Annotated in this window: 47 protein-coding genes and 2 pseudogenes; 24 read left to right on the top strand and 25 right to left on the bottom strand. The window is 74.6% G+C overall.

Annotation, left to right across the window (positions count from 1 at the left end; translation table 11 throughout):
- Positions 1–161: 161 nt before the first annotated feature.
- Positions 162–1,184, bottom strand: coding sequence for a LacI family DNA-binding transcriptional regulator (locus AB0O29_RS15465; protein WP_365151767.1), 1,023 nt, complete (start codon positions 1,182–1,184; stop codon positions 162–164).
- A gap of 127 nt (positions 1,185–1,311) precedes the next feature.
- Here AB0O29_RS15465 and AB0O29_RS15460 point away from each other — a divergent pair, with 127 nt between their 5' ends.
- Both AB0O29_RS15460 and AB0O29_RS15455 read left to right on the top strand, forming a co-directional pair.
- Entirely contained in the window at positions 1,312–2,547 is a 1,236-nt protein-coding gene (locus AB0O29_RS15460) for an MFS transporter (protein WP_365151765.1), read from the top strand.
- Between the two features lie 70 nt (positions 2,548–2,617).
- Entirely contained in the window at positions 2,618–3,313 is a 696-nt protein-coding gene (locus AB0O29_RS15455; RefSeq protein WP_365151764.1) for an alpha/beta fold hydrolase, read from the top strand.
- Between the two features lie 170 nt (positions 3,314–3,483).
- On the opposite strand, the gene AB0O29_RS15450 is transcribed toward AB0O29_RS15455, so the two are convergent.
- Positions 3,484–4,737, bottom strand: a complete 1,254-nt coding sequence (locus tag AB0O29_RS15450) for a DUF6596 domain-containing protein (RefSeq protein WP_365151762.1) — start codon at positions 4,735–4,737, stop codon at positions 3,484–3,486.
- A gap of 10 nt (positions 4,738–4,747) precedes the next feature.
- The gene (locus AB0O29_RS15445; protein WP_365151760.1) at positions 4,748–5,155 is read right to left on the bottom strand and encodes a YciI family protein; all 408 of its coding nucleotides are present in this window, start codon (positions 5,153–5,155) and stop codon (positions 4,748–4,750) included.
- Between the two features lie 223 nt (positions 5,156–5,378).
- On the opposite strand from AB0O29_RS15445, the gene AB0O29_RS15440 reads away from it, so the two are divergent.
- The 3 genes and pseudogenes from AB0O29_RS15440 (at position 5,379) to AB0O29_RS15430 (ending at position 8,606) form a co-directional block, all read left to right on the top strand.
- Positions 5,379–6,839: an amidase gene (locus AB0O29_RS15440; protein WP_365151758.1), complete on the top strand. Its 1,461-nt coding sequence runs from the start codon at positions 5,379–5,381 to the stop codon at positions 6,837–6,839.
- A gap of 27 nt (positions 6,840–6,866) precedes the next feature.
- A pseudogene (locus AB0O29_RS15435) lies at positions 6,867–7,214 on the top strand (ester cyclase); the annotation flags it as partial.
- 66 nt (positions 7,215–7,280) lie between these two features.
- Positions 7,281–8,606, top strand: a complete 1,326-nt coding sequence (locus AB0O29_RS15430) for a pyroglutamyl peptidase (RefSeq protein ID WP_365151756.1) — start codon at positions 7,281–7,283, stop codon at positions 8,604–8,606.
- Here the strand turns inward: AB0O29_RS15430 and AB0O29_RS15425 are convergent.
- Positions 8,590–10,092, bottom strand: coding sequence for a cellulose binding domain-containing protein (locus AB0O29_RS15425; RefSeq protein ID WP_365151754.1), 1,503 nt, complete (start codon positions 10,090–10,092; stop codon positions 8,590–8,592). The genes AB0O29_RS15430 and AB0O29_RS15425 overlap by 17 nt on opposite strands.
- A gap of 181 nt (positions 10,093–10,273) precedes the next feature.
- On the bottom strand, positions 10,274–10,627 hold the full coding sequence (locus tag AB0O29_RS15420) for a VOC family protein (RefSeq protein ID WP_365151752.1): 354 nt from the start codon (positions 10,625–10,627) through the stop codon (positions 10,274–10,276).
- 164 nt (positions 10,628–10,791) lie between these two features.
- Here AB0O29_RS15420 and AB0O29_RS15415 point away from each other — a divergent pair, with 164 nt between their 5' ends.
- Positions 10,792–11,256 (top strand): type II toxin-antitoxin system PemK/MazF family toxin, encoded by a 465-nt coding sequence (locus AB0O29_RS15415; RefSeq protein WP_365151750.1) that lies wholly within the window; start codon positions 10,792–10,794, stop codon positions 11,254–11,256.
- 54 nt (positions 11,257–11,310) lie between these two features.
- On the opposite strand, the gene AB0O29_RS15410 is transcribed toward AB0O29_RS15415, so the two are convergent.
- Positions 11,311–12,135 (bottom strand): TIGR02452 family protein, encoded by an 825-nt coding sequence (locus tag AB0O29_RS15410; protein ID WP_365151748.1) that lies wholly within the window; start codon positions 12,133–12,135, stop codon positions 11,311–11,313.
- A gap of 106 nt (positions 12,136–12,241) precedes the next feature.
- Between AB0O29_RS15410 and egtA the strand changes: the two genes are divergently transcribed.
- From egtA to egtD, 4 genes are read left to right on the top strand one after another with little or no spacing between them, the layout of a single operon-like run.
- Positions 12,242–13,648: an ergothioneine biosynthesis glutamate--cysteine ligase EgtA gene (gene egtA, locus AB0O29_RS15405; protein ID WP_365151747.1), complete on the top strand. Its 1,407-nt coding sequence runs from the start codon at positions 12,242–12,244 to the stop codon at positions 13,646–13,648.
- Entirely contained in the window at positions 13,645–14,967 is a 1,323-nt protein-coding gene (gene egtB, locus AB0O29_RS15400) for an ergothioneine biosynthesis protein EgtB (protein ID WP_365151745.1), read from the top strand. The genes egtA and egtB overlap by 4 nt, the downstream gene beginning before the upstream one ends.
- Positions 14,967–15,725, top strand: coding sequence for an ergothioneine biosynthesis protein EgtC (gene egtC, locus AB0O29_RS15395; protein ID WP_365151743.1), 759 nt, complete (start codon positions 14,967–14,969; stop codon positions 15,723–15,725). Before egtB ends, egtC begins: the two co-directional genes overlap by 1 nt.
- The gene (gene egtD / locus AB0O29_RS15390; protein ID WP_365151741.1) at positions 15,722–16,711 is read left to right on the top strand and encodes an L-histidine N(alpha)-methyltransferase; all 990 of its coding nucleotides are present in this window, start codon (positions 15,722–15,724) and stop codon (positions 16,709–16,711) included. Before egtC ends, egtD begins: the two co-directional genes overlap by 4 nt.
- A 347-nt stretch (positions 16,712–17,058) precedes the next feature.
- Here egtD and AB0O29_RS15385 read toward each other — a convergent pair.
- The 3 genes and pseudogenes from AB0O29_RS15385 to AB0O29_RS15375 form a co-directional block, all read right to left on the bottom strand.
- Positions 17,059–17,643: pseudogene (locus AB0O29_RS15385) on the bottom strand (lysophospholipid acyltransferase family protein); the annotation flags it as partial.
- Complete coding sequence (locus AB0O29_RS15380) at positions 17,640–18,494, bottom strand: GNAT family N-acyltransferase (RefSeq protein ID WP_365151739.1); 855 nt, start codon at positions 18,492–18,494, stop codon at positions 17,640–17,642. The pseudogene AB0O29_RS15385 and the gene AB0O29_RS15380, both read right to left, overlap by 4 nt.
- Positions 18,495–18,684: 190 nt before the next feature.
- Positions 18,685–19,950, bottom strand: a complete 1,266-nt coding sequence (locus AB0O29_RS15375) for an extracellular solute-binding protein (RefSeq protein ID WP_365151737.1) — start codon at positions 19,948–19,950, stop codon at positions 18,685–18,687.
- A gap of 163 nt (positions 19,951–20,113) precedes the next feature.
- Here AB0O29_RS15375 and AB0O29_RS15370 point away from each other — a divergent pair, with 163 nt between their 5' ends.
- The 4 genes from AB0O29_RS15370 to AB0O29_RS15355 all read left to right on the top strand — a co-directional run bounded on the left by AB0O29_RS15370 (position 20,114) and on the right by AB0O29_RS15355 (position 24,449).
- Positions 20,114–20,329, top strand: coding sequence for a dodecin (locus AB0O29_RS15370; RefSeq protein WP_365151735.1), 216 nt, complete (start codon positions 20,114–20,116; stop codon positions 20,327–20,329).
- Positions 20,330–20,443: 114 nt separating this feature from the next.
- Complete coding sequence (locus AB0O29_RS15365) at positions 20,444–20,947, top strand: hypothetical protein (RefSeq protein ID WP_365151733.1); 504 nt, start codon at positions 20,444–20,446, stop codon at positions 20,945–20,947.
- A 55-nt stretch (positions 20,948–21,002) separates the two neighbouring features.
- Positions 21,003–21,995 (top strand): MsnO8 family LLM class oxidoreductase, encoded by a 993-nt coding sequence (locus tag AB0O29_RS15360; RefSeq protein ID WP_365151731.1) that lies wholly within the window; start codon positions 21,003–21,005, stop codon positions 21,993–21,995.
- A 45-nt stretch (positions 21,996–22,040) separates the two neighbouring features.
- The gene (locus AB0O29_RS15355) at positions 22,041–24,449 is read left to right on the top strand and encodes an excinuclease ABC subunit UvrA (protein WP_365151729.1); all 2,409 of its coding nucleotides are present in this window, start codon (positions 22,041–22,043) and stop codon (positions 24,447–24,449) included.
- A 175-nt stretch (positions 24,450–24,624) separates the two neighbouring features.
- Here AB0O29_RS15355 and AB0O29_RS15350 read toward each other — a convergent pair whose 3' ends face one another.
- The 4 genes from AB0O29_RS15350 to AB0O29_RS15335 form a co-directional block, all read right to left on the bottom strand.
- The gene (locus AB0O29_RS15350; RefSeq protein WP_365151727.1) at positions 24,625–25,272 is read right to left on the bottom strand and encodes a hypothetical protein; all 648 of its coding nucleotides are present in this window, start codon (positions 25,270–25,272) and stop codon (positions 24,625–24,627) included.
- Between the two features lie 170 nt (positions 25,273–25,442).
- The gene (locus tag AB0O29_RS15345) at positions 25,443–26,183 is read right to left on the bottom strand and encodes a succinate dehydrogenase/fumarate reductase iron-sulfur subunit (RefSeq protein ID WP_365151725.1); all 741 of its coding nucleotides are present in this window, start codon (positions 26,181–26,183) and stop codon (positions 25,443–25,445) included.
- Entirely contained in the window at positions 26,180–28,132 is a 1,953-nt protein-coding gene (locus tag AB0O29_RS15340; protein WP_365151723.1) for a fumarate reductase/succinate dehydrogenase flavoprotein subunit, read from the bottom strand. The genes AB0O29_RS15345 and AB0O29_RS15340 overlap by 4 nt, the downstream gene beginning before the upstream one ends.
- A gap of 2 nt (positions 28,133–28,134) precedes the next feature.
- The gene (locus AB0O29_RS15335; RefSeq protein WP_365151721.1) at positions 28,135–28,839 is read right to left on the bottom strand and encodes a succinate dehydrogenase cytochrome b subunit; all 705 of its coding nucleotides are present in this window, start codon (positions 28,837–28,839) and stop codon (positions 28,135–28,137) included.
- Between the two features lie 108 nt (positions 28,840–28,947).
- Here AB0O29_RS15335 and AB0O29_RS15330 point away from each other — a divergent pair, with 108 nt between their 5' ends.
- A complete protein-coding gene (locus tag AB0O29_RS15330) occupies positions 28,948–29,826 on the top strand; it encodes a LysR family transcriptional regulator (protein WP_365151719.1) in 879 nt (292 codons plus the stop codon).
- A 244-nt stretch (positions 29,827–30,070) separates the two neighbouring features.
- Here the strand turns inward: AB0O29_RS15330 and AB0O29_RS15325 are convergent, their stop codons facing one another.
- Both AB0O29_RS15325 and AB0O29_RS15320 read right to left on the bottom strand, forming a co-directional pair.
- Positions 30,071–30,205: a hypothetical protein gene (locus AB0O29_RS15325; RefSeq protein WP_365151717.1), complete on the bottom strand. Its 135-nt coding sequence runs from the start codon at positions 30,203–30,205 to the stop codon at positions 30,071–30,073.
- 77 nt (positions 30,206–30,282) lie between these two features.
- Positions 30,283–30,933 (bottom strand): TetR family transcriptional regulator, encoded by a 651-nt coding sequence (locus AB0O29_RS15320; RefSeq protein ID WP_365151716.1) that lies wholly within the window; start codon positions 30,931–30,933, stop codon positions 30,283–30,285.
- A 120-nt stretch (positions 30,934–31,053) separates the two neighbouring features.
- Here AB0O29_RS15320 and AB0O29_RS15315 point away from each other — a divergent pair, with 120 nt between their 5' ends.
- Positions 31,054–32,124, top strand: a complete 1,071-nt coding sequence (locus AB0O29_RS15315) for an FAD-dependent monooxygenase (RefSeq protein ID WP_365151714.1) — start codon at positions 31,054–31,056, stop codon at positions 32,122–32,124.
- Between the two features lie 245 nt (positions 32,125–32,369).
- Here AB0O29_RS15315 and AB0O29_RS15310 read toward each other — a convergent pair whose 3' ends face one another.
- Positions 32,370–34,541: an EAL domain-containing protein gene (locus AB0O29_RS15310; RefSeq protein ID WP_365151773.1), complete on the bottom strand. Its 2,172-nt coding sequence runs from the start codon at positions 34,539–34,541 to the stop codon at positions 32,370–32,372.
- A 143-nt stretch (positions 34,542–34,684) separates the two neighbouring features.
- Entirely contained in the window at positions 34,685–35,515 is an 831-nt protein-coding gene (locus AB0O29_RS15305; protein ID WP_365151712.1) for an SAM-dependent methyltransferase, read from the bottom strand.
- Between the two features lie 336 nt (positions 35,516–35,851).
- Here AB0O29_RS15305 and AB0O29_RS15300 point away from each other — a divergent pair, with 336 nt between their 5' ends.
- The 3 genes from AB0O29_RS15300 to AB0O29_RS15290 all read left to right on the top strand — a co-directional run bounded on the left by AB0O29_RS15300 (position 35,852) and on the right by AB0O29_RS15290 (position 38,310).
- On the top strand, positions 35,852–36,532 hold the full coding sequence (locus AB0O29_RS15300) for a hypothetical protein (protein ID WP_365151710.1): 681 nt from the start codon (positions 35,852–35,854) through the stop codon (positions 36,530–36,532).
- A gap of 108 nt (positions 36,533–36,640) precedes the next feature.
- Positions 36,641–37,411 (top strand): hypothetical protein, encoded by a 771-nt coding sequence (locus AB0O29_RS15295; RefSeq protein ID WP_365151708.1) that lies wholly within the window; start codon positions 36,641–36,643, stop codon positions 37,409–37,411.
- 200 nt (positions 37,412–37,611) lie between these two features.
- A complete protein-coding gene (locus AB0O29_RS15290; protein WP_365151706.1) occupies positions 37,612–38,310 on the top strand; it encodes a hypothetical protein in 699 nt (232 codons plus the stop codon).
- 64 nt (positions 38,311–38,374) lie between these two features.
- Here the strand turns inward: AB0O29_RS15290 and AB0O29_RS15285 are convergent, their stop codons facing one another.
- Positions 38,375–38,878, bottom strand: coding sequence for a hypothetical protein (locus AB0O29_RS15285; protein WP_365151705.1), 504 nt, complete (start codon positions 38,876–38,878; stop codon positions 38,375–38,377).
- A gap of 353 nt (positions 38,879–39,231) precedes the next feature.
- Between AB0O29_RS15285 and AB0O29_RS15280 the strand changes: the two genes are divergently transcribed.
- Positions 39,232–39,897, top strand: coding sequence for a class F sortase (locus AB0O29_RS15280; protein ID WP_365151703.1), 666 nt, complete (start codon positions 39,232–39,234; stop codon positions 39,895–39,897).
- Positions 39,898–39,961: 64 nt separating this feature from the next.
- On the opposite strand, the gene AB0O29_RS15275 is transcribed toward AB0O29_RS15280, so the two are convergent.
- Both AB0O29_RS15275 and lysX read right to left on the bottom strand, forming a co-directional pair.
- A complete protein-coding gene (locus AB0O29_RS15275; RefSeq protein WP_365151701.1) occupies positions 39,962–40,861 on the bottom strand; it encodes a polysaccharide deacetylase family protein in 900 nt (299 codons plus the stop codon).
- A gap of 122 nt (positions 40,862–40,983) precedes the next feature.
- Positions 40,984–44,292: a bifunctional lysylphosphatidylglycerol synthetase/lysine--tRNA ligase LysX gene (gene lysX, locus AB0O29_RS15270; RefSeq protein WP_365151699.1), complete on the bottom strand. Its 3,309-nt coding sequence runs from the start codon at positions 44,290–44,292 to the stop codon at positions 40,984–40,986.
- 60 nt (positions 44,293–44,352) lie between these two features.
- On the opposite strand from lysX, the gene AB0O29_RS15265 reads away from it, so the two are divergent.
- The gene (locus AB0O29_RS15265) at positions 44,353–44,814 is read left to right on the top strand and encodes a universal stress protein (protein ID WP_365151697.1); all 462 of its coding nucleotides are present in this window, start codon (positions 44,353–44,355) and stop codon (positions 44,812–44,814) included.
- 9 nt (positions 44,815–44,823) lie between these two features.
- Here AB0O29_RS15265 and AB0O29_RS15260 read toward each other — a convergent pair whose 3' ends face one another.
- Positions 44,824–46,032, bottom strand: a complete 1,209-nt coding sequence (locus tag AB0O29_RS15260) for a CapA family protein (RefSeq protein ID WP_365151695.1) — start codon at positions 46,030–46,032, stop codon at positions 44,824–44,826.
- A gap of 367 nt (positions 46,033–46,399) precedes the next feature.
- Between AB0O29_RS15260 and AB0O29_RS15255 the strand changes: the two genes are divergently transcribed.
- Both AB0O29_RS15255 and AB0O29_RS15250 read left to right on the top strand, forming a co-directional pair.
- Positions 46,400–46,933 (top strand): sigma-70 family RNA polymerase sigma factor, encoded by a 534-nt coding sequence (locus AB0O29_RS15255; RefSeq protein ID WP_365151693.1) that lies wholly within the window; start codon positions 46,400–46,402, stop codon positions 46,931–46,933.
- A 256-nt stretch (positions 46,934–47,189) separates the two neighbouring features.
- Complete coding sequence (locus AB0O29_RS15250; protein ID WP_365151771.1) at positions 47,190–47,654, top strand: hypothetical protein; 465 nt, start codon at positions 47,190–47,192, stop codon at positions 47,652–47,654.
- Between the two features lie 7 nt (positions 47,655–47,661).
- Here the strand turns inward: AB0O29_RS15250 and AB0O29_RS15245 are convergent, their stop codons facing one another.
- The 4 genes from AB0O29_RS15245 to AB0O29_RS15230 all read right to left on the bottom strand — a co-directional run bounded on the left by AB0O29_RS15245 (position 47,662) and on the right by AB0O29_RS15230 (position 52,787).
- Positions 47,662–48,057: a hypothetical protein gene (locus AB0O29_RS15245; RefSeq protein WP_365151691.1), complete on the bottom strand. Its 396-nt coding sequence runs from the start codon at positions 48,055–48,057 to the stop codon at positions 47,662–47,664.
- A 27-nt stretch (positions 48,058–48,084) separates the two neighbouring features.
- Entirely contained in the window at positions 48,085–48,945 is an 861-nt protein-coding gene (locus AB0O29_RS15240) for a DNA-formamidopyrimidine glycosylase family protein (protein WP_365151689.1), read from the bottom strand.
- 145 nt (positions 48,946–49,090) lie between these two features.
- Positions 49,091–51,154, bottom strand: a complete 2,064-nt coding sequence (locus tag AB0O29_RS15235; protein ID WP_365151769.1) for a SpoIIE family protein phosphatase — start codon at positions 51,152–51,154, stop codon at positions 49,091–49,093.
- 7 nt (positions 51,155–51,161) lie between these two features.
- On the bottom strand, positions 51,162–52,787 hold the full coding sequence (locus AB0O29_RS15230) for a DUF6777 domain-containing protein (protein ID WP_365151687.1): 1,626 nt from the start codon (positions 52,785–52,787) through the stop codon (positions 51,162–51,164).
- A gap of 244 nt (positions 52,788–53,031) precedes the next feature.
- Between AB0O29_RS15230 and AB0O29_RS15225 the strand changes: the two genes are divergently transcribed.
- The coding region (locus AB0O29_RS15225; RefSeq protein WP_365151685.1) for a YndJ family transporter at positions 53,032–53,351 on the top strand (320 nt) is incomplete at its 3' end.

Below are 53,351 nucleotides of genomic sequence, written 5' to 3'. Positions count from 1 at the left end.
TCGGATGTTCCTCTCCGGCTACTCCGCTTCTCCCGCCGCCGCCACATCCGCCGCCTCGCGCGGGCCGGCCCGGGGCCGCCCCCCCCCCCCCCCGGGAAACGGAGAAAGGGCGGGGCGGGGAGACGGCTCCGCGCAGCGGAACCCGCGGCCCCGCCCCGGGGTCACGTCGAGTCGCGGGGCACGGCGACCGCCCCGAGCAAGTCGTACCGCTCCGCAATCGCCGAAGGCACCCGCACGGCCCGGTCCACCCACCCCGCCAACCGCTCCCCGCTCGGCATCTCGATCCGCACCGAACTCAGCCGCGGCCGCACCAGCCGCCCGATCAGCAGGTCGTCCGCCCCCACCACGGCGACGTCCTCCGGCACCCGCACCCCCGCGTCCAGCAGAGCCCGGACCAGGAGCACCGCGTACTCGTCGTTGTACGCGAACACCCCGTCCAGCCCCAGCTCCCCCCACCGCGCGGCGAGCGCCGCCGCGGACTCCTCCGTGTAGGCCAGGCCCAGCGGGGTGACCTCCGCGCCCGGCGTCGCGCGGGCGCCGGCCAGGCGGGGGCCGGAGAACAGGGCCAGGCCCTCCTCCTCGGGCACGACCACCCCGATCCGGCGGCGGCCGCGTTCGACCAGGTGGGCGGCGGCGCGGGCGCCGACCTCCGCCTGGTCCATCACCAGCGCGTGCGCCCCCGGCACCCGGTCCGGGCCCAGGGTGATCACGGCGCGCGCCCCGGCCCGTTTGAGGGTGTCGACGTTGTGCGCGGAGAGCGCGATCTCGCCGAGGGAGATCACCGCGACGGGCCGCAGCTCGGCCCAGGCGCGGACGGCCTCGTCCCCGGTGAGGCCGAGGCTGCCGTACTGGACGACGGTGTAGTCCAGGCGGCGCAGGGCCCACTGGAGCTCGTTGAGGAAGGCGCTGTACAGGGGCCCGGCCGGCACGTGTGACGTGGGCAGCAGCACGATGCGGGTGTGTCCGGCGCGCAGGCTGCGGGCGGCGGCGTGCGGGACGTAGCCCAGCTCCTCGGCGGCCGCCCGGACCTTGCGGCGGGTGGGTTCGCTGATCCGTACGGCCTCCGCGTTGTTGAGGACGTACGAGACCGTGGCGCGCGAGACGCCCGCGAGCCGGGCCACGTCGGCGCTGGTCGGCGGGGTCTGTGGGTTCTCGGGGTTCTGGGGGTTCGTTGAGTCAGGCATGGCCGTGGCATCTTTCCAGACCGTTGCCGCCCGGGGGCTGGCGGTTGGCCTGAATTGAATGCTACACAGTGGTTACACGAGTTACTTACACGTGTCACCACCACCACTCGCTGCCCAGGAGGGCACCGTGGCCCTTTCGTCCGCCGTCCCCGCCGACACCTCCCCCGCAGCCGCCCCGGGCCGGGGCCTGCTCCCCCTGCTCCTCGTCGCCAACACCGCCATGTACTCCCTGTACATCGGCGTCGGCGGCCTCCTGCTCGCCCTCCAGGTCGAGCACGTCGACCCCGCGCACAAGGTCTCCAACTTCGGCCTGATAGCCGGGGTGTCGGCGATCTTCGCGACGGTCTTCAACCCGGTCGCCGGAGCCCTCTCCGACCGCAGCGGCCGGCGCAACCCGTGGATCCTGGGCGGCGGGCTCGCCGCCGTCCCGGCGATGCTGCTGCTCGGCCTCGCGGACACGATCCTGCTGATCACCCTGGCCTGGTGCCTGGGCCAGGCCGTCATGAACGTCTACCAGGCCGCCCTCACCTCCGTGGTCCCCGACCGGGTGCCGGTGACGGCTCGCGGGAAGGCCTCGGCGGCCGTCGGGCTCGGCCTGCCGTTCGGGTCCGCCGCGGGCGCGCTGGCCGGCGCCGCCTTCTCTGAGGACTACCGCACCGGGTACCTCCTGTTCGGCGCGATCGTGGCGGTCGCCGCGGTGCTGTTCACCGGCTGCACCCGCGAGCGGCGGCTCCCGGCCCGCGCACCGCTGCCCGTACGGGCCCAGCTGGCCGCCTTCGTGAGCGCCCTGCGGGACCACGACTTCCGCTGGGCGTTCATCGGCCGGGCGCTGCTGGTGCTCGGCTACTTCGCGGTGAGCGGCTACCAGTTGTACGTGTTGCAGGACCACACCGTGCTGCCCGGCGGGATGAAGCCCGAGGCGGCGGTGGCGGTGCTGACGCCGCTGACGAGCGTGGCGATGGCCGTCTCGACGGTGCTGGGCGGCTGGCTGTCCGACCGGCTCGACCGGCGCAAGCTGTTCGTGGGCGCCTCGGCCCTGCTGTCGGCGGTCGCGCTGGCCATCCCCGCCGTCTCGCCGAGCTGGCCCGCGATGCTGGCCTTCGCCGTGGTCAACGGGCTGGCGTTCGGCTGCTACATGGCGGTGGACACCGCCCTGGTGACGATGGTCCTGCCCCGGGCCGAGGACGCCGCGCGGGACATGGGCGTGCTCAACGTCGCGAACGCCGGGCCGCAGATCGTCGCGCCCTTCGTCGCCTCCGTGGTCGTGTCGGTGACCGGCGGCTACACCGCGCTGTTCGTCGTCGCCGCCGCGCTGGCCGTGGCGGGGGCGCTGGCCGTACGCCCGATCCGCGGTGTGCGCTGAATCGTTTCCCCTGCTGAACTCCGACACCGATACGCCGACACACCGGCACACCGATCCGAAAGGCACCACCGTGCAGCTGCACACCCACACCTGGGGCGAGGGCGACCGCGTCGCCCTCCTGGTCCACGGCATCATGGCCGACCACCGCACCTGGCGCCGGGTCGGCCCGGCCCTCGCCGGGGCGGGCTACCGGGTGATCGCGGTCGACCTCCGGGGCCACGGGGCCAGCGGGCGGGGCCCGTACACCCCCGAGCTCTTCGCGGACGACCTCGTCGAGACCCTGCCCGCGGGCGCCGACCTGGCCATCGGGCATTCCCTCGGCGGGCTGACCCTGTCGCTGGCGGTGGACCGGCTGAAGCCGCGGCGGGCGGTGTTCTCCGACCCTGCCTGGCATCTGGCCGCCCCCGAGCCGGGCTTCGGGCCGGAGCTGTTCGCACAGTTCAAGACGGCGGGCCGGGAACGGATCCGGGCGCTGAACCCGCGCTGGGATGAGGCGGACGTGGACGTGGAGCTGGCGACGCTGGCGCTGTGGGACGAGGCCACCGCCCTGAGCCTGGCCCCGCTCACCGGGCGGGACCTGCTCCCGGCGGCCCCGGCGGTGCCCTCGCTCGTCCAGCTCGCCGATCCGAGCTTCCTGATCAACCAGGAGCGTGCGGACCTCCTGCGGGAACGCGGCTTCGAGGTCCGTACGGTCACGGGGGCCGGGCACACCGTCCACCGCGACGACTTCGAGGGGTTCATGGCCTCGCTGGAGGGGTGGATCTAGCTCGCCCCGTTCGTTTCTTGCGGATCTTGACGGTCAAGCCCGCGTCGTCCTGTGCCGTGCACCGGCGCCTTGGCGGAGCGACCGTGTACCGGACGCCCTCGGGCGCTCCGCCGAGGCGGCGAGGTGCCGTGCCGGGCGGCGCGGGCCGGGCGAGGTCCGGAAGTGACGGCTCAGGGGGCGTCGTCGACGGCCGGCTCGCGGGAGGTGTCCCGGGGGCCGGCCGCTTCGGCGTTGAGGCGGGCCGCCTGACGGGTGAGGTGGGCGCGCTCGGCCAGGTTCGGGGCCCGGTGGGCGGCTTCGGCGTAGAGCCGGGCGGCGTCGGCCGGGTCGCCGGCCCGGTCGTGGAGCCAGGCGGCGACGGCGGTGTACCGGGGCAGGTCCGGATCGAGCCCGGCCAGTGCGGCGAGGCCGGCGCGCGGGCCGTCGGCCTCGCCGACGGCCACGGCCCGGTTGAGGCGGGCCACGGGGCTGCCGGTGAGGCGGACGAGCTCGTCGTACCACTCGACGATCTGCGGCCAGTCGGTCTCCGCGGCGGTGCGGGCGTCGGCGTGCAGGGCGGCGATGGCGGCCTGGGCCTGGTACTCGCCGAGCCGGTCGCGGGCCAGCGCGCCGTGCAGGATCGTGATGCCCTCGGCGATGGCCGCCGTGTCCCAGCGGCCGCGGTCCTGTTCGGCGAGCGGGACCAGGCTGCCGTCGGGGGCGGTTCTGGCCGGGCGGCGGGCGTGGTGCAGGAGCATCAGGGCGAGCAGCCCGGCCGGTTCGGGGTGGTCGACGGCGGCGGCGAGCCGGCGGGTGAGGCGGATGGCCTCGGCGGCGAGGTCGACGTCACTCGAGTAACCCTCGTTGAAGACCAGGTACAGCACGCGCAGCACGGTCGCGACGTCGCCGGGCCGGTCGAGCCGCACCCCCGAGACGGTCCGTTTGGCGCGGCTGATGCGCTGGGCCATGGTCGCCTCGGGCACGAGGTAGGCGCGGGCGATCTGCCGGGTGGTCAGGCCGCCGACGGCCCGCAGGGTGAGCGCCACGGCCGAGGACGGGGACAGGGCGGGGTGCGCGCACAGGAAGTAGAGGCTGAGGGTGTCGTCGGCCCCCGGCGCGGGGCCCGGCTCCGGCTCGCGGTCGACGCGGTCCTCACGGCGCCGGCGGGCCGAATCTGCACGTGTAACGTCCAGGAACCGCCGCCACGCGACGGTGACCAGCCACCCCCGCGGATCCCGGGGCGGGTCGGCCGGCCAGGTGCGGACGGCGTCGAGCAGCGCTTCCTGTACGGCGTCCTCGGCGGCCGCGAAGTCGGCGCCGCGCCGGACGAGGATGCCGAGGACGGCCGGCGTCAGCTCCCGCAGCAGGGCCTCGTCGACGGCGGGCGGCCGGGCCCCGCCCGGGACGGCGGGGTCCGGGGCGGGGCGGGGGTCGGGGGCGGTCATCGGGGAGCGGTCACTCCGTGATCGTGGGCGGCTCGGACATGAAGGGACGCAGTTCGAGCCACTCGTGGATCGGCCGCCCGCCCGCGCCGGGGGCCGCCGACAGCTCGGCCGCGAGCTCCAGGGCCCGGTCGTGGGTGTCCACGTCGATCACCATCCAGCCGGCGATCAGGTCCTTGGTCTCGGCGAACGGGCCGTCGGTGACGGGCGGGCGCCCCTCGCCGTCATAGCGGACCCAGCTGCCCTCGGGCGCCAGCGCCTGGGCGTCGACGAACTCTCCGGTCTGCTCGAGCTTGGCGGCGAAGTCGCGCATGTACTGGATGTGGGCGGAGACCTCCTGCGGGGTCCAGTGGTCCATGGGGACGTCGTTGCTCGGGGCCGGGGCGCCGCGGTAGTGCTTGAGCAGCAGGTACTTGGCCATGACGGTTCTCCTCGATCCGGTCCGACGCGTCCATTCTGGCCGCGTTCACCCCTGGGACGGAGCCGGCGCCGGGTTCTCGACATCCGCGTCGAAGATTTTTTTCCGGGTCTGTCGGACGGGGCGGACGGAAGCGCCGGCGCCCTGTGCGGCCCCGAGGGGAGGGTGCGGGCCGGGCGGTTTCCCCTTACCGTCGGCATTACCGATCGGTAGGGGGAGGCCGTCCATGGCGGACGAGGTGTCGGGGCTCGGGGAGATGGCGGCGGCGCTGGCCGAAGGCCGCGTGACGTCAAGGGAGTTGACGGAGCGCGCGCTGACCCGGATCGCGGCCGCGCAGCCCTCCCTCAACGCGTTCCGGATCGTCCGCGCCGAGGCCGCGCTCGCCGAGGCGGACGCCGCCGACCTGCGGCTGACCCTCGGGGAGCGGCTGCCGCTGCTGGGCGTGCCCCTGGCCGTCAAGGACGACATGGACGTGGCCGGCGAGCCCACCGCGTTCGGCTGCGCCGGGGAGTTCCCGCCGAAACGGGCCGACGGCGAGGCGGTGCGGCGGCTGCGCCTGGCGGGGGCGGTCGTCGTGGGGAAGACGCAGACGCCCGAGCTGGGCCAGTGGCCCTTCACGGAGGGGCCCGCGTTCGGCGAGACCCGTAACCCGTGGGACACGGCGTACACCCCGGGTGGCTCCTCCGGCGGTTCGGCGGCGGCCGTGGCGGCGGGGCTGGTACCGGCGGCGCTCGGGTCGGACGGTGCGGGGTCGGTGCGCATTCCGGCGGCCTGGACGCACCTGGTGGGGGTCAAGCCCCAGCGGGGCCGGATCTCCACCTGGCCGGAGCCGGAGGCCTTCCACGGCCTCACCGTCAACGGGGTGCTGGCCCGCACGGTCGGGGACGCCGCCCTCCTGCTGGACGCGGCGAGCGGCCCGGCCCCCGGGGACCTGCACCGCCCGGCCCCGGTGTCGGCGGTCGAGGCGGCCGGGCGGCCGCCGGGCCGGCTGCGGATCGCGCTGTCCTTCGGGACGGCCTTCACCGCGACCGCGGGCAAGTCCCCGGACCCGGTGGTGCGCGCGGCGGTGGAGCGGCTGGCCGGGCGGCTGGAGGCGCTGGGCCACGAGGTGGTTCCGGAGGACCCCCGCTACGGCCCGATCGGCCTCACGTTCGCGCCCCGCGCGACCGCCGGCGTACGGGAGCTCGCGGCGCGGGCGCCCGACCCGGCGCTGCTGGACCCGCGCACCCACGGGGCGGCGCGGACGGGCCGGCTGCTGGGCGGTGCGGCGCTGCGGGTGTCGCGGCGGGCCGAGGGGGCGCTGCGCCGCCGGGTCGGGGAGCTGTTCGGCCGGTTCGACGTGGTGCTGACGCCGACGACGGCCACCGGCCCGCTGCGGATCGGCGCCCTGGCGGGGCTGGGGGCGCTGGCCACGGACCGGGCGATGATCGCGGCCTGCCCGTACGCGTGGACCTGGAACGTCCTGGGCTGGCCGGGGATCAGCGTCCCGGCGGGCTTCACCCCGCAGGGGCTGCCGCTCGGCGCCCAACTACTGGGCCCGGCACACTCGGAGCCCCGGCTGCTGTCGCTGGCGGCGCAGCTGGAGGCGGCGGAGGGCTGGGCGGCCCACTGGCCGCCGGGGGCCGCCGTGCGGTGCCCCGCCGGCGGTCCCCGGGGGACGACCGGGAGGGGCGGCCCGGAAGGGTGAGCGCCCCGATCGGACCCATCAGGCCGGTACATGGCGCAGGACGTGATCGACCACAACCAGATCATCCACGGCGAGCCGGACGAGCCCGGCGCGGCCTTCGAGGGGCTGCGCCGGCAGCCGGCGGCGTTCGATCCGCCGGCCGTCCGGGGGGAGGAACTGGTCGCGCGGGACGACCGCGTGGTCGTGCGCACGATCCGGTCCGGTACGCACGGCGGCAGCCACCCGCGCATGCCCGAACCGACGGGCCGGTCCTTCGAGAACGAGGCCATCTGGTGGTTCACCCTGGACGGGGGCGGGATCTCGCAGATCCGCGGGATCAGCGACCGGCTGGGCCTGTTCCCGCAGCCGGTCTGGGACCGGCCCCAGGCGGACTGACCCCGTGCCCGGTGGGGCGGCGGGCGTACTGCCGGACCCTCCGTCCGCTATGTAATGTCACACGGCATGACACTCTTACGTCGTACGGCGCTCGCCGCAGCCCTGCTCGGGATCACCGCCCTCCTGCCGGCCACCACCGCCCACGCGGACACCGCGCCCGCCTGCCCCGCCGGTACGCCCGCGCCCTCCGGGGCGCAGGCCCCGGCCGCGCCCGACCCCGAGCAGGCCCGGCTGTCCGATCCCCGGACGGCCGCCTTCCCCGAGCGGGCCGGGCTCGACGGCTTCGTCCGCCGCTTCCCCGCCGCGCTGTGCGGCGTACGCGACGAGGCCGGGGCGCGGCGGCTGCTCGACACCTGGGGCGAGGCCCTGTACCAGGCCGCCGTGAACCGGGCCCAGGGGCGCCGGCCCGGCGGCGACCTGCCCGACCGGGACGACCGGCCGCTGTACTGGACCCGGCTCGCGATGACCGTCCGACTCGACGCCTGGCGGCCCGGGTTCACCGTGGACAAGGCGGCGCTCAGGTCCCGGTTCGAGGACGCCTCGCGCGGCCTGACCGACAACGCCTTCCGCGGCACCCCGGGGGTTCGGCGGATCTTCGTCAGCGGGTTCGACCCCTTCGGGCTCGACGCCGAACTGCGCCGGGCCAACCCGTCCGGCTCGGCCGCCCTCCAGCTCAACGGCCGTCGCGTCACCCTGGCCGACGGCACGCCCGCCGAGATCCGGGCCGTCGTCCTGCCCGTCCGCTACGCCGACTTCGACGCCGGGATCGTGGAACGGGCCTACGGGCCCCGGCTGGCGGCGGGCCCGCGTTCCGCCGACATGATCACCAGCATCAGCCAGGGCTACCCCGGCCTGTTCACCCTGGAGGACTGGGCGGGCCGCAACCGTTCCGCCGACCCCTACCCGGACAACGTCCGCGCCCTGTCGGGCGGTACGCGCGAACACCCGGCCACCGCCCCCGGCCTGGGCCCCGGGGCGGAGTTCCTGCGCACCAGCCTGCCCACGGACGCGATGACCGCCGTCCAGGCGCCGTTCCCCGTAAGGCTCAACACCACCGTGACGGAGATACCGGCCGGGCAGACGGCCCCGGTGGACCGCGAGGACGGGCCGACGCCGGGCTCCCGCGCCGTCGCCGGCGGGGGCGGCGGCTACCTCTCCAACGAGGTCGCCTACCGCTCCAACCGGCTGCGCCTGGAGCTGCGCCCCGGCCTGCCCGGCGGCCACCTGCACACCCCGGTCCTGACCGGACTGCCCGCCGAGGCCGACCGGTTGACCGGGCCGGAGTTCGAGCGGAACGAGGCCGCGATCACCTCGCAGGTGCTGGAGGTGCTGCGCGCCTCCAGCGGGCCGGGCAGGCCCGGCGGGCCCGGCGCGACTACCGCAGGGCGCTGAACGCCTTCGTGAAGGCCAGCGGCTCCTGGAGCACCGAACTGCACGTGGGCTCAGCGTGGTTGACGGCGCCCGACGGGCACTGCTTGTCGCGGGCGGCGGACCACATCGCGAGGCGCCCCATGCCCTTCGCCGAGGCGAACTCCACGAGCCGGGTCGCGTCGGAGACCGAGAAGACCTCCGACGCGACGTCGTTCACGCCGATCATCGGGGTGACGGCCACGGCCCTCCAGGCCGCCTGGTCGGACAGTCCGAGGACTCCCTTGATCTGGGCCTGGGTGGCCGTCGCGGCCTGGACGGCGTACTGCCCCATGTTCCCGGCGTACGCGGGCCCGTAGTCCATCGCCATGATGTTGACGGAGCCGACGCGCACGCCGTTGGCGCGGGCGTCGGCGAGCAGGGCCACGCCCGGCTGGGTCAGGCCCTCGGGCATCACGGGCAGGGTGAAGGCCACGTCCAGACCGGGGTGGGACTTCTGCAGCCGGGCTATCGCCTGGGCGCGGCGGGTGTTGGCGGCGGTGTCCGGCAGGGCCGCGCCCTCGATGTCGAAGTCGACCTTGGTCAGCCGGTACTGGTCGACGACCTTTCCGTACGCGGCGGCCAGCTCGTCGGCGTTCGCGCAGGCGAGCGCCAGCTCGCGGCCGGAGGCCCCGCCGAAGGACACCCGGACGTCACCGCCCCGGGCGCGCAGTGCGCCGATCTGCCCGGCCACCTGGTCGCCGCCCAGGTCGGTGACCCCGCCCCACATCGGGGTGCAGCCGCCGCCGGCGGTGACGAAGGCGAGGTGGAACTCCTTGACGCCGGTGCGCGTCGCGGTGTCGAGCAGGTCGTAGGCCGGGTACAGGGAGGTGTCGACGTACGGGGCGAACCGCGCCCCGCCGCCGCCACCGGGCGCGGGGGCCGGCGCGGTGGCGGTCGGGGTGGCGCTGGGCCCGGAGGTGGGGGCGGCCGTCCGGGAGGCCGTCGGCGTCGGGGACGCCGAGGCGGTCGGGGCCGGGGGCGGCGTCGGGCGGGTGGTGGGTCGGCCGCCGGGCTGCGGGGTCGCACTCTGGTCGACGGAGCACTTGACCCCGTTGATCAGGCACCCCGTCGGGCTGCCGGGGCCGCCGGACCCGCTCGCGACGAAGCCGACGGTGACGGAGGCCCCGGGCCCCAGCTCCCGGTTCCAGCTCGCGGGCTTCACGGTGACGTGCCGCCCGTCGACGGTGTGGGTGCCGTTCCACAGCGAGTCGATCCGCGTGCCGGCGGGCAGGTCGAACTTGAGCGTCCAGTCCGACTGGGGGCGGTCGGTGGCGTTGGTGATGACGTACTGGCCGGTGTAACCGCCGCTCCAGGAGCTGGAGGTGGTGTACACGGCCCCGACGGAGGTGGCCTGCGCGGTCCCGGTGAACACGAGGGCCGCGCCGCCGATCACCCCCGCCACCACGATCGCGCCCACGGCCTTCGCCTTGCCGCCGGCCCTGCGCCGGTGCCGGGTGCTGCTGCCCATGACGTGCCTGCCTCTGTTACTGGGGAGTTGGGGTGCGGCAGCACGCTAGCCGCCCCGAAACGGACAACTCCCCCTTTCGGGACAGCGACCGCGAGGCTTAGGTTCCGCTTAAGGCAGGCATAGGGAAGAGCTCAGGCGACACGTGCCGCCCTGCGGCCGGGCAGGACGTGCGCCGCACCGGTCAGGCGGGTTGCCAGAGTTCGATGCGGTTGCCCTCCGGGTCGGTGACCCAGCCGAAGCGGCCCACGCCCGGCATGTCCTGGGTTTCCGGGGCCACGTCGGCGCCCTTCTCCCGGAGCTGGGCGAGCATCGCGTCCAGGTCGCGGACGCGGAAGTTGAGCATCGTCTGCTGGGCCCGGGAGCCGAAGTAGTCGGTGTCGGGGTCGAACACCGCGAACACGGTCGGTCCGGTCTCCTGGCGCCACAGGCCGTGCTCGTCGCCGTCCAGGCCCAGGCGGTCGCGGTACCACGCCGTCAGGGCCGCCGGGTCGTTCGCCCGGATGAAGTAGCCGCCGATTCCCAGCACTCGTTCCATTCCGCCATCCTGCCAGTGCGGACGGCCGCCGGGGCCAAGGCGCCACGGCGGGCGCGGGTGGTGGCGGCCTGGTGGCGGTGTGGTGGCGGTGCGGTGGGACGCCTTCGGCCCGTCGGGACCCGCCTGGCCCTCCCCGGGGCCGCGGACCCGCTAACCTCGCCCGGATGACGGCTCTTTCACATCACGGCAACGGTTACGTCGAGCAGCCCGGGCGGGACGGCTTCGCCGCCACCGTCGAGGCCGATCCGCTGGCCATCGGCCGGGTCCGCACCGAGTACGCGCCCGACCCGGACGGGGATCCCGATCCCGGCGAGATCGTGTGGACCTGGGTGCCCTTCGAGGAGAACGACGGCCGGGGCAAGGACCGCCCGGTGCTGGTGGTCGCGCGCGAGGCGGGCGGGACGACCCTGCTCGCCGTGCAGCTGTCCAGCAAGCGGCACGACGCCGACCGGGAGTGGGTCCCGATCGGCTCGGGCCCCTGGGACTCCGCCGGGCGCGACTCCTGGGTGGACGTGGACCGGGTGCTCAGGGTCCACGAGGCGGGCATGCGGCGCGAGGCGTGCGCCCTGGACCGGGGCCGCTTCCAGCTGGTGGTCGACCGGCTCCGGGAGCGCTACGGCTGGGAGTAGTAGGCGTACATCCGGAGCCGGGCCCGGGTCTGGGGCTGGCCCGGCCCCGCCCCCTCACCCCTGCCCGAAAACCCTGGCGAAGGCCTCTCGGGGCCCCGGGTCTCGGTCCAGGACGGCGAAGGCGACGTGGGTGAACGTGCCCGTGAAGCGGTTCGTCAGGAGGTGGTGGAAGGCCTCGGCCACCTGCGCCGGGTCGTTGCGGAACACCCCGCATCCCCAGGCCCCGAGCACCAGCTCCCGGTAGCCGTGCAGTGCGGCCACCTCCAGGACCCGCCCGGCGCGCCGGGCCAGGGCCGCCGGGATCTCCGCCGCGCGCTCCGGCTCCTGGCGGCGGATCGTGCCCGCGTTCGGGGCCGGGGAGGTGAGGAAGCCGACCCGGAACGGGGTGTCCAGCAGTTCGCCCCGGTCGTCGCGGAACACCGGCACCCCGGGTGAGTGGATCACCCGGTCGGTGTAGAAGGTGCTCCTGCCCGCGCGGTGGACCTCGTAGTACTCCGGGGCCTCCAGCAGGGTCTCGTAGAGCGCCGACGCCCGGCACAGCGCCTCCTCCTGCGCCTTGGCCCCCCGTACGTACCCGCCCCCGGGGTTGCGGGCCGAGGCGAAGTTCAGCACCGCGACCGGTCCCCCGCCGGCCCGCTGAGCCAGGCGGCGCGCGGCGACCGTGCTGCTCTCCCCCGTGACCTCGAAGGCCGTCCGGTGGCTCCCTCGGACGGACTCCCCGTCTGGAATGACCGGGTTTGGCCCATATATCCTGGTTCCTGCCTTGGCATCCGCCAGGTCGGCGGCGAGGGAGACCGGCCGCCCCGACCGCGTCCGGTACCCGCCGGCCGCCACGATCAGCGCGTTCTCCCGCGCGATTTCACGCAATCTGCTGCTCACGCCGCAATCCTGGGGCGCGGGCCCGCGGGCGGCAAAGGAATTACCGCCCCGAGGACGGGTAGGCACGGTGACATCACGGCCGACTACAGGAGACGAGGTTCCGGTCATGCCCGAGAACTCGCCCGCTCCATACGTCCACGACCCCGGTCACTCCCCGTACACCCCCCTCGGCGAGGCGGCCGCCGAGGACCTGATCCACGGCATCTGCTTCAAGACCGGCCCGCCCCGCACCCTCGGCGCCGAGCTCGAATGGCTCGTCCTGGACGCGGAACGCCCCTGGCTGCCGCTTCCCCCCGAACGCCTCACTTCCGCCCACGCGGCCGCCCGGGCCCTGCCCCTGAACTCCCGGGTCACCGTCGAACCCGGCGGCCAGCTGGAGCTCAGCTCCGCCCCCGCCGCCTCCCTCACCGGCTGCGTCGAGGGCCTGCGCGCCGACCTCACCGCCGTACGGGGCGCCCTGCGCGAGCGGGGCCTGGTCCTCCACGGCCTCGGCGAGGACCCCCGAAGGCCCCTGCACCGGCTCCTGGCCAGCCCGCGCTACGACGCCATGGAGGCCTACTTCGACCGCACCGGGCCCGCCGGCCGGGCCATGATGCGCGCCTCCGCCTCCGTACAGGTCTGCGTCGACGCCGGCTACGAGGAGCCGGGCCCGCTGGGCTACGGGCGGCGCTGGCGGCTCGCCCACCTGCTGGGCGCCGTCCTGGTCGCCGCCTTCGCCAACTCCCCGGGCCGCGAAGGCCCGTACGAGGGCTGGCGGTGCGCCCGGCAGGGGATCTGGAGCGACATCGACCCCCGGCGCGCCCTCGCCCCGCCGCTGGACGCCGCGCCGCGCGCCGGCTGGGTCCGGCACGCGCTGGACACCGAGGTGATGTGCGTACGGCGTCCCGGCGACGGCTCCTGGGCGGTGCCGCGCGGGCTCACCTTCCGCGACTGGCTGCGCACGGACGGCGCCGGCCCCGGCCCGGCCGGGCGGCGGCCCACCGCCGAGGACCTGGAGTACCACCTCACCACCCTCTTCCCGCCCGTACGGCCGCGCGGCCACCTGGAGCTGCGGATGATCGACGCGCAGCCCGGCGAGGACGGCTGGATCGTCCCCGTCGCGGTGGTGCACGCGCTGTTCGACGACCCGGAGGCCGCCGAGACCGCCTACCGGGCGGTGAAGGCGCTGGCCGACGCCTACGGGCCCCGGTGCGCGCCGCGCAACCCCCTGTGGCGGACCGCCGCCCGCAGGGGACTGGCCGATCCGGACCTGAGGGCGGCGGCCACGGCCTGCTTCGACGCCGCCGCCGAGGCCCTGCCCCGGCTCGGGGCGGACGCGTCCGTCCGGGAGGCGGTCGGGGCCTTCACCGAGCGTTACGTGCGGCGGGGGCGCTGCCCGGCCGACGACGCGGACGACGCCCTGGTCTCCGGGCGCACCAGGGCCGCCGTGAGCCACGCTCCGGCAGCCGTGGAAGACACCGCCCCGGCGGCACCCCGCCGGCGGCCGCCCGCCGCGAAGGGACCGCGCCCGTGACCACCGAGACCCACCCCGACATCCGTCCCGGCGCCCTGCGCGAGCGCGCCGCGGCCGCCCTGGCCGCCGCCCGGGCCCGTACCGCCGGGCTGACCGACGTCGTCGGCGATCCGGACCTGACCGCGCAGCACTCCCCGCTGATGTCGCCGCTGGTCTGGGACCTGGCGCACATCGGGAACCAGGAGGAGCTGTGGCTCCTGCGCAACGTGGCCGGGCGTGAGTTCATGCGCCCCGAGATCAACTCCCTGTACGACGCCTTCCAGCACCCGCGCTCCGAGCGGCCGAGGCTGCCGCTGCTGGAGCCGGAGGAGGCCCGCCGGTACGCGGCCGAGGTCCGCGGCCGGGTGTTCGACCTGCTGGACCGCACTCCGCTGGAGGGGACGGCCCTGCTGGAGAGCGGGTTCGTCTTCGGGATGGTCGCCCAGCACGAACAGCAGCACGACGAGACCATGCTGATCACCCATCAGCTGCGCGCGGGAGCCCCCGTACTGGCGGCTCCGGACCCGGCTCCGCCGCAGGGACCTCCTCCGGAGGCGGCCGAAGTCCTGGTGCCGGGCGGCCCGTTCACCATGGGCACCTCGGCGGAGCCGTGGGCGCTGGACAACGAACGGCCCGCGCACGTCAGGGAGGTGGCCCCGTTCTGGATCGACACGGTCCCCGTGACCAACGCCGCCTACCGGGCGTTCATCGCGGACGGCGGCTACACGGACCCCCGCTGGTGGGCCGCCGAGGGCTGGGAGCAGATCCGCGCCCACGACATCGGGGCGCCGCTGTTCTGGCGGCGCGAGGCCGGCCAGTGGCTGCGCCGCCGGTTCGGGGTGACCGAGCCGGTGCCCGATGAGGAACCGGTTCTGCATGTCAGCTGGTACGAGGCGGACGCCTACGCCCGATGGGCGGGGCGCCGGCTGCCGACCGAGGCCGAGTGGGAGAAGGCGGCCCGCCACGACCCGGCCACGGGCCGCTCCCGCCGCTACCCGTGGGGCGACGCCGACCCCGCCCCCGAGCACGCCAACCTGGGCCAGCGCCACCTGCGGCCGGCCCGCGCGGGCTGCTACCCGGCCGGGGCCTCCCCGCTGGGGGTGCGCCAGCTGATCGGCGACGTGTGGGAGTGGACCTCCTCGGACTTCCTGCCGTACCCGGGGTTCCGGGCCTTCCCGTACCGGGAGTACTCGGAGGTGTTCTTCGGCCCGGAGCACAAGGTGCTGCGGGGCGGCTCGTTCGCGGTGGACCCGGTGGCCTGCCGGGGCACCTTCCGCAACTGGGACCTGCCGGTGCGCCGGCAGATCTTCTCCGGGTTCCGCACCGCGAGGGACGTCTGATGTGCCGTCATCTCGCCTACCTGGGACCGGAGATACCCCTGGCCGGGGTCCTGAGCGATCCGGAGCACTCACTCGTGCGGCAGTCCTGGGCGCCGCGCCGGCAACGGTACGGCACCGTCAACGCGGACGGCTTCGGCGTGGGCTGGTACGCGGCCGGGGACCCCGTCCCGGCGCGCTACCGGCGCGCCGGGCCGATCTGGGGGGACGGGAACCTCGCCGACCTGGCCCGCGTGGTGCGTTCCGGGGCCGTGCTGGCCGCCGTGCGCGACGCCACCTTCGCCGGGGCGGACGGGGAGGCCGCGGCGGCGCCGTTCGCCTCGGGCCCCTGGCTGTTCAGCCACAACGGGGCCCTGCGGGGCTGGCCGGACGCGGCGGCGCCGCTCGCGGCGGGCCTGCCGCCCCACGAGCTGCTGGAGCTGGCCGCGCGCACCGACTCGGCACTGGTGTGGGCGCTGGTGCTGCACCGGCTGCGGCGGGGCGACGACCCGGGCACGGCGCTGGCGGAGCCGGTGCGCGAGCTGGCCGCCGCGGCTCCCGGCTCCCGGCTGAACCTGCTGCTCACCGACGGCGGTTCGATCGCCGCCACCGCCTGGGGCGATTCCCTCTGGTACCTGCCCGCCCGCCCGTCGGGGCGGGTGGTGGTGGCGTCCGAACCGTACGACGACGATCCCGGCTGGTGCGAGGTGCCGGACCGGACCCTGCTGACCGCCACCCGCTCGCGGGTCGCCCTGATCCCCCTCAAGGAGAGCACCCCGTGAGCGACTTCCAGATGACCCGGACCCTCGACGAGCACGCCGCCGACAGGGCGCTGCGCAAGGACGTCCTGAGCGGGATGACCCGCGTCCCCAAGGAGCTGCCGCCGAAGTGGTTCTACGACGCCCGGGGCAGTGAACTCTTCGAGGAGATCACCCGGTTGCCGGAGTACTACCCGACGCGCGCCGAGCGGGAGATCCTGCTGGAGCGGGCCCGGGAGATCGCCGCCGTGAGCGGGGCGCGCACGCTGGTGGAGCTGGGCTCCGGCTCCTCGGAGAAGACGCGGCACCTGATCGAGGCGCTGCCGGCGCTGGAGACGTACGTCCCGGTGGACGTGAGCGAGAGCGCCCTGACGGGGGCGGCCGAGTCCCTGCTGGAGGCGCACCCGGGTCTGAGGGTGCACGCGCTGCTGGCCGACTTCACGGCTCCGCTGCACCTGCCGGACTCCCCCGGGCCTCGTCTGGTGGTGTTCCTGGGCGGCACGATCGGGAACCTGCTGCCGGCCGAGCGGGCGGTGTTCCTGGCGTCCGTGCGGGCGATGCTGTCGCCCGGGGACGCGCTGCTGATGGGGACGGACCTGGTGAAGGACGAGGCCGTGCTGGTGGCGGCGTACGACGACGCGCGGGGGGTGACGGCGGAGTTCGACAAGAACGTGCTGGCGGTGATCGACCGGGAGCTGGGCGCGGACTTCCACACCGCCGACTTCGACCACGTGGCGGTGTGGAACCGGGAGCACGAGTGGATCGAGATGCGGCTGCGGGCCCGGTCGGCGGTGACGGTGAAGATCCGGGCGCTGGACCTGGTGGTGCCGTTCGCCGAGGGTGAGGAGATCCTGACGGAGATCTCGGCGAAGTTCCGTCAGGAGGGGGTACGCCGGGAACTCGCAGAAGCCGGGCTGGAGTTGTGCCACTGGTGGACGGACGCCGAGGGCCGCTTCGCGCTGTCCCTGTCGGTGGCGGACGGTTCGGTGGACTCGGTCGCCGTGGACTGAGCCGGGGCGTACGGGGCCTGCGCGTGCGGGCTCTGCCCGTGAGGGGCCTGCGCGTGAGGGGCCTGCGTGTGCGCGGTCCGTGCGTGTGGCGGGCGCTGCTGGGCGGGTATGCCGGGCAGCGGCGTCCGCTCAGGCGCCCGCGTTCCGAGGACGGCCCGCTGCGCCGCCGCCGCGAGGGCGCGCCGGTCGGCGTGGCGGCCCTCCGGGATCGGGGGCAGGAGGTCCACCTCGGCGCGTACGCCCCGGGCGCGGGCGATCCGCCACAGGGAGGCGGTCAGCGTGTCGTCCCCGACGAAGGCGGGCGCCCCCGCGAACCGTCCGCCGGCCAGCCGGTAGGAGATCCGTACGGGCTGTACGGGGACCCGCGCGTCCAGCGCCGCCTGGAACGCGGCCCGCCGGAAGGGCCCCTGGCCGCGTCCGCACCAGGTGCAGCCCTCGGGGAAGACGGTGACCCGGTCCCCGGCCCGCAGCGCCCGGGCGATGGTGTCCACGGTCCGGGGCAGGGCCCGGATCCGGTCGCGCTCGATGAAGAGGGTGCCCGCCCGGGCGGCGAGCCGGCCGAGCACCGGCCAGCCGCCGATCTCGCTCTTGGCCAGCATCCGGCTGGGCAGGGCGGCGGCGACGAGCGGGATGTCGGTCCAGGAGATGTGGTTGGCGACGATCAGGCGGGCCCCGTCCGGCCCGGGCGTGCCGCGCACGCTGATCCGCAGGCCCAGGGCGCGCAGGAGCGCGGTGCACCAGGCCCGGATCAGCGCGCGCCGGGGCCGGGCGGGCAGCAGCCGGACCGGCGGGGCGGCCGCGACGGCCAGCAGGACCAGCGCCAGGGCGCCGGCGAGCCGCAGCACCGCGTGCGGCACGCTCGCGGCCCGGCCCGGGTGGCCCGCGCAGTCCTGCGGGGTGCAGGGCGCCGTGGGCAGCAGCCAGTTGCTCATGCCGACGGGGCGAGCGAGAGGAAGTGGTTGAGGTAGCGGGGGTTGGTCCGGCGCAGGGAGAGCAGGACGTACAGGTCGGCGCAGCCGAACTCGGCGTCGAGCGCGGGCTCCCCGCAGACCCAGGCCCCCAGGCGGATGTAGCCGCGCAGCAGGGGCGGCAGCTCCAGGCGGCTGCCGGGGAGGGTGACGCCCTCGGGGCTCCAGGGCAGGTGCGGGGTGACCCGGTACTCCTCGGGGGCGAGGTTGCGGGCCAGGACGGTCTCGCGGGTGGCGGCCGCCAGCACCCCGCCGTCGGCGAGCGGTATCGAGCAGCACCCGGCGAGCCAGTTGTGGCCGGTGCGCTCCATGTAGCGGGCGAGGCCGGCCCAGATGAGGGCGATGACGGCGCCGTTGCGGTGGTCGGGGTGGACGCAGGAACGGCCGACCTCGACCAGGTCGGGGCGGATCGGGGCGAGGGCGGAGAGGTCGAACTCGCCCTCGGAGTAGAGGCGTCCGGCGATGGCGGCGCGTTCCGGGGGCAGCAGCCGGTAGGTGCCGACGACCTGGCCGGTCTCCTCGTCGAGGACCAGGAGGTGGTCGCAGTAGGCGTCGAAGGCGTCGGAGTCCAGGCCCGGCTCGGGTCCGTCGAGGCGGGCGCCGAGCTCTCCGGCGAAGACCTGGTGGCGCAGCCGCTGGGCGGCGCGGACCTCGTCCTCGTCGCGGGCGAGGCGGACGGTGTACCGGGAGGCGGCCGGGGGACCGGCGGGGGCTGCGGGGACGGCGGGGGCCGTGGCGGGTGCGGCGGGGGCTGCGGTGGGGACGGCCGGGGCTGCGGGTGCGTGGGGGGACGGGGACAGGGGGGCGATGGTCATGGCTGCTCCTGATCCGGGCACGGGGAGCCGGGCCGCGGGTGGCGGACCCGGCTCCTTTACTTCTTCCGTGACCGGCTGGATTCGACATGACCGCTCTGCGGCCCCCGGATGTGCGGACGCTGAACTCGGCGGACCGGAGCCCAGCTCAGCGGCCCGTCGGATCAGCTGATCATGAGCTGGGCGGACCGGTTCAGCGGTCGGAGTTCAGTACCTGGCCCATGGCGTCGGAGGCCGTCCTCGCCGCCTGCTTGGGGTCCTGGCCGGTGAGCACCGCCGTCATGTAGGGCTTGAGCGGGTTCTTGGACTCGACCTCGGCCCAGCGCGCGGACTTCGGGGTGGCCCGGCCCTGGGCGGCGCCGGCGGCCATCGCGGCGGCGCCCTCGTTGCCCTCGACCACCCGGGCGAGGGTGGTCTTGTTGGGGACGTAGCTCATGGTGCGGGCGAGCTCCGTCTGCCACTTCTCGCTGACCAGGGCAGTGATGAGGTCGACGGCGCGGGCCCGGTTCGGCGTCTTCTCCGGGATGATCAGGTCGGATCCGCCGGTCAGGACGGACCCGGCCTTCTCGGGGGTCTTGCCGGGGATGGGGAAGAAGCCGAGCTTGCCCTTGAGCGCGGGGTTGGCCGCCTCGATCTGGGCCGCCTGCCCGGGCGGGGCGATGATCTGGGCGACCTGGCCGCGCGCGAAGACGTCGGACTGCGGGGGCGTCTCCTCGTCGGCGTTCTTGGGTCCCTTGCCGAGGGCCTGGAGCTGCTTGTAGAAGTCCATGCCGGCCAGGGCCTTCTCGTCGTCGAGGGAGCTGACCCACTGGCCGCCCGTCTCGACGGCCAGGTCGCCGCCCTCGTCCCAGACGAATCCGGCGAGGACGTACCAGTTCTGGCCGGGGAGGTAGATGCCCTGCTGGTCGCCCTTGTCGAGCTTCTGGGTGTCGGCGATCCACTCCTGGCGGGTCTTGGGCGGGGTCTTGATCCCGGCGTTCGCGAAGAGGTCCTTGTTGTAGATCACCACCCGGTTGGCCGCGTACCAGGGAACTCCGTACTGGGCGCCGTTGACGCTGCCGGGGTCGGAGAGGCCCTTGAGCCAGTCCTTGCTGCCCCATTCGCGCAGGCCCTCCAGGGTGAGTTCGGAGAGGCCGCCGGTCTCGACGTACTGGGCCACCTGGGTGTTGCCGACCTCGATGACGTCGGCGTGGTCCTTGCTCTTGCCGGAGAGGACGGCGTTGACCTTGTCGCCTATGCCCTTCCACTCCTGGATCCGCACGTCCAGGTCGACGCCGGGGTGCTGCTTCTCGAAGTCGGCGGTGAACTTCCCGACGAAGTCGTCCGACGCGCTGCCCTTCATCAGCCACAGGGTCACCTTCTCGGACCCGCCGTCCGATCCGGCCAGAGCGCCGCAGCCGGCGGTCAGGGCGGTCGCGGCCGTGAGGGCCGTGCACACGGCGAGGAAGCGCTTCTTCACGAGGGTCACCTTCTGGGCTGGATCTCAGTTGGCTTGAAATTGGCATAGACCAATGGTCCGGTCAAGGGGCTTCCCACCGGGATTGTTCACGCAAAGTTCGCGGACCGGTGCTTACTGGGGCACCGTGGAACAAGGCAAAAGCGACGAACGGCGGGAGACCCCCATGTCCAACCACACCTACCGGGTGACCGAGATCGTCGGCACCTCCCACGAGGGGATCGATCAGGCCATCCGGAACGGGATCACGCGCGCCGGGGAGACCCTGCGCAACCTGGACTGGTTCGAGGTCACGCAGGTGCGCGGGCACATCGAGAACGGACAGGTCGCGCACTACCAGGTCGGACTGAAGGTGGGCTTCCGCCTCGACGGAGAGGGCTGACGCGGAGGCAACGGGGGCGCACGCCGTCCCCCCGCACCCGTCCCCGCACGGCCATCCCCGCGTGGCCGGCGGCCCGGCGGACGGGGCGCGCGGCCCTGCGCCTAGGCTGCGGCCATGACCGAGACCACCGCACCCCGCCGTCCGCTGGCCGTCTTCGACATCGACAACACCCTGGCCGACACCGGCCACCGCCAGCACTTCCTGGAACGCCGGCCCCGCGACTGGGACGGCTTCTTCGGCGCGGCCCCGGCCGACCCGCCGCTCGCGCGGGGCGTGGAGCTGGCGGCCGAGAGCGCGGCCGACTGCGAGGTCGTGTACCTGACCGGCCGGCCGGAGCGCTGCCGGGCCGACACCGCCGACTGGCTGACCCGGCACGGGCTGCCCGAGGGCCGGGTGTGGATGCGGGGCGACCGGGACCGCCGGCCGGCCCGGGAGACCAAGCTGGAGGTGCTCCAGCGGATCGCGCGCGGCCGCGAGGTGCGGGTGCTCGTCGACGACGACCAGCTCGTGTGCCAGGCCGCCCGCGCCGCCGGTTTCACGGTGCTCCTGGCGGACTGGGCGGCGCCCGCGCCGGAGCTCAAGAGCGCGCAGGAGAGCGAGGGCGGCAGCCGCACCTGAGGCCCGGGGGCCGGCCCCGGGGAATCACCCCGGGCGCCGGGCGTTGAACACGGGTGTGAGCCTGAGAATCTCGATCCTCGACCGGTCCCGCGTCCGCGCCGGACACTCCGCCGCCGAGGCGCTGCGCGACACCGTGGAGCTGGCCCGGGCGGCGGAGGAGTTCGGCTACCACCGCTTCTGGGTCTCGGAGCACCACAGCGTGCCCGGGGTCGCCGGTTCGGCCCCCACCGTCCTGGCGGCGGCCGTGGCGGCGGCCACCCGGCGGATCCGGGTCGGCACGGGCGGGGTGATGCTGCCCAACCACCTGCCGCTGGTGGTCGCCGAGCAGTTCGGGGTGCTGGAGGCGCTGTTCCCCGGCCGGATCGACATGGGCCTGGGCCGCTCGGTCGGCTTCACCGGGGGCATCCGCCGCGCCCTGGGCCGTGACACCGGTGACGCCGACCGGTTCGAGGAGCAGCTGGCCGAGCTGCTGGGCTGGATCGACGGCAGCCAGCGGGCCCACCCCGAGGTGCACGCCCGCCCGGCGGAGGGGCTGCGGATCCCGCCCTTCGTCCTGGCCACCGGCGCGGGTGCGTCGATCGCCGCCCGGGCCGGGCTGCCCGTGGTGGTCGGCGACCTGCGGGCCCGGTCCCGGGTGGCGGAGGCCGTCGCCGCCTACCGGAGGGAGTTCCGGCCGTCCGCGTGGGCCGCCGAGCCGTACGTGGTGGTCTCCGGGACCGTGGCGGTGGCGGAGAGCGCGGAGGCCGCCCGGCGGATCCTGCTGCCCGAGGCCTGGTCCCTCGCGCACTCCCGGACCCGGGGCAGCTTCCCGCCCCTGCGGCCGGCCGAGGAGGTCGAGGCGCTGGAGCTCGGCCCCAAGGAGCGCGAGCTGTACGAGGGTGCGCTCGGCGGGCACATCGCCGGGACGGAGGAGGAGGTGGGGGCCGCCCTGGCCGGGCTGGCGGAGGCCACCGGCGCGGACGAGCTGCTGGTCACCACCTCCACGTACGACCGGGAGGCCCTCCTGGACTCCTTCCGCAGGCTGTCCCGGGTCGCCGGGCTCCGGTAGGTCCGGCCGCGCCGGCCGGTTCCGTACGGCACTAAACTGGGGCGAATGCGCCAGCCTTCCACCGATGCCCCCGCCGTCCCCCGGGACACCCCCGACGCCTGCGTACGGGTCCGCGGTGCCCGGGAGCACAACCTGCGCGGGGTGGACGTGGACATCCCCCGCGACACCCTGACCGTCTTCACCGGGGTGTCCGGCTCCGGGAAGAGCTCCCTGGCCTTCGGCACCCTCTACGCCGAGGCCCAGCGGCGGTACTTCGAGTCGGTGGCCCCGTACGCCCGGCGCCTGATCCACCAGATCGGCGCGCCGAGGGTGGACTCGGTGACCGGGCTGCCGCCCGCCGTCTCCCTGGAGCAGCGGCGCTCCTCCCCCGGGTCGCGCTCGTCGGTGGGGACCGTGACCCTGCTCTCCAACTCCCTGCGCATGCTGTTCTCCCGGGCCGGTGACTACCCGCCGGGTGCCGAGCGGCTCGACTCCGACTGCTTCTCCCCCAACACCGCCTCGGGCGCCTGCCCTTCCTGTCACGGGCTGGGCCGGATCCACCGCACGAGCGAGGAACTCCTCGTGCCCGACCCCTCGCTGTCGATCCGTCAGGGTGCCATCGCCGCGTGGCCGGGGGCCTGGCAGGGCAAGAACCTGCGGGACGTCCTGGAGGTGCTCGGGCACGACGTGGACCGGCCCTGGCGGGAGCTGCCGGCCGAGGAGCGGGAGTGGATCCTGTTCACCGAGGAGCAGCCGGTGGTGACCGTGCACCCGGTGCGGGACGCGGACCGGATCCAACGCCCCTACCAGGGCACGTACATGAGCGCCCACCGCTATGTGATGCGGACCTTCTCCGACACCAAGAGCGCCACCCTGCGGGCCCGGGCCGAGAAGTTCCTCGACGACGCCCCCTGCCCGGCCTGCGAGGGGCGGCGGCTGCGGCCGGAGGCCCTCGCGGTGACCTTCGCGGGCCGCACGATCGCGGAGCTGGCGGCGCTGGCACTGGGCGAGCTGGACGGCGTACTGGCCGCGGCGGAGCCGGCCACGGAGGCCGGGCGGGTGCTGGCGGCGGACGTGCGGGCGCGGATCGCGCCGGTCACGGAGCTGGGCCTGGGCTATCTGAGCCTGGACCGGACCGCGCCCAGCCTGTCGGCCGGGGAACTCCAGCGGCTGCGGCTGGCGACCCAGTTGCGGTCGGGGCTGTTCGGGGTGGTGTACGTCCTGGACGAGCCGTCGGCGGGGCTGCACCCGGCCGACACCGAGGCGCTGCTGGGCGTGCTGGAGCGGCTCAAGGCGGCGGGGAACACGGTGTTCGTGGTGGAGCACCACCTGGACGTGGTGCGGCGCGCGGACTGGCTGGTGGACGTCGGGCCGCTGGCCGGGGAGCACGGCGGCCGGGTCCTGTACAGCGGGCCGCCCGGGGGCCTGGCCGGGGTCGCGGAGTCGGCGACGGCCCGGCACCTGTTCGCGCCGGCCGCCGCCTGCGGGCCCTCCCGGCCGGTGCGCACCGCCACCGGATCGGTCCGGCTGGAGGGTGTCCGGCGGCACAACCTCCGTGATCTGACTGCCGAGTTCCCGCTCGGGGTCTTCACCGCCGTCACCGGCGTGTCGGGGTCCGGGAAGTCCACCCTGGTCGGCCAGGTGCTCGCGCAGGAGGTGGCCGGCCGGCTGGCCGAGGCCGACTTCCCGGTGCGCCGTCTCGTGGAGGTGGACCAGAAGCCGATCGGGCGGACGCCGCGTTCCAACCTGGCCACGTACACGGGGCTGTTCGACGTGGTGCGCAAGCTGTTCACGGCGGCCCCGCAGGCGCGGGAGCGCTGCTGGAAGGCGGGCCGGTTCTCCTTCAACGTGCCGGGCGGGCGCTGTGAGACCTGCCAGGGCGAGGGGTTCGTCTCGGTGGAGCTGCTGTTCCTGCCCAGTACGTACGCCCCGTGTCCGCAGTGCGCGGGCGCCCGGTACAACGCGGAGACCCTGGAGGTGCGTTACGGGGGGCTGGACATCGCGGAGGTGCTCGGGCTGACGGTGGAGGCGGCCGCCTCCTTCTTCGCGGAGGTCCCGGCGGCGGCGCGCAGTCTGCGCGCGCTGGAGGAGATCGGCCTGGGCTACCTGCGGCTGGGGCAGCCGGCCACCGAGCTGTCGGGCGGCGAGGCGCAGCGGATCAAGCTGGCCACGGAGCTCCAGCGGCTGCGCCGCGACCACACCCTGTACCTGCTGGACGAGCCGACGACGGGGCTGCACCCGGCCGATGTGCGGGTGCTGCTGCGGCAGTTGCACGGGCTGGTGGACGCGGGGCATTCGGTGGTGGTCGTGGAGCACGACATGGACGTGGTGGCGGGGGCCGACTGGGTGATCGACCTGGGGCCGGGCGGCGGGACGGAGGGCGGCCGGATCACGGCCTGCGGGCCGCCGGCGGAGGTGGCCGCCTCGGCCGCCGGCCGTACGGCCCCCTACCTGGCGCGGGCGCTCGCGCGGTAGGGCCTGTCGTCAAACTCCCGTCGTCGCCCGAAGGGCGGCCCCGCGGCGTCTGGTGCGTGCTCTCGGTGTGCCGGACGGAAGCCCGCGTACTGGACGTACTTGGCTTTCGCCCGGTGCGGCGAGAGCGCGTGCCAGGCGTCGCGGGGCAGACGGGAGTTTGACGACAGGCCCTAGGTCACTGCGCGTCCCCGGGCAGCAGGCGCTGCGGGAGTTCGCGGAAGGCCCAGTTCCCGCGGCTGCGGGTGAGGGTCCAGACGAGGTCGCCGCGGTCGGGCCAGGCCGCGGGCAGGCCCCGGACGCGGTGGGCGCCCAGGGCGTGGACGAGGCGGGGGATCCCGGCCGGCTCCCAACACAGCAGGACGGGCGCCGGGGCGTCCAGCGCGGCCCGGGCGGCGCCGGCCTCGGCGCCGAGCTCGAACCGGTCCCGTACGGACAGCCGCAGCGCGGTGGCCAGGGGTGCCAGGGTCTGCCGGCAGCGGGCGGGGGCGGACTGCGGTCCCCCGGTGGCGAAGAGGGCGGCGGGCCGGGGCAGCGGGGCTCCGTGGGAGGGGCCGAACAGCCGGTGGAGCTCCTCGGCGCGGCGGCGGCCCCGCCCGGCGAGGGAGCCGGGGTCCTCATTGCCCTCGTCGTCCTCGCCGGTGGCTCCGGGATGGGGCTTCTCCGCGTGCGTGATCAGCATGACGAGGGCGTCCCTGGCGGGCGGCTGCGGCCCGGGCGCGGGGGCGCAGCGCTCCCGCCCCGCACACCCGGCCGCCGCGAGGGGCGCCAGGGCGGCCAGGGCGGCGAGCAGGGTACGGCGGTGCGGTTCGGGGGCGGCGGGCATGCGCCCACTGTGCCCCGCCGGGCGGAGCGGGCGGGGGCGCGGCGCGGCCGAGGGCGCCCGCGTGCGCCCGGTCGGCGGATCGGCCCGGCCGGGCGGCCGCGTGCGCCGGGTGCCCCGGGCGGCCGCGTGCCCCGGGCGGCCCGGCGCACGCGGAGGGCCGCCGGAGGGGGTCAACGCTTGCGCACCGCCCGCAGCCACTCCTTGTTCATGGCGGCGATCGACGGCAGCGGGATGCCCTTCGGGCAGGCGGTGGCGCACTCGCCGGTCAGGGTGCAGCCGCCGAAGCCCTCGTCGTCCATCCGGGCCACCATGTCCAGCACCCGCGTCTCGCGCTCGGGCGAGCCCTGCGGGAGCACGTTCAGGTGGTTGACCTTGGCGGAGGTGAACAGCATCGCGGAGCCGTTGGGGCAGGCCGCGACGCAGGCGCCGCAGCCTATGCACTCGGCGTGTTCGAAGGCGGAGTCGGCGGCCGGCTTGGGGACGGCGGTGGCGTGCGCCTCGGGTGCGGAGCCGGTCGGGGCGGTGATGTAGCCGCCGGCCTGGATGATCCGGTCGAAGGCGCTGCGGTCCACCACGAGGTCCTTGACCACGGGGAAGGCCGAGGCCCGCCAGGGTTCGACGTCGATGGTGTCGCCGTCCGCGAAGGACCTCATGTGGAGCTGGCAGGTGGTGGTGCGTTCGGGTCCGTGGGCGTCGCCGTTGATGACGAGGCTGCACGCCCCGCAGATGCCCTCGCGGCAGTCGTGGTCGAAGGCAACCGGGTCCTCGCCGCGCAGGATGAGGTCCTCGTTGAGGGTGTCGAGCATCTCCAGGAAGGACATGTCCTTCGAGATGCCGTCGACCTCGTAGGAGGCCATGGCGCCGGGGACGGCGGCGTTCGGCTGGCGCCAGACGCGCAGGGTGAGCTTCATGCGTAGCTCCGCTGGGTGGGGTGGACGTACTCGAAGACGAGGTCTTCCTTGTGCAGGACGGGTGCGGCGGCGGTGCCGCGGTACTCCCAGGCGGCCGCGTAGGCGAACTCCTCGTCGCGGCGGGCCGCTTCGCCGTCCGGGGTCTGGGACTCCTCGCGGAAGTGGCCGCCGCAGGACTCGGCGCGGTGAAGGGCGTCGAGGCACATCAACTCGGCGAGTTCGAGGTAGTCGACGATGCGGTTGGCCTTCTCCAGCGACTGGTTGAACTCCTCGCCGCTGCCGGGGACCTTGATCCGCCGCCAGAACTCCTCGCGGATCTCCGGGATGCGGGCGAGGGCCTTGCGCAGTCCCTCCTCGGTGCGGGCCATCCCGCAGTACTCCCACATGAGTTCGCCGATCTCGCGGTGGAAGGAGTCGGGGGTGCGGTCCCCGTCGACGGCCAGGAGCTTCGCCAGGCAGTCGCGGGTCTCGCGGACGGCGGCGGCCGCCTCGGGGTGGCCGTCGTCGACCTCGTCCTGGTGCGGGTGGCGGGCGAGGTAGTCGTTGATGGTGGAGGGGAGGACGAAGTAGCCGTCGCCGAGGCCCTGCATCAGGGCGGAGGCGCCGAGGCGGTTGGCGCCGTGGTCGGAGAAGTTGGCCTCGCCGATGGCGAACAGGCCGGGGACGGTGGTCTGGAGGTCGTAGTCGACCCACAGTCCGCCCATCGTGTAGTGGACGGCCGGGTAGATCCGCATGGGGACCTCGTACGGGTTCTCCGCCGTGATCCGCTCGTACATCTCGAAGAGGTTGCCGTACTTCTCGGCGACCCTGTCCCGGCCCATGCGGCGGATGGCGTCGGCGAAGTCCAGGTAGACGCCCTGGCCGCCGGGGCCGACGCCGCGGCCCTCGTCGCAGACGTTCTTCGCGGCGCGGGAGGCGATGTCGCGGGGGACGAGGTTGCCGAAGGAGGGGTAGATCCGCTCCAGGTAGTAGTCGCGCTCGTCCTCGGGGATGTCGGCGGCGGGACGGGTGTCGCCCTTGGCCTTGGGGACCCAGATGCGGCCGTCGTTGCGCAGGGATTCGCTCATCAGGGTGAGCTTGGACTGGTGGTCGCCGGTGCGCGGGATACAGGTGGGGTGGATCTGGGTGAAGCAGGGGTTGGCGAAGTACGCGCCGCGCCGGTGCGCCCGCCAGACGGCGGTCGCGTTGGAGTTCATGGCGTTGGTGGAGAGGTAGAAGACGTTGCCGTAGCCGCCGGTGGCGAGGACCACGGCGTCGGCGTAGTACGTGTCGATGCGGCCGGTGACCAGGTCGCGGGCGACGATGCCGCGGGCGACCCCGTCGACGGTGATCAGGTCGAGCATCTCGGTGCGGGCGTGCAGTTCGACGTTGCCGGCGGCTATCTGCCGGGACAGTGCCTGGTAGGCGCCGAGGAGGAGCTGCTGGCCGGTCTGGCCGCGGGCGTAGAAGGTGCGGGAGACCTGGACGCCGCCGAAGGAGCGGGTGTCGAGGAGGCCGCCGTACTCGCGGGCGAAGGGGACGCCCTGGGCCACGCACTGGTCGATGATCTCGACGGAGATCTGGGCGAGGCGGTGGACGTTGGACTCGCGGGCGCGGAAGTCGCCGCCCTTGACGGTGTCGTAGAAGAGGCGGTGTACGGAGTCCCCGTCGTTGCGGTAGTTCTTGGCGGCGTTGATGCCGCCCTGGGCGGCGATGGAGTGGGCGCGGCGCGGGGAGTCGCTGTAGCAGAACTGGACCACGTGGTAGCCCTGCTCGGCGAGGGTCGCGCCGGCGGCACCGCCCGCCAGGCCGGTGCCGACGACGATCACGGTGTGCTTGCGGCGGTTGGCCGGGTTGACCAGCTTCGCCTCGAACCGGCGGCGGTCCCAGCGTTCGGCGATGGGGCCGGCGGGGGCCTTGGTGTCGGCGACGGGGTCGCCGGTGGTGTAGGCGGCGTACTCGGTGCTCATGGTCAGCTCACCACTCCGGTCATGACGGCGACGGGGACGGACACGAAGCCCGCGAAGAGGACGAGGGCCAGGGCGTCGGCCAGGAACCTCAGGGCGCGCTCGCGCCGGGCGCTGCCCGCGCCGAGGGTCTGGGCGGCGCTCCAGAAGCCGTGGCGGACGTGGAGGCCGAGGGCGGCCATGGCCGTGATGTAGATCGTGTTGCCGTACCAGGTGGAGAAGGTCGCGAGGACGTTCTCGTAGGGGTGGCCGGCCCAGGCGCGCTCGTTGACGGTGAGCGTGGTGAGGTCGAGGAGGTGCCAGACGATGAAGAGGGCGAGGATGACGCCGCCCCAGCGCATGGTGCGGGTGGCGTAGCTCGCGCGGCGCCGCTTGTGGGCGTACTTGACGGGGCGCGCCCTGAGGTCGCGGCGGCTGAGCTGGTAGGCGCAGACCGCGTGGGCGACGACGGCGGCGACCAGGACCACGCGGACGATCCACAGGGCCCACTCGTAGTGCAGGAACGGTTCGCCGAGGGTGCGCAGGGCGTGGGCGTAGCCGTTGAACTCCCCCGGCCCGAAGAAGATCTTGAGGTTGCCGAACATGTGCGCGACGAGGTAGCCGAGCATGATCAGACCGGAGACGGCCATCACGGACTTCTTGCCGACGGTGGAGTCCCAGAGCGTGCGCGGGGTGGACGGCCGTCGATCCGTCCGCGTTGCCAGAGCCATGAGGTAGACCGTAGGGACGAAGGTCCCGAAAGGTCCAAGACATGGTGGAGCTGATCGCGATAGACGTTCCCTATGGAACTTGGTGAGGGGCGCCGTTAGCCTGGGGAAATGCAGTTCCAGCAGCTCGTGTACTTCGTGGCCGTGGCCGAGACCCGGCACTTCACGCGCGCCGCCGAGCGGGAGCACGTGGCCCAGCCGTCGCTGTCGCAGCAGATCAAGGCACTGGAACGGGAGCTGGGCGCGGAGCTGTTCAGCCGGGCGCGGGGGAACATCGCGCTGACCGACGCGGGCGAGGCGCTGCTGCCGCTGGCCCGGCGGATCCTGGCCGACGCGGACACGGCGCGGCTGGAGGTGCAGGAGTTGCTCCAGCTGCGGCGCGGCCGGGTGCGGCTGGGGGCCACGCCGAGCGTGTGCACGGGGATGCTGCCGGGGGTGCTGCGCGCCTTCCACACGGCGCACCCGGGGATCGAGCTGCTGATCGAGGAGGGCGGTTCGCTGGACCTGGTACGGGAACTGGCGCGCGGGGTGCTGGACCTGGCCCTGATCGTCCTGCCGCTGCCGCCGTCGGCGCCGCCGCTGACCACGGTGGAGCTGCTGACGGAGGACCTGGTGGTGGTCTCCTCCCGCGACCTCCCGCCGCCGGGCGGGGGCGGGGAGCTGACGGTCGCCGGACTGCGCGAGGAGCCGATGGTGATGTTCCGGCACGGCTACGACCTGCGGGACCTGACGGTGGGCGCCTGCCGGGCGGCGGGGTTCGAGCCGGTGTTCACGGTGGAGGGCGGCGAGATGGACGCCGTCCTCGGCTTCGTGCGGGCGGGGCTGGGGGTGGCGGTGGTCCCGGAGATGGTCGTGGAACACGCCGGCCCGGGCCTGCGCGCCACCCGGCTCACCGGCTCCCCCCTCCGCCGCACGATCGCCCTGGCCCACCGCACGGACGTGGCCCCACCCCGCGCGGCCCGAGAACTGAAACGCATCCTGACCGCTTGACCAGCCCCACCGGGGGCCTCGGGCGCGCGGGGCCGGGGCGGGGCCGGGACAGCGGCCGGGGTCGGGGTCAGCGGCGGGGGTTGGGGTGGCAGGGGGCAGGGGGCAGGCCCGGACGGAGTCAGGGGCCGGGGCAGGCCCGCGCGGGGTCAGTGGACACGAGTCGGGCCGCACAGGGTCAGGGGGCCAGACCGAGCCCGCACGGGGCACCAGCCGGGTCGGGCGCGCACCGGGTCAGCGGCCAGAGTCAGGCCCGTACCAGGTCGGGGGGCCGGGTCAGGGGGACTTCGGGCGAGCGGGCCCGGGGGCCGGCCCCGATCGCGGGCCGTTCCCCGTACCGCTCCAACGCCCCGACCAGCTCGGTGACATACCGTGCGGCCATCCGCACACCCGCCTCTCCGGCCCGCTGCCCGGCGGGCCCTCACCGGGCATCATCCAGGGCCCGGCGGCCCGGCCGGCTCAGGCCCGGGATATCAGCGGGCCCAGCGTCCGGTCGAGACCTTCGGCCAGCATGCCGAAGGCCAGGTCGGCGTCGCCGACGGCGGCCGGATAGGCCTCGTCCGCCGTCACCCCCGCGGCCATCCGGCGCCAGTTCTCCCGGCCCAGCTCATGGCGGACCGCCACCAGATGCGTCGCGGCGAGGCGGGCCGCCAGCGGCTCGGCCCCCTCCGCCTCCAGGGCGTCAGCGAGCAGTTCCACCTCGCGGGCGGTGTAGTGGGCGATCCGGCCCTCCAGGCTCGCGGTGGAGTACAGCAGGCCCTGGAACGCGAGGACGTCCGGATGGTCGCAGAGTCCGGTGATGGGGTCGCGCTCGGCGAGGGCCGCCAGGAAGTGGTCGTGGAGCGCGCCCGACGGACCGCGACCCTCGGGCCGGTCGCGCACGATCCGCGCCGCCTCGTCCTGGTGGTCGGCGAACCGGTCCAGGACCAGATCCTCCTTGCTCGGGAAGTAGCGGAACAGGGTGGGTTTGGACACCTCGGCCGCCGCGGCCACGTCGGCCACGGACACGGCGTCGAAGCCCCGTTCCAGGAAGAGTTCCAGCGCCGTGGCCGCCAGCTGGCGACGCGTACGCAGTTTCTTGCTCTCGCGCAGACCCGTCGTGTTCTCCATGGAACCACCGTAGAGGAAAACTGCAACCAAGTCAATTTCTTAACCGGGTTGCATTTTTTCTCGCGAGGCGCTTTCCTTGGTTCAGCGACGAAGGACCGACGACGAGAGAGGACCCTTCCGATGACCGACGTACTGATCGCGGGCTCCGGCCCCACCGGACTCACCCTGGCCTGTGACCTGGCCCTGCGCGGGGTGTCCGTCCGCGTCCTCGACCAGCGGCCCACCCCCCACCGGGAGTCCCGCGGCAAGGGACTCACCCCGGACAGCCTGGAGGTCTTCGCCCGGCTCGGGACCGGGGAGCGGATGTCGGCCACCGGCGCCCGCGGCCTGGTCCTGCGCAAGTACTTCGACGGCGCCCACGTCAACGACACCCCGGACTCCGGCGGCGGCCTCCTGATCGGCCAGTGGCAGGTCGAGGAGATCCTCCGGGAGCGGCTGGCGGAGCTCGGCGTCCGCGTCGAGTACGGCACCCGGGTCACCGCGCTCGCGCAGGACCCTGCCGGGGTCACGGCCCGCCTGGCGGACGGCGGCTCGGTCCGCGCCGGGTACGCCGCCGGCTGCGACGGCGGGCACAGCACCACCCGCGAGCTCCTCGGTATCCCCTTCGAGGGGTACACCGAGGAGAAGCCGACGATGGTCGTCGGGGACGTGCGGGCCCCCGGGCTGAGCCGGGAGTACTGGCACCAGTGGTTCACGTCGGAGGGCGGCGGCATCATGCTCTGCCCGATGCCCGGGACGGACACCTTCCAGCTCCAGGCCTCCCCGGAGACGGATGGGCGGGGCGAGCCGCTGCCGGCCAGTCTGGAGGGCTTCCAACGGCTCTTCGACCGGCACGCCGGAGTGCCCGGCATACGGCTGACGGAGGCCACCTGGCTCTCCGACTGGCGGGTCAACGTCCGGCGGGCCGCCCGGATGCGCGAGGGCCGGATCCTGCTCGCCGGGGACGCCGCCCACGTCCACCCGATCGCCGGCGGGCTGGGCATGAACACCGGCATCCAGGACGCGGCCGCCCTCGCCCGCACCCTGGCCGCCGCCCTCACCGGCCCGGCGGGGGACGACGCCCTGGACGGCTACGAGGCCGAGCGCCTCCCGGCGGCCGAGCGGGTGCTGGCCGACACCTCCGAACGCCACCGGCGGGTCCTCGCCGCCGTCCGCGAGCCCGGCCGGGGAACGGAGGCCGGGATGCGCTGACCCTCACACCGTCGGCCCGCACACCGCCGAACGGCACACCGCCGGCCCGGGCTCCGCCGAACCGCGCACCACAGCCCCGGCCGGGCCCCGGCCCTACAGCTCGGTGGCCCCTGCCTCAGAGCCTTACGGCCCCAACGCCCACAGCACCCGCCTCTGGGCCTCGCGGGCTCACGGCCCCAGGTCCCCGCGGCCCCCGCCCCAGGGCCCACTGGCTCACGGCCGGACGGCCTCAGGCCCCCAAGGCCTCAGCCGGTGGGTACGGCGTCGCAGAGGGAGAGAGTGTGGATGCTGTCCGGGGAGCCCGGGCGGGCGTAGTACCAGCCCTGGGCCGTGTCGCAGCCGAGGGCGCGGAGCTGGGCCGCCTGGGCACCGGTCTCCACTCCCTCGACCGTGACGGCGAGCTCCAGGCTGTGGGCCAGGGCGACGATGCCCTCCACGATCTTGACGTCGACGGGGTCGGCCGGCTCCTGCTGCATCCCCTGGGTGAAGGAGCGGTCCAGCTTCAGGACGCTGACCGGCAGCCGGCGCAGGTTGGCCAGGTTCGAGTAGCCGGTGCCGAAGTCGTCGAGGGCGATGTCCACGCCGAGCGCGGCGAGCCGGCGCAGCGGTTCGAGGAGTTCGTCGTCCGCGCCGATCAGCGCCGACTCGGTGACCTCCAGGCACAGCGCGCCCGGGGCCAGGCCGGAGGACTCCAGGACGCGCAGGGTGTCGGCGACCAGGCCGGGGTGGGTCAGCTGGGTCGGCGAGAGGTTGACGTTGACCCGCAGGGGCGCCCCGCCGTGCTGGCGCTGCCAGTTCCGGGCCTGGCGGACGGACTCCTCCAGGACCCAGCGGCCGAGCGGCACGATCAGGCCGGTCCGTTCGGCGAGCGGGATGAACCGGTCCGGTCCGAGCACCCCGTACTGGGGGTGCGACCAGCGCACCAGCGCCTCCGCGCCGCGCACGCTGCCGTCGTGCAGGTGTACCAGGGGCTGGTACTCGATGAAGAACTCGCCGCGTTCCAGGGCCGCGGGCAGGGCGTTGGTCAGGCCGTGGCGGGTGATGGCGCGGGCGTCGGCCTCGGCGTCGGCGAACTCGAAGCGGTTGCCGCCGGCCGCCTTGGCCCGGTACATGGTGATGTCGGCGCTGCGCAGCACCTCGGCCGGGGTGCGCTCGCCCGAGGTGCCCTCGACGATGCCGATGCTGCCGCGCACGGACAGTTCGCGGCCCTCCAGCCGGATGGGCGTGGACAGGGCGGTCAGGATGCGGACGGCGAGGTCGCTGACCTTCTCCTCGGTCTGGGCTCCGGGGCCGGTAGTGAGGGCCACGAACTCGTCGCCGCCCAGGCGTGCGACGACCTCGCCCGGTCCGGTGGCGCAGCTCTGCAGCCGGTCGGCGACCTCCACGAGGAGGCGGTCGCCCGCCGAGTGGCCGAGGCTGTCGTTGACGGCCTTGAACCCGTCGAGGTCGAGGTAGCACAGGCCGAAGCGGTTGCCGGGGGCGGCGCCCAGGGCCTTCTCCAGCCGTTCGAAGAACAGCGTGCGGTTGGGCAGTCCGGTCAGCGCGTCGTGGGTGGCCTCGTAGCGCAGGCGCAGGTTGAGCAGCCGGCGTTCGGTGGTGTCCTCCATCAGGGCCAGCTGGTACTGCGGGGCGCCGTCGGCGTCGCGCAGCAGGGACACCGTGAGGTTGGTCCACAGGACGGTGCCGTCGTGCCGGTAGTAGGGCTTCTCCACGCGGTAGTGCTCGCGCTCGCCGCGGACGAGTTCCCCGTACATCTTCCAGACGTGCGGGGTGTCGTCGGGGTGGCCCCACTCGCTGACGTTGCGGCTGCGGACGTGGCCCTCCAGGCCGCCGAACATCTTGAGGAGGGTGTCGTTGACCTCCAGGATGTTCCCGTCGAGGTCGGCGATGCCGATGCCGACGGCCGCGCCCTCGAAGACGGCGCGGAAGCGCTCCTCGCTGGCGTGCAGGGCCTGCTGGGCGTCGATGCGCGCGGTCAGGGCGGAGCGGGCGATGGCCTCCTGCTCCCGCAGGGTCCGCTCGCGCAGCGCGCGGGCGAATCCGGCGGCGATGCCGTGCTGGAGCCGGGCGCAGCGGGAGCGGTACTCCTCGGTGCTTTCGCTGCCGTCGGCTCCGGTCCCGCCGCCGGTGCCCGTGCCGTCCGGGCCGCAGTACAGGACCAGGTAGGACTCGACCACGCCGAGGGTGCCGGCGAGGGCCTCGGGGTCGGTGCAGTGCACGGCGACGAGTTCGGCGCCGACGCCCTGGGCGACGCCCGCGTCGAAGGGGCGGGCGTGCAGGGCCTCGGTGAGGGTGCGCGCGAGCGGGACGAGGTGCCGTTCGAACTCGGGGCGGGTCAGCGAGGTGGCCGTGACCGGGAAGATGGCCCGGCCCCAGATGGTCGCGAAGCGGGCGATCCGGTCGTCGCGGTCGCCGATCGGGTCGCGCTGCGGCGCCCGGCCGGTATGCGGGACGGGCGGTTCCGTACCGGCCGCGGGTGCCGGTACGGGTGCGGAAGCGGCGCCGCCGGCCGGCTGGGGCCGGCCGGGGGTCGCGGGCGGGGGTGTCGGAGCGGGGAGTCTCACGCCTTGCGTCCCACGCCGCCGAAGCCCGAGAAGGCGTACGGGTCCTCGGGGGCCTCGCCCTCGGCGAGCGGGCCGGTGCGGTCGGGGCGCCAGTCGGGCATGGAGACGACCCCGGGCTCCAGCAGCTCGAACCCGTCGAAGAAGCCGGCGATCTCCTCGTGGCCGCGCATGACGAGCGGGTTGCGGATGTCGCGGTAGACGCCGACGGTCCCGGCCGCGACCTCCTCGCTGAGCGGGATGCCCTCGTAGGAGGCGTGGGTGAGGATCAGCATGCTGCCGGGGGCCAGGGCGTCGCGCAGCTGCGCGACGGCGGCGTAGGGCTGGTCGGTGTCCTCGAGGAAGTGCAGGACGGCGACGAGCATCAGGGCGACGGGCCGGTCGAGGTCGAGCAGCCGGCGGACCTCGGGGGCGGCCAGGACGTCCTGGGGCTTGCGCAGGTCCGCGGCGACGACGTCGGTCTGGTCGTCGTCGGCCAGGACGGCCCGGCTGTGCGCGACGGCGACCGGGTCGTGGTCGACGTAGACGACGCGGGCCTCGGGGGTGGCGGCGCGGGCTATCTCGTGGACGTTGCCGAAGGTGGGGATGCCGGAGCCGATGTCGAGGAACTGGGTGACGCCCTCGGCGACGGCGTGGCGGACGGCGCGGCGCATGAACGCCCGGTTCGCCTGCATGACCTTGGGCAGGCCCGGCATGAATTCCATGGCCCGGCGGGCCGCCTGGCGGTCGACCTCGAAATTGTGGGAGCCGCCCAGGTAGTAATCGTAGATACGGGACACGCTGGGCACCGATATGTCGATGCCTGGCGGGGCCCAGGCGGGGCGTTCCATCGGGGTCTCCAAGCCGTCGGCGTGTCGTGGTCGTACCTGGTCCGCCCGGGGGTCGGGCGGGGGTCGGACTGCTGTCCGAGCCGAATGTACTGATCATTGCCCAACAGGGCGAGCAAAAGCGGAAATTGCCGGTCCGTTCTTGGTCACACACCAAAGGCGACCGGAGCCGCCCGGCGGCGCTGCGGAAACCGACAAATACCTTTTGGGAATTGACCAGCGTTCAACCACAACCGATCAGAACCTGTCTCAAACCTCACCGGTCGATGAACCGCCCGTTCGGGCGAACCACTCCCGGGTTCCCGCGTGCGCGGGCGCGCGCGTGCCCATGCTCCCCGGGTGAACAGAGCCTTAGCCAGACGCCTGCTGGCGGTGCCGGTCCTGCTGTGGGCGACCCTGTCGGCCACTCCGGCGGTGGCCGATAGCCGCGCCTACGCGACGATCGGCACCGGTGACGACGGGACCGCCGCGTGGGCGTACGCGTCCGCCGGCGGCGGCGCGGCCGCGGCCGCCCGGGGTGGCGGACATCACGACGACGGACCGGCCAAGGGGCGCGGCCACGACAAGGGCCGCGGCCACGGGCACGAGCACCACTGCCCTCCACCCCCTCCCCCGCCCTGCCCGCCGAAGCCCACCCCGACGCCCACGCCGACCCCCACTCCGACCCCCACCCCCACGCCGCCCAAGCCGACCCCGCCGCCCAAACCCACCCCTCCGCCGCCTCCGCCCCCGCCGTCCCCCGAGCCGCCCAAGCCCGCACCCCCGGCACCCGAGCCGCCCGCACCGAAACCGCCCGCACCCCGGGTGTACCGGGCCCCCGCGCCTCCCCCGCCGCAGCCCGCGCCGCCTCCGCCGCCCACCCCCGCGCCGAAGCCGCCGGCGCCCAAGCCGAAGGTGCCCAGGCCCGCGTACCACACCGCCACGCGCAAACCGGTCGAACACCACATCTCGCCCGTCACGTTCACCCTCATGACCGCCGCCCCGGCCGTGCTCGCGATCGTCGCGCTGCGCCCGCGCTAGGCCGCGCCCGCCCACGCCCGGCCGCCGCCGCCCGGTGCGCCCGCCGGCCGCCCGGCCGCCCGGCCCCCACCTTCACCCCTCGCCCCATCCCATCGATCGGGAGTCGTCTTGTCGGAATGGCTCGTCCTGTCCCTCGCGATGGCCGCGGCCTGTGCCGTGGTGCTGTCCATCGCCTTCTTCAACCACCGCAGGATCACTGAGGACGACGATCCGAACGAGACCCCGGACGTCATCGAGTACATGACGATGATGATCGGGGTGATCTACGCGATCGTCCTCGGCCTGGCGATCGCCGGCGTCTGGGAGGGCCGCGGCGCCGCCCAGGAGTACGTGCGCCAGGAGTCCCAGGCCCTGCACGAGATCAGCGTCCGCTCCGAGGTCTACCCGGCCGAGGTGCGCAAGAGGATCCGCTCCGACGTCGACGCGTACGTGACCTACGTGGTCGACACCGAGTGGGACCACATGTCCAAGAAGAACGAGCTCACCGACAAGAGCGGCCAGCTCCTGGAGAAGATCCGCCGCGACGTGACGGACTACGAGCCGCAGACCGACCACGAGGGACAGGCCTACCAGCCCCTGGTCGACCAGGTCGCGCTGGTGGACGACGCCCGCAACGCCCGGGGCCAGAGCGCCGGGGCCACCATGCCCGGCGTGGTGTGGTTCGGGCTGATCGCCGGAGCCCTGGTGACCGTCGGGCTGATCTTCACCCTGCAGATCCGCCGCTCGTTCCGCGAGCTCCTGCTCGCCGGCCTGTTCAGCGCGCTGATCGCCTTCCTGCTGTTCCTCATCTGGGACTTCGACGCGCCCTTCGGGCGGGGGATCGCGGCCACCGCCGAGCCCTTCCTCGCCCAGTTCCCGCACCTCGGCCTGAAGAGCTGAGCGACCGGGGCGCGGCCGGGCCGGGTAAACCGGGGACGGGGGGTCCGTCCCCGGTTCGGCCTACGGCCGTGCCCCATTCGCCCGCTTCTGATCGCGGGTCACCGGACCGGGACCTAGCGTGGCGAGCAGCGAGGCACACCACCCCCCGACGTGCGGAGACGCTGCGCGACTGTGCCCCGCAGATCCGGAGGAACGCGTCCATGGGTGCGATACGCAGCTCCGCCACCGCCCTGCTGAGCGCCGGCGCCACGGGCCTCGCCCTCGCGCTCGGCGCCTTCGGCGCGCCCGCCGCCCTCGCGGCCGAGGCGGCACCCGCCACCTCCTTCGCCTTCGCCGTCACCCCCTCGACGGTCGCACCCGGCGGCACCGTGACCCTCTCCGTCAGCAACTGCGGCGCCGCCTACGCCACCGCCTCGTCCGGGGTCTTCGACACCGTGACCATCGAGCGGGGCAAGACCGTCAAGGTCAAGGTCGACCGCGACGCCCGCCCGGGCGCCCTGTACTCCGTCACCTTCACCTGCAACGGGGAGAACGGCTCCGCCGACCTCACCATCTCCGGCGCCACGTCGAGGCCCAGCACCAGCTCCACCACCGGCCCCCGGCGCACCCCCTCCCCCACCGCCACCTCCGGCACGGGCCTGCGGCCTCCGCCGCTCACCCCGCCGAACCGCACCACCGCGCCCGCGCGGACCACACCGCCGGCCCGCACCACCCCCGCCCCGCGCACGACCCCCGTGCCGAGCGCGACCACCGCCACGCTCGGCGTGCGCGGCGGGCTGGGCGGCAGCATCGCCGGGGCGCACCCGGCCGAGCTCGCCGCGGGCGCCGGGCTGTTCGCCGCCGCCGCGGGCGGCGCGGCGTACGCCCTGCGCCGGCGCCGCGCGGCCCGCGGCCACTGACGCCGCCCGGGCCCCCGCGGACGCGGCCGGGCCCGGGGTCGGCGCCGAGCTCCCCTGGAACGCCTCAGGACCGGGCTGCGGCGGCCGGACGGCGGCGGCGCACCACGTGCACGCCCGCGCCGAGGGCCGCGACACCGACCAGGCCGGCCCCGATGGCCGTCTCGACGGTGGACGGGCCGAAGGAACCGCCGAGGCCGCCCTGCGCCCCGTTGCCCGCCAGGATGGTGAAGCGGTGCGTGGCGACGAGGCTGTTGTCGTGGCACTTCACCGACAGGGTGTGGTGGCCCGGCGAGGCGTGGTTGAAGATCCGGACGGTGGCGAAGCCGATGGAGCCGGCCGACAGGTTGGTCTGCGGGAAGTTGCCGTGCGACCAGACCGTGCCGCCGTGGCCGCAGCCGGCCGCGCTGACCTGCATCGAGGCGCCCTGGTGCACGGAGTAGGGGTTGACCGTGACGTTGCTCGGCCCGTTGCCGCCGCCGTTCGGGGGGTTCGCGGCGGCGAACGTGGCACTGAGCCCGAGCGCGGCGCAGGCGGCCGCGGTCACGGTGAGAGCGCGGAAAGCACGCATGGTGGAACCTCCAGCGGAAGAGCGCCCCGGAGCGGTGGCCCGGGCAGATCGACGAGAACGCCTCCCATCACGAACCCTCGCGGTGGCTCGCAACCAGCGCATTTCCGCCCTTGGGCCGCCCGGTTGAGCGACACGCCGAAGCGCGTCCGGCGGATCTGACGGATCCGCAGGTCACGAGCCGTCAGGCATTTATGTGATGATTACCTGGATGGCCGCACCCCAACCGGGCGCACCACCCGTTCGCCCCTCCCCGATCGCCGTCCCGCACTTCCGGCCTTAGCGTGCGGGAAGAAGGGCGTACAGGGGAGGGACTGGAACGCGGGTCGGGACCCCCGCGTCGGGAAGGGAGAGCCATGCTCGAGGACGAGACCGAGCAGCGGCCGAGGAGACGCTCCCCATGGGGCGTGCTCGCACTGGCACTGCTCAGCGGCCTCGCCATGATGCGCAACGGGGCGAACGTGGAGGACGGGCCTCCGCAGCCCACCGCCGCGGCGGCCGTCGCCACACGGGCCGACCAGCAGCCGGCCAACGCGCCGACGCCGGCCGCGGACATGGAGGTGCTGGACCACTCGTCGGTGCAGCGCATCCGGATTCCGACGATCAACGTGGACGCGCCGGTGATGACGGTCGGCCTGGACGCGCAGGGGTGGATCGACGCCCCGCCGCCGCAGGACCGCAACCTGGCGGGCTGGTACCTCAACGGCATCTCGCCGGGCCAGCAGGGGTCGTCGGTGATCGTGGGCCACGTGGACAACGCGCAGGGCCCGGCGGTCTTCTACGGCCTGGGCTCGCTCAAGCCGGGCAACCACATCGAGGTGGAGCGCTACGACGGCCGGACGGCGGTCTTCGAGGTGTACGGCGTGGAGGTGTTCGCCAAGGACGCCTTCCCCGGCGCGCGGGTGTACGGGGACACCGGGCACCCGGAGCTGCGGGTGATCACCTGTGGCGGCGGCTACTCGAAGGCCAAGGGCTACGACGGGAACGTGGTCGTGTTCGCGCGGATGGTGGAGGCCCGCTGAGAAATCGTTTCCCCCCAGGCTGGGCCGCCGCCCCCGGGCGGCGGCCGGCCCGGGGCCCGCGGCCTCAGCGGGGCGGCAGGACCGGCAGGGTCATCCGGTAGCCGCGGCCCAGCAGCTGGGGCAGGTAGGCCTCCAGCGCCCGGACGCTCTGCGACCGGTTGCCGCCCGCGTCGTGGTTCAGCACGATCACGTTCGGCGCGGCCCCGTCCAGGACCCGGGAGACGATGGTCGTGGTCCCCGGCTCGGTCCAGTCGAGGCTGTCCACGGTCCAGGCGAGGGGCTCCATCCCCAGGTCCGCCCCGATCTCGAACGCGGCCCGGTTCCACGCGCCGTACGGGGCCCGGAACCACAGCGGGGGCTGTCCGACGGCCTGCTCGACGACCTCGCTCGTGCGCCCGATCTCCGACTCCAGCGCGGACCGGCTGAGCTGGGGGATCTGCGGGTGCGTCCAGGTGTGGTTGCCGATGACGTGGCCCTCGGCGGCCATCCGGCGCAGCAGGTCGCGGTTGTCGGTGGCCATCTCCCCGCAGACGAAGAACATCGCGCGGACCCCGTACCGGCGCAGGGTGTCCAGGATCGCCGGGGTGTAGCGGGGGTCGGGGCCGTCGTCGAAGGTGAGCACCATGGCCTTGTTCCCCGCGGCCGCCCCCTGGGGCAGTTCCAGGATGGGCCGGGTGCGGACGGCGGGTTTCACGGCGGGCGGCCTGGCGGGGGCCTCGGCCGTCATCGGCTCCAGCCGGTGGGCGGCGTCGGGGAGCCCTTGCGGGTGCGCGCCCGGCGCCCCTGCGGCCCCGGGGCCTCCGGCGGGCGTGGAGCCGCCGCCCTGGGGCGGTCCGGGCGGTGCGGCCGGGGAGCCGCCTTCGCCCGCGTCGAGCAGTCCGGAGGATGCGGCGGCAGCGATTCCGAGGAAGACGGCGGTACGCAGGAGCACGCGTCGCCCTACTGTCGGCTCGTCATTTGTCATTATTACTACGTATCAACGACATCGCCGCAGATGTCGAGAGGCGCGGAGGCGCCCCGTCCGGCTCACCCGCTCGGACCAGCCACCGCCCGGGCAGCGGGCAGCGGGCCGGGGCGGCGGCCCGGTCAGCTCTGGCGCACCAGCGGGAACGGAAGCGTCTCGCGGATCGTCAGACCCGTGAGGAACATGACCAGCCGGTCGACCCCGATGCCCAGTCCGCCGGTGGGCGGCATCGCGTACTCCAGGGCGTCGAGGAAGTCGTTGTCGAGTTCCATCGCCTCGGGGTCCCCGCCCGCCGCCAGCAGGGACTGGGCGGTCAGCCGGCGCCGCTGCTCCACGGGGTCGGTGAGCTCCGAGTAGGCGGTGCCCAGTTCGGTGCCGAAGGCCACCAGGTCCCAGCGCTCGGCGAGCCGGGGGTCCCTGCGGTGCTGGCGGGTGAGCGGGGAGACGTCGGTCGGGAAGTCCTTGTAGAAGGTGGGGAGTTTCGTCCGCTCCTCCACCAGCCGCTCGTACATCTCCAGGACCACGTCGCCCCGGGTGTCCTCCGGCCCGTGCGGGACGCCCGCCCGGTCGCACAGGGCGCGCAGCCGGTGCTCCTCGGTGTCGGCGTCGACCTCCTCGCCGAGGGCCTCGCCGATGGCCCCGTACATGGTCTTGACCGGCCAGGGGCCGGAGATGTCGTGGACGACGAGCTTGCCGTCGGGGCCCGCCTTGTGGGCGATGGGCGAGCCGAAGGCGGCGGTGGCGGCGCCCTGGATCAGCTCGCGGGTCAGGTCGAGCATGACGTCGTAGTCGGCGAAGGCCTGGTAGGCCTCCAGCATCGTGAACTCGGGGTTGTGCTTGTAGGAGACTCCCTCGTTGCGGAAGGTGCGGCCCATCTCGAAGACCTTCTCCATGCCGCCGACGCAGAGCCGCTTGAGGTAGAGCTCGGGTGCGATGCGCAGGTACAGGTCGAGGTCGTAGGCGTTGATGTGGGTGCGGAAGGGGCGGGCGTTGGCGCCGCCGTGGATCTGCTGGAGCATCGGGGTCTCGACCTCCAGGTAGCCGCGGTCCAGGAGTCCCTGGCGCAGCGCCTGCACGGCGCTGGAGCGGGCCCGTACGACGTCGCGCGCGTCGGGGCTGGCGACGAGGTCGAGGTAGCGGCGCCGGACCCGGGCCTCCGGGTCGGCCAGTCCCTTGCGTTTGTCGGGCAGCGGGCGCAGGCACTTGCCGGTGAGCTGCCAGGAGTCGACGAGGACGGAGAGTTCGCCGCCGCGGCTGGCGGCGGCGGTGCCGCCGGCGACCACGAGGTCGCCGAAGTCGACCTGGGAGGTGAACGAGTCCAGCGCGGCCGCTCCGGACTCGTCGCGGGTGAACATCAGCTGGACGTCGCCGGTCCAGTCGCGCAGGACGGCGAAGACCACGCCGCCGAGGTCGCGCACGACCATCACCCGGCCGGCGAGGACGACCGGTTCGCCCGTCCGGGTGCCGGGGGCGAGCCGGCCGGGGTGGGCGGCCCTCAGCCGCGCCGCGGTGTGGGTGCGCTGCCGGATGCCGACGGGGTAGGGGTCGGTGCCGGCGGCGCGGATCCGCTCCAGCTTGGCGTGGCGGACGCGGACCTGATCGGGGAGCCGCTCGGCGGGCGCCCGCTCCGCCTCCTCGCCGGCGAACTGCAGGCCGAGGGAGTCGATGGAGGGCAGGTCGGCGGTGTTCACGGGGGCGGTGAGGCCCCGGGGGTGGTGGCCCTTGCCCCAGAGTTTGCGCAGGCTGGGCACGGAGACGAAGCCCTCGGCGATACCGGAGGCGAGGCTGACGCGGGCGAGCGAGCCGGCGTCCTGGTAGCAGAGGAAGCGGGGGTACCACTCGGGCCCGTACTTCACGTTGGAGCGGTAGAGGGCCTCCAGCTGCCACCAGCGGGAGAAGAAGAGCAGCAGCCTGCGCCACAGCTTGAGGACGGGGCCGGCGCCGATCCGGCCGCCCTCCTCGAAGGCGGAGCGGAAGACGGCGAAGTTGAGGGAGATGCGGCGTACGCCGAGGCCGGGGGCGGCCGCGCAGAGCTGGGCGACCATGAACTCCATGACCCCGTTGGGGGCGGTGCGGTCGCGGCGCATCAGGTCGAGGGAGATGCCGTCCTTGCCCCAGGGGACGAAGGACAGCAGGGCGATCAGTTCGCCCTGGGCGTCGAAGGCCTCGACGAGCAGGCAGTCCCCGTCGGCGGGGTCGCCGAGCCGGTCCAGGGCCATGGAGAAGCCGCGTTCGGTCTCGGTGTCGCGCCAGCGGTCGGCGCGGTCGACGATCGTGCGCATCTCGTCGTCGGTCAGGGCCGAGTGGCGGCGGATCACGGTGGTGGCGCCGGTCCGCTTGACCCGGTTGACGGCCTGCCGGGTGACGCGCATGTCGCGGCCGTCGAGGTCGAAGTGGGCGACCTGAAGGATGGCCTCGTCGCCGAGCTGGAGGGCGCTGAGCCCGGAGCGGGCGTACGCGGTGGCGCCGGTCTCGGAGGCGCCCATGACGGCGGGCTGCCAGCCGTAGCGGCGGGCGACGGCCAGCCAGGCGTCGATGGCGGGGGTCCAGGCGCCGGGGTCGCCGACCGGGTCGCCGCTGGCGAGGCAGACCCCGGCCTCGACGCGGTAGGTGACCCCGGCCTTGCCGTTGGGGGCGAAGACGACGGCCTTGTCGCGCCGGGTGGCGAAGTAGCCGAGGGAGTCGGCGCGGCCGTAGGCGCCGAGGAGGGCGCGGATGCGCGGTTCCTCGTCCCCGTGCAGGGCTGCGGTCAGCCGCTGGGAGCGGAAGAGGGTGGAGGCGGCGTTCAGCAGGGCGGCGGCGCCGAAGAGGCCCAGCAGGAAGTAGAGGGCGCGGGGCGGGCGGCCGTCGAACTGGCGGGCGGAGAAGAGTCCGCCGAAGACCTGTTTGGCGGCCCAGTCCAGCCACTGCCCCTTGGGCAGGGTGCCCGGGAACAGGGCGACGAGGGCCCAGCCGAGGAAGACGGCGGTGAGCAGTCCGAGCCCGAGGACGAGCATGGCGCGCCAGACGGCGCCGGGGCGGGAGGCGGCGTAGAACTCCTTGCGGGCGGCGATCAGCACGACGAGGGCGGCCACCGCGAGGGCCAGGGAGAGGCCGCCGACCCAGAGGTCCCCGTCCCCGATGATCAGCACGTCGACGAGGATCAGCAGGGCCAGATAGGTGACGACGATCCACCAGGCGATCTTCTTGCGGATGCCGAGCGCGGCGGCGAGCAGGAAGAGGAAGACCGCGTAGGCGAGGTTGGCGCTGACCGGGACGACGAAGTCGTCGAGGAAGCGCACCACGGGCCGCAGCAGACCCCGCAGTACCGGGGAGAGCGCCAGCAGCGCGCAGAGCAGGCCGAGCGTGCCGAAGAACGCCCCGAAGGCGTCCGGGACCCGGTTGAGGAACCTGCCGCGGGTACCGCGGGTCTGCTCCAGCGTGGCACTCATGCCATGCACTGTAGGGAGGGCGGCGCCGCGGCGCGCGCCGAACGGGATAGCCTCGGCAGGGTGACGGAGCACGCGAGTACGGCATTCGAACGGGGCACGGACGGGCCCAAGGTCATCCTCGCGGGGGTGGACGGATCGGAGTCCTCCCTGCGGGCCGCGGCCTACGCGGCGGGCCTGGCCCGGCGGCAGAACGCGCTGCTGGCGCTGGTGTACGTCCAGCCGGTGATGGCGGCGGGGGCCGCCCTGGGGGCGCCGGTGGCCGAGGCGACCGGGGAGGTCGCGGAGGAGATCGTGGCCGAGATCCGGGCCTCGGCGGAACGCCTCAAGGGGATCTTCGAGGTGCGGTGGCGGTTCCACACCTTCCGCGGGGATCCGTACGCGGGCCTGGTGAGCGCCGCCGACGAGCTGAAGGCGGACGCCGTGGTGGTCGGCGCGTCGGAGCGGGCCGGCCACCGGCTCGTCGGCTCGGTGGCGGTGCGGCTGGTGAAGGCGGGGCGCTGGCCGGTGACGGTGGTCCCGTAGGGGGCCGGGTCAGCGGGCGCGCCGCAGGCCGTCCTTGGCGGCGTCGCGGCTGAGCACGGCCTCGGTGACGGCGTCCTGGGCGCCCTCGTACTCGGCGTTGCCGGGGTCCTGGGCGAGGGCGGCGGGCAGGTTGACGACGCGGCCGGCGGAGAGGTCCATCATCTGCGGGACGAACTCGGCCGCGGTGACCCGCCAGCGCTGTCCGGGCGCCGCGGGCGGGGCGAAGGTGAAGCGGCCGATGGAGCCGTAGTTGCCGCGCATGTCGCGGGCGCCGGTGTCGTTGAACATCTCGCCGGCGACCTGGTCGCCCATGCCGTAGACGATCCAGGTCCCGTTGACCTTCTCGTAGGCCTGCGGGATGTGGGCGTGGGTGCCCAGGATCATGTCGATGTCGGGGCGGCCGCCGGTCTGCGAGGCGGTGAGGGCCTTGCCGAGGGAGAGCTGGGTCTCGTCGGGTTCGGTCTGCCATTCGGTGCCCCAGTGCAGGCTGACGAGGACCACGTCCGCGCCCGCCTTCCGGGCGGCCCGGGCGTCCGCGACGATCTTGTCCTGGGTCATCAGGTTGACGGCCCACGGCTGGCCGTCGGGCATCGGGTAGCCGTTGGTGTCGTAGGTGTAGGCGAGGTGGGCGACCTTGGCGGAGCCGGCCGTGTAGAGGGTGGTCCGGGCGGCCTCGGCGGCCGTGCGGGCGGATCCGGCGTGGCCGAGGCCGACCTTGTCGAAGCGGTCGAGGGTGCGCTTCAGGCCTTCGGCGCCGTCGTCCAGGGTGTGGTTGGAGGCGGTGGAGCAGCCGTCGTACCCGGCGTCCTTGAGGGCGTCGGCGACGCTGGGCGGGGAGACGAAGGCGGGGTAGCCGCTGAAGGGGCCGTCGTCGTCCCCGTAGATGGTCTCCATGTGGCACAGGGCCAGGTCGGCGGCCGAGACCAGCGGTTTGACCGCGGAGAACATGGGCCGGAAGTCGTAGCCCTCGCCGCCCGCGTCGGCGGCGGCCCGCCGGATGACGGAGGTGTGCGGGAGGACGTCGCCGCTCGCCACGAGGGTGAAGCCCCGGGCGGCGGCGGGGGACGGGGATCCGGCCGTACCGGCGGGGGCGCCGGCGGCGCTGGAGCCGAGCCGGGCGGGGGTGGCGGGGCGGCCGCCGCCGGAGCAGCCGGCCGCCGTGGCGGACAGCAGGGCGGCCGACAGCAGGGCGAGGGCCCGCCGGGTTCGCTTGGTCATGAGCCCAGCTCTCCTTGAATGGATTATCGGATTATCTGCAATCCCTATGAATCCTTGGGGAGAAGGGCGGGGAGTCAAGGACCGGCGCCGTCCGCCCGGCCCCGCCTCACTCCGACGGCCCCGGCCGCCGTTCGCCGCGCCGTTCAACCGTTCGTCGTCCGGCGCGGCCGCCCACCGGACCACCGGGGTGCTTGGGCGCAACGGCGGCGCCGGACGGTTCCCGGGCGGCCCCGCGCAGGTGAGGGTGGGTGGAGCCGGATCACCGAGACCCGCCCGGCCCTCCCCGCCGGCCCCGCCCCCAAGCCCGCCCGCCCCGTCGCCCCGAAGCCCCGTCGCCCGCCCCGCGGACCCGGAAGGAGCCATTGACGTGCCGCCCTCCCCCACCCTCCAGCGCACGGAACCCGAGGCGCTCGCCGCACTCCAGCACGAGCACGGGCGGGCCCTGTTCGGCTTCCTCCTCGGCCTCACGGCGGGGGACGCGCAGCGCGCCGAGGACCTCGTCCAGGAGACCCTGGTCCGGGTCTGGCAGCACCCCGAGGTGCTGGCGACCGGACACGAGTCCATGCGGCCCTGGCTGTTCACCGTCGCCCGGCGCCTCGCCATCGACGCCCGCCGGGCCCGGATGTCACGCCCCCAGGAGGTCGAGCCCGACGGCCTGGAGCAGGCGGCCGCGCCGGAGGACGCCGTGGCCGGGTCGGTCACCGCGATCGACGTGCGGCGGGCCGTCGGGAGCCTCGGACGGGAGCACCGCGACGTGCTGATGCAGGTCTACTTCCAGGACCGCTCGGTGGCCGAGGCCGCGGCAGAACTGGGCATTCCGGCCGGCACGGTCAAATCCCGTACGCACTACGCCCTGCGCGCCCTGCGGAAGGGGCTCCAGGGGTACGGACTGGGGGCCTGAACCGGGGGCGCGGGGCGGGGGCACGCCCCGGCCCCGGTGGAGGAACACTCAAGGAACGCCCCCCACGCGCACGAACCGGACACAAACCACGCCGAAATCGGCATCAGTCCGTTCAAGTTGAGTAAACATCCCCCGTTCCGCGAGCCCGCCGGTGAAGGCTCGGGGGTGACGGCGGCAGGCTCGACGCGCGGGAGAAGGTGGAACGGTGCAGCCCGAGGGTTCGAACGGCACCAGTGACGGCGGACTGGCGGTGCCCATGGCATGGCTCTACGCGGAGTACATCGCGGACGAGCTGCTGCGCACGGGCCGGCTGATCCCGGTCAGCACGCTGGAGTTCCGGGCCGGACGGGACACGCTCGCGCTGACGATCTACCTCTCGGACGCGGCCGGCGAGCTCTCCGGCATCCGGGTCGTCTCCCAGCTCGACGAGTGGCTCTCCCTGACCGCCTACGGGCACCCCTGGCGCGACTGGGTCCAGACCCGGTTCCTCACCCTGGGCGAGGAGGCCCGCGAGCGCGGCGGCGGCGAGGACCCCGACCTGGAACTGGCCCGGGCGGCCTGGCGCTGGCTGGACCACACCGAGCTGTTCGCCACCAACCTCGACCCGGACCACGCCGGCGAGACCGGCCCCCCGCCCGGCCTGGACGAGAACGCCCGCGTCTGGACCCCGGCCTGGCAGCTGGGCCTGCCGCTGGGGCACCTGGCGATGCACCTGTTCTGACGTTCGGTCAGCGGAACCGGGCGGGCGGTTCCGCGGGGTCGGTCACCAGGCCGGTGAAGTCCGCCTCGTTGCGTTCGGCCCGCGCCACGTACCAGCGGGCGATCAGCCACATCACCGGGTACGCCACCAGCCCGAGGGCCACCCACACCGGCGTGCCCGCGGCCGCCCGGGGCATCAGGAAGCCCAGCGGGAGCAGCCCGAGCAGCAGGACGAGGACGGCCACCGCGCCCAGCCCGGCGCGCAGCTGGCTGCGCATCAGGGCGCGTACGTAGGTGGCGCCGAGGGTGGTCTGCTCGGAGATCTCCGAGCGGGCCGGGGCGTGCGCGGGCGGCCTGCGGCGGGCGCCGCGCGGGACTCCGGTGACGACCTCCCGCCGGGGCGGTGGCTGCTGCTGCTCGGCCATGGTGGCCGAGTCTACGCAGCGGCCCCGCTACTTGAGGAGGCGGGAGAGCCTGCGGTCGGCGAGCGGTTTGCCGCCGGTCTGGCAGGTGGGGCAGTACTGGAGCGAGGAGTCGGCGAACGACACCGAGCGGACCGTGTCCCCGCACACCGGGCAGGGCTCGCCCTCCCGGCCGTGTACGCGCAGCCCGCTCTTCTTCTCGGCCTTCAGCTGCCCCGCCGCCAGCCCGTGGGCCCGTTCGACGGCGGTGCGCAGGGTTTCGCGCATGGCCTCGTACAGGTGGGTGACCTGCTCCTCGTCGAAGGAGGCGGCCTGCTTGAAGGGGGAGACCCGGGCGGCGTGCAGGATCTCGTCGCTGTACGCGTTGCCGATCCCGGCGATCACGCCCTGGTCGCGCAGCAGTCCCTTGATCTGGCGCCGCTCACCGGCGAGGAGGGCGGCGAAGGAGTCCCGCCCGAAGGCGCCGGCGAGCGGGTCGGGGCCGAGGCGGGCGATGCCGGGGACCTTCGCGGGGTCGCGGACCACGTACACCGCGAGGCCCTTGCGCGTCCCCGCCTCGGTGAGGTCGAAGCCGCCGCCGCCGTCGAGGACGACGCGCAGCGCGAGCGGGCCCTTGCCGGGGCGCGGGGGCTGCGCGGGGAGGGAGTCCTGCCAGCGGAGCCAGCCGGCGCGGGCGAGGTGGGTGACGAGGTGGAGGTCGCCGACGCGGAGGTCGAGGAACTTGCCGTGGCGGGCGACGGGGCCGGCGGGCCGTCCCTCCAGCGCGGTGAGCGGGGGGTCGTAGGTCTTGAGCACGCTGACGGCGAGCGGGAGGATCCGTTCGACCACCCGCCCGGTGAGGTGCTCGTCGAGGAACTCCCTGAGCGCCTCGACCTCCGGTAGCTCCGGCATCCTCCCAGGGTGCCGCGCCCGTCCGCCCGGCGCGACCCGGCCCGTGGGGCCGCCGCGCGGGGCCGGGGTCCCCTACCCGCCCTTCCACCGTTCCCCGGGAGCTCCGCCCCCAGTCCCCCGCGCCTCGAACGCCGGCGCGACGCTCCTACACCACGAACTCGCACCACACGCACTTCCCGCTCCCCCTCGGCTCCACCCCCCACACGTCCGCCAGCCGGTCCACCAGCATCAGCCCCCGCCCCGACACCCCCGCCTCGCCCGCCTCCCGCCGCCGCGGCAGGGCGCTGGAGCGGTCCTCCACCTCCACCCTCAGCCGGTGCTGCGGCCCGCTCAGCACGCGGAGGGTCACGATGGCGGGGCCGTCCGTGTGCATCAGGGCGTTCACGATCAGCTCGTCCGCGACCAGTTCGATCTCGTCGGCCCGGCTCCGCGCGCCCCACGCCCGTACCGCCGCGCCGATCATGTGCCGGGCCGCGACGAGGGCCTCGGGGTCCCCGGGGGCCACGTGCTGGCGGAGCCGGCCACCGCCGGCCCGGCCGGCGTCGTCGCCCTCGCGGCGCAGCAGCAGGAGGGCCATGTCGTCGTCCCCGCCCCGCTCGTCGGCCACCTCGCACAGCCGGTCGGCGAGCGTCTGGAGGTCCTGCGGCCCCTCGCGGACCAGTCCGGCCAGCGCCCGGATGCCGTCGTCCAGGTCGGCTCCGGGCTGCTCCACCAGCCCGTCGGTGCACAGCAGGAGCGTTTCCCCGTGGTCGAGTTCCACCGTCGTCACCGGGTACTCCAGCCGGCCGAACTCGGCCGACAGCCCCAGCGGCATCCCGCCCTCCACGGGCAGCCGCCGGCACTCCCCGTCCCGGGTGCGCAGCAGCGGGTCGATATGGCCGGCGCGGACCACCTGGAGCACCCCGGTGGAGAGGTCGGCCTCGGCGTACGTGCAGGTCGCGAAGCGGTCGGTGTCCAGTTCGTGCAGGAAGACCGAGGCCCGGGCCATCACCGTGCCCGGCGAGTGCCCCTCGGCGGCGTAGGCGCGCAGCACGATGCGCAGCTGTCCCATCACGGCCGCCGCGTGCGTGTCGTGGCCCTGGACGTCCCCGATGACGGCCCCGACCCGGCCGCCGGGCAGCGGGATGACGTCGTACCAGTCCCCGCCGATGTCCTGCCCCATCCGCGCGGAGCGGTAGCGGACGGCGATCCGGGCTCCGGGGACGGCGGGTATCCGGCGGGGCAGCATGGCCTGCTGGAGGCCTTCGGCGAGGTCGTGCTCCTGTTCCAGCAGCATCGCCCGCTGGAGGCTCTGCGCGATGCTGCTGCCCAGGGCGACCAGCAGGTTGCGCTCCTCCTGGGTGAAGCCCTCCTTGTCCTCGTAGAGCAGGCCGAGGGCGCCGATGGGGCGGGCCTGGGCGATGAGCGGCAGGTAGGCGGCGGCCGAGATCCGCATGTACGAGATCTTCGACCAGAGCGCGGGGTACCCCTCGGCGAACTCCTCGGCCGATTCCAGGAACCGGGGCTGGAGCGAGCGGACGACCTCGCTCATCGGGTACTCCTCGTCGATCCGGGTGTAGCGCGTGCCGGGGACGAAGCTGCCGGCGGGGCCTTCCGCCACCAGGTGGATCCGGCCCGCCTCGACGAGGCCCATCACCATGCCCATCGAGCCGAGCCGCTCCAGCCCGTGGGCGTCGCCTATGACGTCGATGACGTCCTTGACGGTGCGGGCGTGGGCGAGGGCGGCGGTGGTGGACTCGACGACGGAGGTCTGGCGGCGCCGCTCCTCGTCCAGGCCGAGGCGTTCGGCGGAGTGGCTGAGCTCCTCGGTGGCGTCGCGGACGATGCCGATGATCCGGTACGGGCGGCCGTCGGGGGCGCGCAGGACCCGGCCCTGGGTGTGGGTCCAGCGCAGCCGCCCGTCACGGCAGCGGATACGGAAGTAGGCGCCGTAGCTGTCGGAGCCGCTCTTGAGGGCGCTGGAGACGAGCGCGTCCAGCCGGGCCCCCTCGGCGGGCGGGACGCGCCGGCCCAGCGACTCCGGCCGCCCGTCGTACTCCTCCGGGGGCGTGTCGAAGACGTCGAGGGCCGCCGCGTCCAGGTGCATGAGCCCGGTGACCAGGTCCCAGTCGAAACTGCCCATCCGGTTCAGTGACAGGGACCGGTCCGGGTGTGCGGGCCAGTCCTCCGGCAACGATACGGTGCTCGGCACCGATCCACCATGACACAGGGCGGGGTCAGGCGCTCTCCAGGTAGGGGGCCTGGTCGGCGCCCTGGTCGGCGCCCCGCTGCTGGTCGGGGGAGCCGAACGGGTCGGGGGAGCCGAACGGGTCGGGGGAGCCGAAGGGGTCGGAGGGCGCGGCCGGGTCCGGGGTCAGCCCCGGTTCGGCGGGGACGGGCGCGAGGGGGGCCTCCGAGAAGGGGTCGCCGGGGGTGGTGGACGGGGGCAGGCCGGGGGTGGTGGCGCCGCTCGGGACGTCCCCGGGCGAGCTGGCGGGCGGCTCCTGCGGTGCGGTCGGCCGGCCCGGGGTGGCGGTCCCGGTGCCCGTGCCCGTGTCCGTGTCGGACGGGCAGGGGGCGGGCGTGGGGCCGGTGGCGGACGGCGGTCCCGGACGGCCCTCCTCCCCCGGCCGGCCGGGGTCCGCGGGGACCGGGAACCGCTCGTCCACGGGGGCGCCGGGGACGGGCAGCTTCTCGTCCACGGGCGCTCCGGGGACGGGGAACCGCTCGTCCACCGGGCCCTGGGTCCCGGGGACCGGCAGCTGCTCGTCCACGGGGGCCTGGGCACCGGGGACCGGCAGCTGCTCGTCCACGGGGGCCGCCTGTGCTCCCGGCGGGCCGGCGGCGGGGGGCGCGTCCAGGGGTGCGGTGTCGGTGCGGGCGCCCATGGGGGCCGCCTGCCCGGGCAGGTCGAGGGGCGGGGCCGTCTCCGGCAGCTGCCGCCCCCCGGCGTCCGGGGTCACGTCCAGCGGCGGGGCCGTCTCCGCGAGGTCGGGCGGGCCGGACGGCGGCGCGGAGGGGGTCGCGGGCGGGACGGTGCGGGAGGGGCCGTGGGGGCCGGCGGTGGCGCACGGGTCGGCGGGGTCGTCCGGCGGGGTCGCGGGCGCGTTGGGGATGCCGTCGGCCGGGTCGTAGGGGGGCGGGGTCTTCGGCGTCTTGTCCTGGGCGCCGTCGTCCCCGGCCTTGCGTTCGATCCAGGTGTTGTCGGCGACGTTGACGATCACCAGCCTCTTGATCGGCTGGATGGTGGGCTCGATGACGATCACCTGGTTGGGCCGGTAGCCGTTCCACTGGTCCCCCTTGAGCACCGGGTTCCCCTTGGCGGAGCGGGGCGCGGCCAGCGGGTTCCCGCAGCCGCAGCGGACCCTGGGCATGCCGTGGTCGTCCACGAGGACGGCCGTTCCGGCCTGGAGGACGGCCTGGTAGCCGTCGGCGCGGCCGTCGCGGAAGCCGTGGTTGGTGATCCGGGTGTCGGCCCGCAGGACGACGGGGGTCAGGCCCCGCAGGAACTCCGGGATCTTCTCCTGCTGGACGCCGGTGGCCTGGGCGAAGGCGCGGGCCTTGGCGTCGTCGGCGGTGAGGTGGGCCGCCTGGCGCTCGACGTCGCAGCTGCCGAGCCGGTTCGTCCCGCCGTACAGGCCGGGGGTGGCGGCCCCGACCGTGCGGATGCCCTGGCCGCTCTTGTTCGGCACCGGGGGCTGGACGGGGGCCGACTCGGCGGTGGCCGTCGAGGCGGTGAAGGGGTCGGGTCCGGCGGCACCCACCGGCAGGAGGGTGACCTCCTGGCTCTCGGCCGCGGCGCCCTTGGTCTGCTCGGGCTCCTGGGCGCCGCAGCCCGCGGCGATCAGACCGAGCAGTGCCAAGACGGCGGCTCCTGCCGGTACATGACGGCGCGGCGCCTGACGGGGTGTCGGTGCGGGCACGTCGTACACGTCGTTCACGCTGGATCTCCCTTTTCGCCCCGGTTGCTCCTCTCTTGTCTGCCGCATCCTTCCCGGGGCCGCAACCGGAGTTCCGGCAGATGCGCGCCGAGCACGCATTGAACACGTTCAAGAAAGGGCCTAGAGTGACGACCGTCGGACTTGAACGTGTTCAAAGGGGTGGGCCGTGACCGTGCTCGTGAACCTGATCGTCGCCCTGGGGATGCTCTACGCCGTCCCCGCCGGCCTGCGCCTGATCGACCCGGCCGGGCTGGGCACGGCGGCCCGGCTCTGGCCGTGGGCGGCGGTCCCGGGGGCGCTGTCCCCGTGGCTGCCGCGCGGGAGCGCCGCCACCGTGCTCGCCGCCGTGTACGCGGCCGCCGCCCTGGCCCTGCTGGGCGCGGCCGGGGCCAGGGCCTGTCGTCAAACTCCCGTCGTCGCCCGAAGGGCGGCCCCGCGGCGTCTGGTGCGTGCTCTCGGCGTGCCGGGCGGAAGCCCGCGTACTGG

This window comes from Streptomyces sp. NPDC089915 (assembly GCF_040684675.1).
In the GTDB taxonomy this organism is placed as follows: Bacteria; Actinomycetota; Actinomycetes; order Streptomycetales; family Streptomycetaceae; genus Streptomyces.
The sequence above is the reverse complement of the archived record's forward strand: the minus strand, read 5'-3'. Positions and strand labels throughout refer to the sequence as shown.

What these genes read in the sequence shown, in the direction of transcription:
- AB0O29_RS15445 (WP_365151760.1), bottom strand. Translation starts at nt 5,155, where the DNA reads ATGGCCAAGTACCTGCTGCTCAAGCACTACCGCGGCGCCCCGGCCCCG.
- AB0O29_RS15370 (WP_365151735.1), top strand. Translation starts at nt 20,114, where the DNA reads ATGTCCAACCACACCTACCGGGTGACCGAGATCGTCGGCACCTCCCAC.
- AB0O29_RS15245 (WP_365151691.1), bottom strand. Translation starts at nt 48,057, where the DNA reads ATGGCCGAGCAGCAGCAGCCACCGCCCCGGCGGGAGGTCGTCACCGGA.
- AB0O29_RS15430 (WP_365151756.1), top strand. Translation starts at nt 7,281, where the DNA reads ATGACACTCTTACGTCGTACGGCGCTCGCCGCAGCCCTGCTCGGGATC.
- AB0O29_RS15365 (WP_365151733.1), top strand. Translation starts at nt 20,444, where the DNA reads ATGACCGAGACCACCGCACCCCGCCGTCCGCTGGCCGTCTTCGACATC.
- AB0O29_RS15420 (WP_365151752.1), bottom strand. Translation starts at nt 10,627, where the DNA reads ATGGAACGAGTGCTGGGAATCGGCGGCTACTTCATCCGGGCGAACGAC.
- AB0O29_RS15330 (WP_365151719.1), top strand. Translation starts at nt 28,948, where the DNA reads ATGCAGTTCCAGCAGCTCGTGTACTTCGTGGCCGTGGCCGAGACCCGG.
- AB0O29_RS15250 (WP_365151771.1), top strand. Translation starts at nt 47,190, where the DNA reads ATGGCATGGCTCTACGCGGAGTACATCGCGGACGAGCTGCTGCGCACG.
- AB0O29_RS15290 (WP_365151706.1), top strand. Translation starts at nt 37,612, where the DNA reads ATGGGTGCGATACGCAGCTCCGCCACCGCCCTGCTGAGCGCCGGCGCC.
- AB0O29_RS15285 (WP_365151705.1), bottom strand. Translation starts at nt 38,878, where the DNA reads ATGCGTGCTTTCCGCGCTCTCACCGTGACCGCGGCCGCCTGCGCCGCG.
- AB0O29_RS15380 (WP_365151739.1), bottom strand. Translation starts at nt 18,494, where the DNA reads ATGACCATCGCCCCCCTGTCCCCGTCCCCCCACGCACCCGCAGCCCCG.
- AB0O29_RS15325 (WP_365151717.1), bottom strand. Translation starts at nt 30,205, where the DNA reads ATGGCCGCACGGTATGTCACCGAGCTGGTCGGGGCGTTGGAGCGGTAC.
- AB0O29_RS15335 (WP_365151721.1), bottom strand. Translation starts at nt 28,839, where the DNA reads ATGGCTCTGGCAACGCGGACGGATCGACGGCCGTCCACCCCGCGCACG.
- lysX (WP_365151699.1), bottom strand. Translation starts at nt 44,292, where the DNA reads ATGAGTGCCACGCTGGAGCAGACCCGCGGTACCCGCGGCAGGTTCCTC.
- AB0O29_RS15415 (WP_365151750.1), top strand. Translation starts at nt 10,792, where the DNA reads ATGACGGCTCTTTCACATCACGGCAACGGTTACGTCGAGCAGCCCGGG.
- AB0O29_RS15425 (WP_365151754.1), bottom strand. Translation starts at nt 10,092, where the DNA reads ATGGGCAGCAGCACCCGGCACCGGCGCAGGGCCGGCGGCAAGGCGAAG.
- AB0O29_RS15350 (WP_365151727.1), bottom strand. Translation starts at nt 25,272, where the DNA reads ATGCCCGCCGCCCCCGAACCGCACCGCCGTACCCTGCTCGCCGCCCTG.
- AB0O29_RS15305 (WP_365151712.1), bottom strand. Translation starts at nt 35,515, where the DNA reads ATGGAACGCCCCGCCTGGGCCCCGCCAGGCATCGACATATCGGTGCCC.
- AB0O29_RS15280 (WP_365151703.1), top strand. Translation starts at nt 39,232, where the DNA reads ATGCTCGAGGACGAGACCGAGCAGCGGCCGAGGAGACGCTCCCCATGG.
- AB0O29_RS15320 (WP_365151716.1), bottom strand. Translation starts at nt 30,933, where the DNA reads ATGGAGAACACGACGGGTCTGCGCGAGAGCAAGAAACTGCGTACGCGT.
- AB0O29_RS15340 (WP_365151723.1), bottom strand. Translation starts at nt 28,132, where the DNA reads ATGAGCACCGAGTACGCCGCCTACACCACCGGCGACCCCGTCGCCGAC.
- AB0O29_RS15260 (WP_365151695.1), bottom strand. Translation starts at nt 46,032, where the DNA reads ATGACCAAGCGAACCCGGCGGGCCCTCGCCCTGCTGTCGGCCGCCCTG.
- egtA (WP_365151747.1), top strand. Translation starts at nt 12,242, where the DNA reads ATGCCCGAGAACTCGCCCGCTCCATACGTCCACGACCCCGGTCACTCC.
- AB0O29_RS15315 (WP_365151714.1), top strand. Translation starts at nt 31,054, where the DNA reads ATGACCGACGTACTGATCGCGGGCTCCGGCCCCACCGGACTCACCCTG.
- AB0O29_RS15355 (WP_365151729.1), top strand. Translation starts at nt 22,041, where the DNA reads ATGCGCCAGCCTTCCACCGATGCCCCCGCCGTCCCCCGGGACACCCCC.
- AB0O29_RS15275 (WP_365151701.1), bottom strand. Translation starts at nt 40,861, where the DNA reads ATGACAAATGACGAGCCGACAGTAGGGCGACGCGTGCTCCTGCGTACC.
- AB0O29_RS15240 (WP_365151689.1), bottom strand. Translation starts at nt 48,945, where the DNA reads ATGCCGGAGCTACCGGAGGTCGAGGCGCTCAGGGAGTTCCTCGACGAG.
- AB0O29_RS15465 (WP_365151767.1), bottom strand. Translation starts at nt 1,184, where the DNA reads ATGCCTGACTCAACGAACCCCCAGAACCCCGAGAACCCACAGACCCCG.
- egtC (WP_365151743.1), top strand. Translation starts at nt 14,967, where the DNA reads ATGTGCCGTCATCTCGCCTACCTGGGACCGGAGATACCCCTGGCCGGG.
- AB0O29_RS15440 (WP_365151758.1), top strand. Translation starts at nt 5,379, where the DNA reads ATGGCGGACGAGGTGTCGGGGCTCGGGGAGATGGCGGCGGCGCTGGCC.
- AB0O29_RS15345 (WP_365151725.1), bottom strand. Translation starts at nt 26,183, where the DNA reads ATGAAGCTCACCCTGCGCGTCTGGCGCCAGCCGAACGCCGCCGTCCCC.
- AB0O29_RS15450 (WP_365151762.1), bottom strand. Translation starts at nt 4,737, where the DNA reads ATGACCGCCCCCGACCCCCGCCCCGCCCCGGACCCCGCCGTCCCGGGC.